Below are 41,691 nucleotides of genomic sequence, written 5' to 3' on the forward strand. Positions count from 1 at the left end.
GGTGCTCCCGCCCGCCCGTCCCCCACGACGGCTGCGTCCCCGCCGACGAACGGTTCCGCCGACGTGGCGCGTGGACGACCGTGCGCGAGATCGCCCTCGACGACGACGACGTCACCATGTGCGCCGGGGTGCGGGTGCTCACGCCCGAGGCGACCGCCCTCGACCTGCTGCGCGTCCGACGTCGGTTCGGCATGCGGGACGCCGAGGCCCTCCGCGGACTGGTGGTCGCCGCGGACCTCGACCCGTCGTCCCTCGGACGCTGCCTCGCGCAGGCGGAACGGGCGCCGATGGGACGGCAGGCGCAGCGGCGGTTCCGCGACACCGGGTTCGACCGGACCGATCGGAGCCCGGCCTGACCGGCGCTGCCCGGCCTGACCGGCACTGCCCGGCCTGACCGGCACTGCCCGGCCTGACCGGCACTGCCCGGGGTCAGCCCGCGCTGACCCGGTACACGTCGTACACCGCGTCGATGCGACGGACGGCGTTCAGCACGCGGTCGAGGTGCGTGGTGTCGCCCATCTCGAACACGAACCGTGACAGTGCCAGGCGGTCGGACGACGTCGACACGGTGGCCGACAGGATGTTCACGTGGTGGTCGGTGAGCACCCGGGTGACGTCGCTGAGCAGGCCGGACCGGTCGAGCGCCTCGATCTGGATCTGCACGAGGAACACCGACTTCGACGACGGGGCCCACTCGACCTCGATCATCCGGTCCGGCTCGTTCATCAGTGACTTGACGTTCGTGCACGACGCCTGGTGCACCGAGACGCCCTGGCCGCGGGTGATGAAGCCCACGATCTGGTCACCAGGCACCGGAGTGCAGCACTTCGCGAGCTTCACGAGGATGTCCGGCGCACCGCGGACGAGCACGCCGCTGTCGCTGTTGCGCAGCTGTCGGCTGGTGACGTGACGCGGGAACGAGAGTTCCGGCTCGTCGGTCTCGGTCTCCGTCTGGATGCTGCCGAGCGCCTTCTCGATGACCGACTGGCTGGAGACGTGGCCCTCGCCGACCGCCGCGTAGAGTGCAGCGACGTCGTCGTACCGCATGGCCGACGCCACCTCGGAGATGGTGTCCTGGCTCATGATGCGCTGGAGCGGCAGGTTCTGCTTCCGCATCGCCCGCGCGATCGCGTCGCGGCCCTGCTCGATCGCCTCTTCGCGACGTTCCTTCGTGAACCACTGCTTGATCTTGTTCCGCGCTCGCGGGCTGCGGACGAACGTCAGCCAGTCCTGGCTCGGCCCGGAGTCGGGGTTCTTCGACGTGAAGATCTCGACGACGTCACCGCTCGACAGCGCGCTCTCGAGGGGCACCAGCCGGCCGTTGACCTTGGCGCCCATCGTGCGGTGTCCGATCTCGGTGTGCACGGCGTAGGCGAAGTCGACCGGCGTGGCACCGGCGGGCAGGCCGATGACCTTGCCCTGCGGGGTGAAGACGTACGTCTCCTTCGCACCGATCTCGTACCGCAGCGAGTCGAGGAACTCGGCCGGGTCGCTGGTCTCCGCCTGCCAGTCGGTGATGTGCGCGAGCCACGCCATGTCCTGGTCGGACTGGCTCGAGCTCTCGGCGTCGCGCCCGGTGACGCGCTGCTTGTACTTCCAGTGCGCGGCGACACCGAACTCGGCACGCTGGTGCATCTCGTGCGTACGGATCTGGATCTCGACCGCGCGACCCTGCGGCCCGAGGACCGTCGTGTGCAGCGACTGGTACAGGTTGAACTTCGGCGTCGCGATGTAGTCCTTGAAGCGACCGGGCAGTGGCGTCCACCGCGCGTGCACCGCACCGAGCATCGCGTAGCAGTCGCGGACCGTGGGGACGAGGACGCGGATGCCGACCAGGTCGTAGATCTCGTCGAACTCGCGCCCGCGCACGATCATCTTCTGGTAGATCGAGTAGTACTGCTTCGGGCGGCCCATGACGTCGCCCCGGATCTTGGCGGCCTTCAGGTCCTTCTTCAGGGTCCCGGTGACGCTCTGCACGAACTGCTCGCGCTTGGGCTGCCGCTCCTTGACCAGGCTGTCGATCTCGACGTAGAGCTTCGGGTGGAGCACGGCGAAGGACAGGTCCTCGAGCTCCAGCTTGATCATCTGGATGCCGAGGCGGTGCGCGAGCGGCGCGTAGATCTCGAGCGTCTCCTTCGCCTTGCGCGAGGCGGAGGCGGACTCCACGAAACCCCAGGTGCGGGCGTTGTGCAGGCGGTCGGCGAGCTTGATGACGAGTACCCGGATGTCCTTCGACATCGCGATCACCATCTTGCGGACGGTCTCGGCCTGGGCGCTGTCGCCGTACTTGACCTTGTCGAGCTTCGTGACGCCGTCGACGAGCATCGCGATCTCGTCGCCGAAGTCCTCGCGCAACTGGTCGAGCTGGTAGTCGGTGTCCTCGACCGTGTCGTGCAGCAGCGCGGCCGCGATCGTGATCGTGCCGATGCCGAGGTCGGCGAGGATCTGCGCCACGGCCACGGGGTGGGTGATGTACGGCTCGCCCGACTTCCGCTTCTGCCCGTCGTGCGCACGCTCGGCGACGGAGTACGCGCGCTCGATCAGCGTCGTGTCCGCCTTGGGGTGGTGCGACCGGACCGTGCGGATCAGGGTGTCGACGGCACCCGCGGGCTGTGCGCGAGAGAACAGCCGCGGCAACAGGGAGCGGAGCGAACCGAGGTTCCCCGTCGTGTTCGCACCGAGCGGCGGACTGGACGGCCGCGGTGCCGAACCGGGCCGCGAGCCGTCGCCGGGCCGGGACGCACCGCCGGACCCAGGAGCACCGCCGGACCGGGAGGCTGCGCCGGCATCCGGCTGCGAGGACTCACGCGTGTCGGTCATGCTGCGCCTCCCGGGACTCGATCCGACAACACTACGCGTGTCGTGTCAGTGCTCGTGACCACGTTCGCCGTCAGCGGCGGCGTCCGAGCCGGGCCGGACGACGGGGGCCCCGGACTGCTCCCAGGCGACCATGCCGCCGGAGAGGCTGACGGCGGGGACGCCGGCGCGCTCGAGCGCCGCGACCACTTGCGCCGACCGGTACCCGCTGTGGCACACGACCACGGCGGGGTGCTCGTCGTCGACGGGGACCTCGGCCCAGCGGGCCTGCAGCTCCGACATCGGCAACAGCGTCGCCTGCGGTGCGTGCACCTCGTCCCACTCGGACTGCTCGCGGACGTCGATCAGCGGTGCGCCGGCCTCCAGGCGCGCGAGCGCCTCGGTGAGGTCGACCTCGGCGGCGGCCATCAGACCTCCGCCCCGGCCTCGACCGGACGCTTCTTCGCGGCCGCCTGCTGCTTCTTCGCGTCGGCCGCGACGATCTTCGGCTCCTTCTCGCGGAGGTGCGCGTACATCGGCGAGGCCAGGAAGATCGTGGAGTACGTCCCGACGATGATGCCGATGAACAGGGCCAGCGAGATGTCCCGCAGCGTTCCGGCACCGAGCACGTACGACCCGATGAACAGGATCGCCGCCACGGGCAGGAGCGCGACGATCGAGGTGTTGATCGACCGGACCAGCGTCTGGTTCACTGCCAGGTTGACCGACTGCTTGAACGTGCGGATCGACTCGATGCTCGTGTTCTCGCGCACCTTGTCGAACACCACCACGGTGTCGTACAGCGAGTACCCGAGGATGGTGAGGAAGCCGATCACCGCAGCCGGCGTGACCTCGAGTCCGACGATGCCGTAGACCCCCGCTGTGATGAGGAGATCGTGGATCAGTGCGGTCATCGCCGCGAGCGACATCTTCCAGGTGCGGAAGTACAGCGCCATGAACACGGCTGCCAGGGCCAGGAAGATCACGAGACCGCGGATCGCCTGCGCCAGGACGTCGGCACCCCACGTCGCACCGATGAAGGTCGCGGCGACCTTGTCGTCCGGCACCTTGTACGCCGAAGCGAGTTCGGAGGCGATCTCGTCGGTCTGGGCGGTCGTCAGCTGACCTGTCTGCACGCGGATGCCGTGCTGGCCGAGCTGCGAGACGCGCGGGATGACGTCCGGGACGACGCGTTCGACCGTCTCGGTCGCGAGGCCCTGGTCCGTCGACTTCGCGTCGGAGATGGTGAACTCGGAGCCGCCGGTGAACTCGATGCCGAGCTGGTACCCGCCGCGCAGCCACGGGATCGCGAGCGAGAGCACGATGCACACGACCGCGATGACGTACCAGGTCTTCCGGCGCCCGACGATGTCGTAGGACCGCTTGCCCGTGTAGAGGTCGCTGCCGAACTGGCTGAAGCTCGCCATCAGCTGTCCTTCCCGTTGCCGGTGCCGGTGCCGTTGCCCGTGCCGTTGTCGGTGCCGGCGGCCTTGCGCTCGGCGATGGTCTGGCGGCGGGCGGCTTCACGCGCACTGCGCTGCCGCTTGCCGTCCACGATCGGGGCCCGGAACTGCGCTCGGCCGCGGTACACCGCACCGAGTGCTGCCGGGTCGAGCCCGCTGAAGCGGTGCCCTTCGCCGAAGAAGCGCGTCCGCGCGATGAGCTGCATCATCGGGTGCGTGAAGAGCGCGACCACGACGACGTCGATCAGGGTGGTGAGGAGCAGCGTGAACGCGAAGCCCTTCACGTCACTGACCGCGAGCACGTAGAGGGTCACGGCGGCGAGGAAGTTCACCGAGTCGGAGGCCAGGATCGTGCGGAGTGCACGCTTCCAGCCGGACTCGACCGCGCTCTCGAGGGCGCGGCCGTCACGGAGTTCGTCTCGGATGCGTTCGAAGTACACGATGAACGAGTCCGCCGTGATGCCGATCGCCACGATCAGACCCGCGACTCCCGCCAAGGACAGTCGGTAGTCGACGCGCCACGACATGATCGCGATCACCAGGTAGGTGAGCGCTGCGGCGACACCGAGCGACAGGACCGTGACGAACGCCAGGGACCGGTACTGGATGACCGAGTAGATGACCACGAGGATCAGACCGATGAGACCGGCGACGAGGCCGCCGACCAGCTGCGCGGTACCGAGCGTCGAGGAGATGACCTCGTTCGACTGCACCTGGAAGTTGATCGGCAGCGCGCCGTACTTCAGCTGGTCAGCGAGTGTCTTCGACGAGTCGGCGGTGAAGTTGCCGGTGATCTGCGCCTTGCCGTTGGTGATCGCGGAGTTCGTCGTCGGTGCCGTGATGACGGTGCCGTCGAGGACGATCGCGAACTGGTTCTGCGGCTGGGCGAGCTTGACCAGGCGGTTCGTGACCGAGCCGAAGTCCTTCGTGCCGGCACCGTTGAAGGACAGGTTGACGGCCCATTCACCGGTCGTCGTGCCCTGCGAGTTCGACGCGAGACCCGAGGTGGCGTTGCTGATGTCGGCACCCGACACCTCGACCGGGCCGAGGATGTACTTCGCCGCACCGTCGTTGTCACACGTGACCAGGGGCTCGTCGTCCGGAGCCGACGTGACGTCGTCCGGAGCCGTGCACTTGTAGTTCGTGTAGAGGTCCTGCAGCTTGGGCGTCACCCAGGCCAGGTCGCTGCCGTTCGTCGGCTTCGCGCTCGGCGTCGCCTGCAGCGATGCGGGCGGCGAGTACGGCGTCGGCGAGGCGGACGACCCCGAGCCGGAGTCCCCCACGGCGCTGTCTGACGCTGCCTCGGTGTAGAGCACCGGCCGGAAGGTCAGTTTCGCCGCGGCCTCGATGCGCTGGATCGTCTGCTGGTCCGGCTTGCCCGGGATCGAGACGACGATGTTGTTCGCGCCCTGGGTGTTGATCTCGGACTCCGAGACACCGGTGGCGTCGATGCGCTGGCGGATGATGTTCACCGCCTGCTGCAGCTGCTGCGAGGTGACTGCCGAGCCCTCGGTGCTCTGCGCTGCGAGGGTGATCTGCGTACCACCTTGCAGGTCGAGTGCCAGCTCGGGGAGCCAGCTCGCGCCGGCGTACCACTTGTCGGAGGCGTTCTTGGTGGTGCTCGCGAGGACCGATGCGGCGGTGTTCAACCCCGCGAGGACCGCGATGAGGATCACCAACCAGGTGAGCGAGCGGAGCGCCTTCTTGACGGGTGTCGATCGTGCCACCGGTCGTCTCGTCTTTCTGTCGTGAGCCCCGCACGTCGCAACGCACGGGGCTCATGGTGTCGCACCGCCGGTCAGCCGGCGGCGTCGGAGGTCAGTCTTCGGTCTTGCGCTTCGTGGTGTCGACGTCCTCGACACGCTCGCCGTAGATCGGCTCGCCGTTGAGTTCGGTGACGTGGGAGTCCGACTCGGTCTCGGTCGTGACGGTCGTGTCCACGGCCTCCGGGGTCTCTTCCGGGACGACGCGGGACAGCGTCTGGCGGTGCACCGTGATGACGGTGCCGGGCGCGATCTCGACGTCCGCGGTGACCTTCTCGTCATCGACCGACACGAGCGTGCCGTACAGGCCGAAGGACAGCATGACGCGTGCGCCCGGGACCATCTGGCTGGCGGTCTCGGTCTGCTGCTTCTTGCGCTTGCGGCTGCTGTAGAACATGAAGGCCGCGAACGCCACGACGATGATGATGAGGAAGTACTGGTCCATGGGAGCCTTCGGTCGGTCGAGCGGTTTCGGGCGCGAGCAGTCTAGAGCACGCACATGTGCAGTACTTCACGCATCGTCGGCGTCGAAGAGACCGGGCTGGGCGGCCGCCTGGCCGGGTGTCAGACCGAAGTGTCGCCAGGCCTGCGGCGTCGCGATCCGCCCGCGCGGGGTCCGGGTGACCAGACCGATCCGCACGAGGAACGGCTCCACGACCGACTCGATGGTCTCGGACTCCTCGCCCACGGACACCGCGAGCGTGTTCAGGCCGACGGGTCCGCCGTCGAAGCGGGTGAGCATCGTCTCGAGCACCGCGCGGTCCAGCCGGTCGAGGCCGTACTCGTCGACGTCGTAGAGCTCCAGGGCCCCCTGGACGGCAGCCATGCCGTCGCGGGTGCCGTGCACGAGCGCGTAGTCCCGGACGCGACGGAGCAGGCGGTTCGCGATGCGCGGGGTACCCCGGGAACGCCCGGCGATCTCCCGCAGGGCGTACCGGTCGAAGTCGAGCTCGAGCAGGTGCGCGGCACGGATCAGGACCTGTTCGAGCTCGTCGCGCTCGTAGAACTCGAGGTGCGCGGTGAAGCCGAAGCGGTCGCGGAGCGGATTCGGCAGGAGACCTGCCCGGGTGGTCGCCCCGACGAGGGTGAACGGCGCGAGGTCGAGCGGGATGCTCGTCGCCCCGGCGCCCTTGCCCACCATCACGTCGATGCGGAAGTCCTCCATCGCCAGGTAGAGCATCTCCTCGGCCGAGCGCGCCATCCGGTGGATCTCGTCGATGAACAGGACGTCGCCGGGCATCAGGGACGACAGGACCGCGGCGAGGTCGCCGGCGTGCTGGATCGCCGGTCCGCTCGACATCCGCAGCGGCCGCGCCGACTCGTGCGCGACGATCATCGCGAGCGTGGTCTTGCCGAGTCCGGGAGGCCCGGCCATCAGGATGTGGTCCGGCGTCCGGTCCTGCATCGCCGCGGCCTTGAGCAGCAGGTCGAGCTGCCCGCGGACCTTGCGCTGTCCGACGAACTCGTCGAGCGACTTCGGTCGCAACGCCCCCTCGAACGCCAGCTCCTCCGGCGACTGTGCGTCGGCGGCGGTGATCCCGCCGCTCACCGTCCGGCACCGGTGGGTCGGAGGGTCCCGAGTGCGGCGCGGAGCAGCGCCTGGGTGCCCATCTGCTCGACCCCGGGTTCGTTCGCGACGGCGTCGTCGACGGCACTGCGGGCAGCGTCCTCGCGCCAACCGAGACCGACGAGCGCGGTGACGACGTCCTCGGACGCGGGGTGGGCGACGGCTGCGGCAGCCGCTGCCGTGGTCGTGGGCGCCTCGAAGGCGGCGAGCTTGCCGGCGAGGGCGACGATGATCAGCTTGGCCGTCTTCGGGCCGATGCCGGAGACCTTGCGGAACGCTCCGTCGTCGTCGTTCGCGACGGCGTTCGCGACCTGGGCCGCGGTCATCTGCCCGAGGACGCCGAGTGCCGACTTCGGGCCGACGCCGGAGACACTCCGGAGCAGGTCGAAGACGCGCAGGGCATCGGTCGACTCGAAGCCGAACAACTCGAAGGCGTCGTCGCGCACGATCAGGGCCGTCCGGACGAAGACCTCGGATCCGTGACGCATCGTCAGGGCGTGCGCGGGCGTGACCGTGACGGCGTACCCGACTCCCCCGACCTCCACCACGGCGGTCGATCCGGCGACGTCGATGCAGGTGCCCCGGAGACTCGCGATCATGCCCCGAGCCTAGGGCGGGCCGGGGACGTCCTCGCGCCGCCGCTCCGCACGAGGGGCGACGCGGCACTGCGTCCGGCCGCGCCGGCCTGCGCGTCCCGCCAGGCCCGCTGTGCCGGGGTGAGCGTCGACGGACCGGAGCTGACGGCATCGGGCGAGCCGAGCCTCCAGGCATGACAGACGGCCAGGGCGAGCGCGTCCGCGGCGTCGGCGGGCTTCGGCGCCTCGGCGAGCCCGAGGACCCGGGCGACCATCGCCTGGACCTGCCGCTTGTCCGCGTTGCCGTAGCCGGTGATGGCGGCCTTCACCTCGGACGGGGTGTGCAGACCGACCGGCAGCCCGCGCGCGGCGGCCGCGTGCAGGGCCAGGCCCGACGCCTGCGCCGTCCCCATCACGGTGCGGACGTTCGCCTGCGCGAAGACACGCTCGACCGCCACCGCGTCGGGACGGTGTGCGTCGATCTGTTCGGCGATGCCCTCGGCGATCGCGAGCAGTCGCAGTTCCAGCGCCATGTCGGCGGGGGTCCGCACGACCGTCACGTGCACCAACCGCGCCCGGCGATCCGGCGTGACCTCGACCACGCCGACGCCGCAGCGGGTGAGCCCGGGGTCGACCCCGAGGACCCGGAGCGCCGCGCCGGACCTGGCCGTGATCAGTCCTCGTCTTCGTCGAGTTCGGCCTGGACGTCCGCCGGCACGTCGAAGTTGGCGTAGACGTTCTGGACGTCGTCGCTGTCCTCGAGCGCGTCGATGAGCTTGAACACCTTGCGGGCGGTGTCGGCGTCGACCTCGACCTTGAGGTTCGGTACGAACTCGGCGTCCGCGGCGTCGTAGTCGATGCCGGCAGCCTGCAGGGCGGTCCGCGCCTCGACGAGGTCACTCGCCTCGGTGATGACCTCGAAGCCGCCGCCCTGGTCGATGACGTCCTCGACGCCGGCGTCGAGCACGGCCGTCATCACGTCGTCCTCGGTCAGGTCGTCGGTCTTGGTGACCGAGATGACACCCTTGCGGTTGAAGTTGTACGCGACGCTGCCCGGGTCGGCCATGGTGCCGCCGTTGCGGCTCATCGCCGTCCGGACCTCGGCCGCGGCACGGTTCTTGTTGTCGGTGAGGCACTCCACCAGGAGCGCGACGCCGTTCGGCCCGTAGCCCTCGTACATGATGGTCGTGTACTCGATCGACTCACCGGTCAAGCCGGCGCCGCGCTTGATGGCGCGGTCGATGTTGTCGTTCGGGACCGAGGTCTTCTTGGCCTTCTGGACCGCGTCCACGAGGGTCGGGTTGCCCGACATGTCGGCCCCGCCCATCTTCGCGGCGACTTCGATGTTCTTGATGAGCTTGGCGAACGACTTCGCACGGCGACCGTCGATGACGGCCTTCTTGTGCTTCGTCGTCGCCCACTTGGAATGCCCGGACACGGTTCTCCTTGCGTCGTGCGGAAAGTCTCCGACAGTTTACCGGCTGGGCCCACACGGCCGGTACCGGCGCGCCACGGACCCCCGCGTCAGGCGCGGCGGACGATGTCGAGGAAGCGACGGTGGAACCGGTCCTCGCCCGCGACCTCGGGGTGGAACGCACTCGCGAGCACGTTGCCCTGCTGCACGGCCACCACCTGGCCGTCGGGCAGCGCACCGATGACGTCCACGCCGGACCCGTGCTGCTCGACGACCGGCGCGCGGATGAACACCGCGTGCACCGGGTCGGCACCGAGGTCGGGCATCGGGATGTCGATCTCGAACGAGTCGTTCTGGTTGCCGAAAGCGTTGCGCCGCACCGTGGTGTCGAGGACGTCGAGCGTGTGCTGCCCCGCGATGCCGTCGGTGATCCGCGAACTGAGCATGATCATGCCCGCGCACGTACCGTAGGTCGGGAGTCCGGCACGGATGGCGTCACGCAGGGGCTCGGCGACGCCGAACGCGCGGGAGAGCTTGTCCATCACGCTCGACTCGCCGCCGGGGATCACGACACCGTCGAGGGCGTCGATCTCCTCCGGGCGGCGGAGCGGGACGACGTCCGCACCGAGCTCGGCGAGCGAGGCGATGTGTTCGCGGAAGTCGCCCTGCAGTGCCAGGACGCCGATCCGGGGGGCGGCCTTACCAGCCACGCTCGGCGAGGCGGTGCGGTGCTGGGACGTCGGCGACGTTGATGCCGACCATCGCTTCACCCAGACCACGGGAGACCTCGGCGATGACCTTCGGGTCGTCGTGGAAGGTGACGGCCTTGACTATCGCGGCGGCACGCTTCGCCGGGTCGCCCGACTTGAAGATGCCGGAACCGACGAACACGCCGTCGGCACCGAGCTGCATCATCATCGCGGCGTCCGCGGGGGTGGCGACACCACCGGCGGTGAAGAGCACGACGGGCAGTGCGCCGGTCTGGGCGACTTCCTTCACCACGTCGTACGGCGCCTGCAGTTCCTTGGCAGCGACGTAGAGCTCGTCCTCCTTGAGGTTCCGCAGCGCCGCGATCTCCTTCGAGATGGTGCGGATGTGGCGCGTGGCCTCGGACACGTCACCGGTGCCCGCTTCGCCCTTGGAGCGGATCATCGCCGCACCCTCGGTGATGCGACGGAGGGCTTCGCCGAGGTTGGTGGCGCCGCAGACGAAGGGGGTCGTGAAGCCCCACTTGTCGATGTGGTTCACGTAGTCGGCCGGGGAGAGGACCTCGGACTCGTCGATGTAGTCGACACCGAGCTCCTGCAGCACCTGGGCCTCGACGAAGTGCCCGATGCGGGCCTTCGCCATGACCGGGATCGACACGGCGGCGATGATCTCCTCGATCATCGACGGGTCGGACATGCGGGCGACACCACCCTGGGCGCGGATGTCGGCGGGGACGCGCTCGAGGGCCATGACGGCGGTGGCGCCGGCTTCCTCGGCGATGCGTGCCTGGTCGGCGTCGATCACGTCCATGATGACGCCGCCCTTGAGCATCTCCGCGAGACCGCGCTTGACGCGCGAGGACCCGGTGGTCGAAGTGGCGTTGACGGTGCTGGGGGTGCTGTCGCTCATGATCCCTCCATCTTAGTGCGGAGCAGGCGTCAGCGCTGTTCGCCCCAAGCGTCCGCGATGAGCACCCGGGTGTCGCCGAGCATCTGCGACATCGACTTGGTGCGGGCGATGATCGGGAAGAAGTTCGAGTCCGACTCCCACCGCGGGACCACGTGCTGGTGCAGGTGCGCGGCGACCCCGGCTCCGGCGACCTCGCCCTGGTTCATGCCGATGTTGAAGCCGTCGCAGTGCGAGACCCGCCGGAGGACCCGCATCGCCGTCTGGGTCAGCTCGCCGATCTCCTGCAGTTCCTCCGGCGTCGTCTCGTCGTAGAGCGGGACGTGTCGGTACGGGCAGACCAGCAGGTGCCCGTTGTTGTACGGGTACAGGTTCAGCAGCACGTACGCGTGCTCGCCCCGCGCGACGATGAGGGCTTCCTCGTCGGACTTCCGCGGCGCCTCGCAGAACGGGCAGTCGTCACGGTGTCCGCGGCCCTCGCCCGCGCGACCGGCGTCGATGTAGGCCATCCGGTGCGGGTTCCACAGGCGCTGGAAGGCGTCCGGGACCGCCGCCTGGGTGGCGGCGTCCCGGATCACCAGCGGGTCGCCCTCGTCGTCGAGCGGGCCGGTCATCAGACCTGCACGCGGTCGCGGATGGCGGTCGTGATGCGCTCCACCGCTTCGTCGACGGGCACGCCGTTGTCCTGACGGCCGTCCCGGAAGCGGAAGCTCACGGCCCCGGCGTCGCGGTCGTCCCCGCCCGCGATGAGCTGGAACGGCACCTTCGCCTTGGTGTGCGTGCGGATCTTCTTCTGCATGCGGTCGTCGGAGTGGTCGACCTCGGCGCGGACGCCCTTCGCGCGGAGCTTCGCGACGACTTCGTCGAGGTAGTCGCCGTACTCCTCGGCCACCGGGATCGCGACGACCTGCACCGGCGAGAGCCATGCGGGGAACGCTCCGGCGTAGTGCTCGGTGAGGACGCCGAAGAACCGCTCGATGGACCCGAACAGGGCGCGGTGGATCATCACCGGGCGCTGCCGGGTGCCGTCGGCGGCGGCGTACTCGATGCCGAAGCGCTCCGGCAGGTTGAAGTCGAGCTGCACGGTGGACATCTGCCAGGTGCGGCCGATGGCGTCGCGCGCCTGCACGGAGATCTTCGGGCCGTAGAAGGCCGCACCGGCGGGGTCGGCGACGAGTTCGAGCCCGGACTCCTCGGCGACCTCGCGCAGGGTGTTCGTCGCGACCTCCCAGACCTCGTCGTCGCCGACGTACTTCTCGGGGTCCTTGGTGGAGAGCTCGAGGTAGAAGTCGTCGAGGCCGTAGTCGCGGAGCAGGGACAGCACGAACTGGAGGGTCGTCGTGAGCTCCTCCTTCATCTTCTCCTGCGTGGTGAAGATGTGCGCGTCGTCCTGGGTCAGCCCGCGGACCCGGGTGAGGCCGTGGATGACGCCGGACTTCTCGTTGCGGTAGACCGTGCCGAACTCGAACATCCGCAGCGGCAGGTCACGGTACGACCGGGCCTGCGACCGGTACGCCAGGATGTGCATCGGGCAGTTCATCGGCTTGAGGTAGTAGTCCGCGCCCTGACGGGTGACGTTGCCGTCCTCGTCGCGGGCCTCGTCCATGTGCATGGGCGGGAACATGCCGTCCTTGTACCACCCGAGGTGCCCGGACTGCTCGAACAGGTCGCCCTTGGTGATGTGCGGCGTGTAGACGAACGAGTAGCCCTCCTGCTCGTGCCGCCGACGCGAGTAGTCCTCCATCTCGCGGCGGATGATGCCGCCCTTCGGGTGGAAGATCGCCAGGCCCGAACCGATCTCGTCGGGGAACGAGAACAGGTCGAGTTCGGCGCCGAGCTTGCGGTGGTCGCGCTTCGCTGCCTCTTCGAGACGCACGAGGTACGCCTTGAGCTGGTCCTTGTCCGGCCACGCGGTGCCGTAGACGCGCTGCAGCTGGGGGTTCTTCTCCGACCCGCGCCAGTACGCGGCGGCGACGCGCATGAGCTTGGCGGCGTTGCCGATCCAGCGGGTGTGTGGGACGTGCGGGCCACGGCAGAGGTCCTGCCAGACGACGTCGCCGGACTTCGGGTCGACGTTCTCGTAGACGGTGAGTTCACCGGCACCGACTTCGACGCTCTCGCCGGAGTCGCCTTCCGACGCGGCACCCTTCAGGCCGATCAGCTCCTGCTTGTAGGGCTCCCCCGCCATGAGCTCACGGGCTTCATCGTCGGTGACGACCCGGCGCCGGAAGCGCTGGGCTTGCTTGACGATGCGGTCCATGCCCTTCTCGATCGCCTTGAGGTCCTCCGGTGTGAAGGGCTCGGCGACGTCGAAGTCGTAGTAGAAACCGTCGGTGACGGGCGGCCCGATGCCGAGCTTGGCGTCCGGGTTGATCTGCTGCACCGCCTGCGCGAGCACGTGCGCGGCCGAGTGGCGCAGGATGTCGAGGCCGTCCTGCTCGTCGAGCGTCACCGGCTCGGCGGTCTCCCCCGCCTGGACGTCGGCGGCGAGGTCCTTGAGTGCTCCGTCGACACGGATGGCGACGACACCGCGGACGCCGTCGAAGAGCTCGGTCCCCGTCGTGGTGGTCGTCGCGGTGCGGGGCTCGGGTGCCTGGGGCACGTCGGCGGGCTCGGCGGATGCTGCGGCGACTGACTCGGTCACGATGGTGGGGCTCCCTCGGTCTGGTGGTACGTCGATGGTAGTGGCGGGCCGGGTCAGGCGGGCACGCGGCCGAGCGTGGTCACGGGCAGGCGCGGCTCGAGGCGCTCCCGGCCGGACAGCCCGTCGAGTTCGAGCAGCGCGGCGAACCCGATCGCCTGGTACCCGGCACGCTCGAGCAGGGTCACGGTCGCGGCCGCGGTGCCGCCGGTGGCCAGGACGTCGTCGACGACGAGCACGCGGGTGCCGGGCTCGAGCTGGCCCGGGCGGAGTTCGAGTTCGGCCTCGCCGTACTCGAGCGCGTACTGCTCACTGAGGACCTCGCCAGGCAGCTTGCCGGCCTTGCGCACGGTGAGCACGCCGACCTGGTGCTGGGCGGCGATGCCGCCGGCCAGGGCGAACCCGCGGGCCTCGATCCCGGCGACGGCTTCGAAACCGGCGCCCACCGCGAACGGCGCAGCGAGGGCCTCGCAGACGCGGCCGAAGGCGATCGGGTCGGCGAACACCGGCGTCACGTCGCGGAAGAGCACGCCCGGCTTCGGGAAGTCGGGGACGATCGTGGTGAGGCGCTCGACGAGAGCAGCCGCGGAGTCGGTCATGCACTCAACCGTACGGGGCTGGCAGCGTCCCGCCGTCCGGCGCGCTTGCACGGGTGGCGCCGGACGGGAGGCTCGCCACCGGCTGGTGCGGTGCCTCCCGTCCGGCGCTGGTCGCGACGGCTGCCCACGTCCGTCACCTCCACATGTGCATGGCGGCGCCGAGCATCACCCACTCGGCTTCTCGGCGCAGGCGGGCCTGTTCTTCGCGGTGCCGGCGGAGCTCGTCGGCCGGGTCGACCTCGTGCGGCTGCCGCCGGGTGCGACGGCTCCACACGATGAGGGCGAGTCCGATCCGGAGGGCGATCCGGTCCGGCAACGACACCCGGTGGGGTCGTCCCGTCGGCGGCCGCACGGGTCGGAGGAGGGTCTTCGATGACATGGTGGATTCCTGTTCGGAGAATGGATTCGAGTGCTCGAGAAAGGGTCGACGAATCGACCGGAGAAGACCGTGGCGATGTCCCGGAAGGCGCGACAGCGCGACCTCGGAGAATGTCGTGAGGGCATTCCGGACGCATTGTCGGAAGGAGTGCGGCCCGGCCGGGACGGCCGTGCACGAGTGCCGGAACTGCTGCCGGGCCGGAGGCGCGCCACGGCCGGACCAGCACCGCTGGCGGTCCAACGCACCAGCCGGGCTCCAGCGCGCAGCGCTCAGGCCCGGTCAGCGTTCCGGCCCGGAACTCGTCAGGACCGGCACTCGTCAGGACCGGGGCGTGCCAGGACCAGGGCTCGCCGGGACGCGGATCTGCCAGGACTCGCGCCCGCTAGGACCCGGGCCTGCCAGGACTCGCGCCCGCTAGGACCCGGGCCTGCCAGGACTCGCGCCTGCTAGGACCCGGGCCTGCCAGGAGCCGGCGTGCCAGGACTCAGCGCGGTACGAGGACCAGCACGGGGCTGGACTCAGTGCATCCCGCAGGTGCGAGGAAGACCGATCAGCAGGAACCGAGGACGGGACCGGTGGTTCCACGGACTGCACGGTACGGCGTCTGCATGGTGATCATTGTCGGCCCCCTTTCGGCGAGGTCTCTGCGGCACTGCTCTGGATCGGTACTGCTTTGAATCGGTACTGATTCGATTCGGTACTGCTCTGCATTCATCGGAACATCCGTTCGGGTGTTCGCGATGAGGGAACACTATCCGTGTCCGCAAGCGACGCGCAACCCTTTCCGGTGATCTCGTGCGGAATTGCATGGCGGAACACCTGAGCCCACTCCGACCGGCCCGCACCACCGGATGAACACGGCGGTCGCACCCCGGTCAACCCCTCGTTCTGGAGATCGACCGCCACGCGGAGCACGGGTTCCGATGGTCCACGGTCGGCGGTAGGACGTGCAGGGCGTCCCCCGGCCTCGGAGGGGAACCGATGCACACCAGGATCCGAGCACGCGTCGCAGCAGTGCTCATCGCGACGGCCACGATCACCGGAACGGGCGCACTGCACGCCTCGGACGGGGCAGTCGCCGCCGTGCCACCGCTCACGAGCGCCACCATCAGGACCGCGGCCGCGACCGAGGTCTTCGCGGGCGGTCTCGCCGTGCAGCCGGACAGCCAGCCCGCCCTGGCGGCAGCGAAGCTCACCGCCGAGGGGCGGACCACCGAGGCGGCCGCCGCCCGCACGATCGCCACCCGACCGATCGCGACCTGGCTCGGGGAGTGGTACACCGGCGGCCTGCTCGACCGGGTCGTCGCCCGCAACCTGGCCGTCGCCGAGAAGGCCGGGACCACCCCCGTGTTCGTGACCTACGCGATACCCAACCGGGACTGCGGCGGCTACTCCGCCGGCGGGCTCGGTGCCGCCGAGTACACGGCGTGGAACCAGCAGATCGCCGCCGACCTCCGCGGGCACCGGGCGGTCGTGCTCGTCGAGCCGGACTCGCTCTCGCACCTCGCGACGTGCACGAGCGAGCGTGACACACGACCCGGCCTGATCGCGTCCGCCGTCCGTGCGTTCACGGCCGCCGGCGTGCCGACGTACCTCGACGGCGGCAACGAGAACTGGAACACGCCGGCGCTGCAGGCCTCGTACCTGCAGCAGGCCGGGGTCACGGACGCACGCGGCTTCTTCACGAACGTGTCGAACTTCTACGGGGTGGACGGGGAGCGGGCCTACTCCGACCGCGTGAGTGCCCTGACGGGTGGGTCGCACTACGTCATCGACACCTCGCGCAACGGCCGCGGGTGGTCCGGGTCGTGGTGCAACCCGCCGGGTGCCGGTCTCGGCCGGGTACCGCACGCGACCGGCGGCACGACGGGACTCGACGCACTGCTCTGGGTCAAGACGCCCGGGGCGAGCGACGGGACGTGCAACGGCGGGCCCGCCGCGGGTTCGTGGTTCGCGGCGTACGCGGTCGACCTGGTCGCCAACGCACGGCAGTAGTCGGCGCCGGCCGGGAGGCGCACCCCGCCGGGCGACGAGCGGTCGGGACGACGAACGGTCGGGACGACGAACGGCCCGGCCCCCGCGTGGGGACCGGGCCGTCAGGACCGGGGTGGGATCAGACCGTGGCGGGCGTGCCGACCAGGGCGACGAGCGCCCCGTCGACGACGTCGACCCGGACGGTGTCACCCTCGTCGACCGACCCGTCGACCACGAGCTCCGCGATCCGGTCGTCGACCTCGCGTTGGATCAGCCGGCGGAGCGGCCGGGCGCCGTACTCGGGCTCGTACCCGTGCTCGGCGAGCCAGTCCGTGGCGGCGCCGGAGACCGACAGGACCATGCCCTGCGCGGCCAGACGGAACGCGGTGTCCTGCAGGAGCAGCGACACGATCGACCGCAGCTGTCCGCGCTCGAGCTTGCGGAAGAGCACGATCTCGTCGATGCGGTTGATGAACTCCGGTCGCATCGATTCGCGGAGCTTGCCCATCACGCGGTTGCGCAGGTCCTCCTCCGCGTACCCGCCGTCGGCCGCGACGGAGAACCCGAGCGCACCCGAGCGGGACGCCAGGAACTCGGAGCCGATGTTCGAGGTCATGATGACGACCGTGTTCCGGAAGTCGACCGTCCGGCCCTGACCGTCGGTGAGCCGTCCGTCGTCGAGCACCTGCAGCAGCAGGTTGAACACGTCCGGGTGCGCCTTCTCGACCTCGTCGAGCAGGATCACCGAGTACGGGTTCCGACGGACACGCTCGGTCAGCTGTCCGGCTTCGTCGTAGCCGACGTACCCCGGAGGGGCACCGACCAGCCGCGAGACCGTGTGGCGCTCGCCGAACTCGCTCATGTCGAAGCGGAGCATCGCCGACTCGTCACCGAACAGCGACGAGGCCAGCGCCTTGGCGAGTTCGGTCTTGCCGACGCCGGTCGGACCGAGGAACAGGAAGCTGCCGACCGGACGACGAGGGTCGCCCATGCCGGTCCGACTGCGCCGGACCGCCTTCGCGATCGCGCGCACGGCGTCGTCCTGACCGACCACACGGTCGTGCAGCTCCGATTCCAGGGCGGCGAGTCGGGTCTTGTCGGCGGAGCCGAGTCGGCTCACCGGGATGCCGGTGGCACGCGACACCACGGCGGCGATGTCCGCCTCGGTGATCACGTCGTCGACCGGCTGCTGACGAGTGGCGGCGGTGACGTCACCGGTGGCGGCGGCGGTGATGCGGGCCTCCAGTCCGGCGATCTCGTCGCGGAGGTTGGACGCCTCCTCGTACTGTTCCTCGGCGACCGCGCGGTCCTTCCGGGCCGTGAGGTCGGCGACCTGGGCACGGAGCGTGTCGACGTCGACGTCGCCCGAGCGGGCGAGACGGCGGCGGGCACCGGCCTGGTCGATGAGGTCGATCGCCTTGTCTGGCAGGTGCCGGTCGGTGACGTAGCGGTGGGAGAGCTCGACGGCGGCGCGGATGGCGTCGTCGGCGTAGGTCACGCCGTGGTGCTCGGCGTAGCGGGGGCTGAGACCGGTGAGGATCGCGACGGCGTCCTCCACGCTGGGCTCCCCCACCGTGACCGGCTGGAAGCGGCGCTCGAGCGCTGCGTCCTTCTCGATCCGGCGGTACTCGTTCAGCGTCGTCGCGCCGACCAGGTGCAGGTCGCCCCGGGCCAGACGCGGCTTGAGGATGTTCCCGGCGTCCATCGAGCCGCCCTCGCCACCACCACCGGCGCCGACGACGGTGTGGAGTTCGTCGACGAACACGATGAGCTCGTCCGAGTGCGCGGCGATCTCGTCCATGGCCTTCGTCAGACGCTCCTCGAAGTCACCGCGGTAGCGGGTGCCGGCGAGCATGCCCGGCAGGTCGAGTGCGACGACGCGCTTGCCCTGCAGCAGGGCCGGGACGTCGCCCTCGACGATGCGCTGGGCGAGACCCTCGACGATGGCGGTCTTGCCGACGCCGGGCTCACCGATGAGGACGGGGTTGTTCTTGGTGCGGCGGAGCAGGATCTCGACCGCCTGCTCGATCTCGTCGGCTCGGCCGATCACCGGGTCGATGCGACCCTCGCGGGCGCGGGCGGTGAGGTCGGTGCCGTACTGGTCCAGCGTCGGGGTCTCCGACTGCTGGTCCTGCTGGGCGGTGGTGCCGGGCATGGGACGCCCCTCTCGTGCGGCCTCGGCCGCCTCTTGTGCGTAGGACTGCATCACCTGCGGGGTGACACCGGCGCTCGCGAGCAACTGGCCCGCGACCGTGTCCTGGTCCGTGACGAGCGCGAAGAAGACGTGCTCGGGGTCCGTGTACGTGCTGCCGAACCCGCGGGCCGCCTGGGTGGCCTCGAGCAGGATCCGCTGCGCGGACGAGGTCAGTGCGGGACGGCCCTCGACCGCCTCGCCCGAGGGCATCGGCAGGCGCTGCTCGACCTCGGCGGCGAAGCGCTCCGGGTCGGCGCCCGCGGAGCGCAGGACGGCCGCGAAGGGCTCGGTGCCGACGAGCACGTGCAGGACGTGCAGGGCGTCGATCTCGTGCTGACCCTGCTCGACCGCGTAGGTCGCCGTCTGCTGGAGCAGCTCGTGGGTACGACGGCTGAGGAGCCGCGTGATGTCGACCGGTCGTCCGAACGGCATGGACCGCTGGGACTGGCCGGGGTTCTGTGAGGCCGCGAGCAGTCGTGCGAGGAACTCGTCGAACGAGTCGTTGCCGCCGGTCGGGCCGAACGTCTGTGGCAAAGGGACCTCCTGAGGAACTTGAGTGCCTTCGGCTCAATGCAACGCAGGGGGACCGTGCTCATTCCCGGTCAGAGGAAGAACTTGCGGCGGATCGACTCAACTCCGGGCGATGGGCGCCGTGCTCGCATCCGTGACCCGCACCAGGTCCGCCGGCGACAACTCGATGTCGAAGCCGCGGCGACCCCCGGACACGAAGATCGTCGGGTGCTCGGACGCCGAGGCATCGAGCACCGTGCGCAGGCGCGTCTTCTGCCCGACGGGACTGATGCCACCGACGACGTACCCGGTCCGCCGCTCTGCCAGGGACGGGTCAGCGAGCGAGGCCTTCTTGCCGCCGACCGCCGCCGCGATCGCCTTGAGGTCCAGACGGTCGGCCACCGGAACGATCGCCACGGCCAGCTCGCCGTCGACCGACACCACGAGCGTCTTGAACACCTGCTCCTCGCGGAGCCCGAGCGCCGCGGCAGCCTCTTCCCCGAAGTTCGTCGCGCTCTCGTGGTGTTCGTAGACGTGCGGCGTGAACGGCACGCCCGCCCGCTCCAGCGCGAGCGTCGCCGGGGTGCTCGGGGAAGCTGCGCTCATGCCCCGATCCTGCCCCGGTCGACCGTGACGGCCTCGGAGCCACGCGGGCGCTACGCTGAGCCGCACCATGACCGTCATCGAGGTGCTGCTCCGCGGGGTCTCCGCCGTGCACGGCCTCGACCCCGCGGCACTCGGCTCGCTGCCGGCGCTGACCGCCGCCGCACTCGGGCTCGGCGCGGTCGGCATCACCGTGACCGCGGTCGCCGCGCTCGCCGCGGCACTGCTCGTCCTCCGACTGGTCGCGGTCCTGACGGGAGTCGGCGCTCCGGGCGCACCACGGGCCTCCCGGACGACGCCGGACCTCGTGACCCGGATCGCCTGGAGCGACCCCGACGCCGACGGGCACCCGCGACCGCGGGCACCGGGAGCCGTCCCGGCGGTCTCACACCGATCGGTGTCGGGGCCGCAGACGCTCCCGACCCTCCGATCGAAGGACCTCCGTCATGGACATCACCACCCTGCCCGGCCTCAGCACACTGCTGCGCGCCGGATCCGCACTCGTCACCAGCCTCACCGACCTGCTCACCCCCGTCGCCGGGACGGCCGCCGCGACGCTCGCCGTGGTCCTGCTGACCGTGGCCGTCCGGGTGCTCCTCGTCCCCCTCGCCGTCCTGCAGGTGCGCGCCGAACGGGATCGGCGTCGCCTGGCACCCCGGATCGCGGAGCTCCGCCGACGGGCGGGGCAGGACACCGCCCGGTTCCAGCGATCCCTGCAGGAGCTGTACACGAGCGAACGGGTGTCGCCACTCGCCGGGTGCCTGCCGGTGCTCGCACAGGCGCCGGTCGTGTCGCTGCTGTACACGCTGTTCACCCACGCGAGCATCGACGGCACGGTGAACACCCTGCTACGGACCACCCTGGCCGGCATTCCCTTGGCGCAGTCCGCGGTGGCGGTCGTCACGTCGCCGCTGTGGGTCCACGCCTGGGTGGTGCTCCTGCTGCTCCTCGCCCTGGCGGTCGTCGTCGAGCTGACCCGGCGGGCGCAACTCCACTGGAACCCGGTCCCCCCGGCCGGCCCGGTCCGTCCGGGTCTGCCCGGCACGGCAGCGATGACCGGGATCGCCCGGTGGGTGCCGTTCGTCTCGGTCGGGTTCGCCGCGATCGCGCCCCTGGCCGCCGCCCTGTACGTCCTGACGAGTGCGGTGTGGACGCTCGGCGAGCGGGCGATGCTGCGGCGGGTGCTCCGGTAGCGGGAGTGGGCGCGGTCACACCGGCCGCCCTGCCGCGGCCGCCCCGGCGGCCCGGTCGGCTCTAGCCGCCCTGGCCCTCCTGCTGCGGCCCCTGGTCGACCGGGTCGTACTCGGTGTCGCGGCCCTGCTCCTCCTCCGGCAGCGGGACGTGCCGCTCGGTGCCGCTGCCGCCCGGGCTCGTCGCGACGTAGTCGGCCTCGCCGGACTGCGTGTCGTGGCTCAGCGGTTCGAGCGTCTCCTCGTCGACGTCCTGCGGTGTCGAACCGGTGGCGTCGGCGGGGACGGCGGGGTCTGTCTGGTCGGCGGCCTGGTCGTTCTGCGCATCGGTCATCCCTCGGGCGTACTCCCCCCGGTCTGGGTGCGCGCCGTCGGCGTACCGGTGGCAGCATGACAGCAGGCGTGACGACGAGGAGCGCGCATGAGCCGGACCGACGACGACGCGGCAGCACGAGCGCGTCTCGAACACATCGCCTGGGGCGCAGGGTCGACCCCGGCGGACGCGGCGCGCGCCCGCATCGCGCTTGCGGACCTCGACCGGGAGGCACGCAGACGGCCCGTCACGATGGTCGCCCCCGCCGCGGGGCCGCATCGGGGTCGTGGTCCTCGTACGCAGGTCGTCGCGGCTGCTGCGCCGGGCGTTCCGAGCGCGGCACCGGTCGTTCCCGAGGCTGCCCCCGCCCCGGACGCCCCGACCACCCCGGACGTCGCGCCGACGATCCGGACCGCCGGGCCCGACGTCCACCCGACCGGGAGGACGGAGCCCGGAGACGACACCCGCGACGCCGGAGACACCCCGTCGTCGGTGACCGACGGTGTCGAGCGCGACCAGCCGTCCGGGGCGACCGCCGACGGACGTCGTGGGGCGAGCCTCCCGGTCGGCGGCCTCGCCCACCGTGCCCGGGAGGTGTTCGGGCGGGTCCGGCGGACCGACCGGACCGTGCTGTGGGCGCTCGGGGGCGCCGCCGTCGTGATCGGCCTGGTCGCGGGGACGGGCGTCGGCCTGTCGATCGGGACCCGCAGCACCGCCGAGCCGGCGACCACGGTGACGACGCCAGCAGCGGGGACGGTGACGCTCGAGCAGATGCTCGACCTGCCGCAGACCTACGCCGACCAGCTGCCCGGCGGCATGGACTCGCCGGTGTCGCTGCACACCACCCGACTCGTGTTCACGAACCGGTCGCTGGCCGGCGACGACGCGGCGACGCCCTGGAACGTCTGGGCCGGCGTCGGACGGGACAGCTCGACGATCTGCCTCGTGGCGACGGCCGACCGTCGGCAGGGCACGAGCGCCTGCTACCCCCGGGACGACGCCCTGCACGGGGCGGTCTCGCTCTCCGACACCTCGTCGAGCGGCACGCTCTGGCTGCGGGTCGTGGGTGGCGCGGTCCGTGGCACCGTGACGAGCTCGCCCGCGCCGCTGTACTGATCCGCGGGCACGCTCCGCTCCCCTCCCGAGAGTCCGGGCGTTGGAGCGCTCCTGAGAGCATCGCGAGAACGGTCCGGAGGTCCTCGCGTGATCGGCACGGGCCGTGCAACACTGGGTGGAGCGCACTCGCCGTGGAGTGGCCAGAACCACATCTCCACATCCCGCCCACCACCCGCGAGCGCGCCCCGACCGGTCGAACACCCCGTCGTTCCCGCGCGCTCCTCGCACGTCCTCGAGGAGGTCAGCCGCCGTGTCCACCACCAGCAACCGAACCGTCCAGCCGCACACGACGCCGATCACCGTCACGACGTCGTCGGTGATCGGGATCGCCGTCCTCGGCCTCGCCACGTTCTTCGCCATCACCACCGAACTGATGCCGGTCGGCCTGCTCGGCACCATGAGCGAGGACCTCGGCGTCACCGAGTCCACCATGGGCATCGTCATCACGGTGTACGCGGCGGCCGTCGCCCTGCTCGCACTCCCCCTGACCTCGCTCACCGCGAAGCTCCCCCGGAAGACGGTCCTCGTCGCGACCCTCGTCGGCTACACGGTGTCGAACGCGCTCGTCGCCCTCGCCCCGTCCTTCGCCGTGGTCTGCGCCGGACGCGTGGTCGGCGGCATCGCGCACGCCCTGTTCTTCTCGGTCGCCTCGGCCTACGCCACGCGGATCGTCCCGCCCCGGCTCGCCGGCCGCGCCATCGCGTTCGTCTACTCCGGCAGCTCACTCGGCTTCGTGATCGGCGTCCCCCTCGCCACCGGCGTCGGGCAGTCCGTCGGGTGGCGCCCTGCCGTCGGCGGAGTCGCGGCGTGCGCCGCACTGCTCGCCGTCGTGGCCGCGGTGTGCCTGCCCGCCGTCCGCGGAGCCGCGTCGCCGCACGTCGGCTCGCCGAAGGCCTGGGCGCGCACCGGACTGCTGTCGGTCGTCGTCGCCGACCTGCTGCTCTTCGCCGGGCACTACGTCGTGTACACGTACATCGGCCCGTACGTCGTCGACGCCGGACTCGACGTCGGCATGGTCTCGGGCGCCCTGCTCGTCCTCGGCGGCACCGGCGTGATCGGCCTCTGGCTGGCCGGGGTGTTCGTCGACCGGGCTCCCCGCCGGACGCTGATCGCCGCGATCGCCGCGATGGCCGCCGCGTTCGTCGTGATGCCGTTCGCGCACGGATCCCTGGTCGGCACGATGGCCGTCGCCGGCGTCTGGATGGCGGCGAACGGCACGACCGGAACGCTGTTCATGGCCGCCGCCATCCGCACCGGCGGGGTCAGTCCGGAGATCGCAGGTGCCCTGGTCAACGGGGCCTCGAACATCGGCATCGCCGGCGGTGCCGCGATCGGCGGCCAGGTGCTCGGTCTGTCGGGACTGCAGACGCTGCCGTTCGCGGGGGCGCTCGTCCTGGTCGCGGGGCTCTCCGTCGTGGCCTTCGCCAAGCGCGGCTTCCCGGTGCACGCCACGACGCAGCCGCACCTCAGCACGTCGTCGATCCACGTGCTGACGTCGTCGCTCGCCGTCGTCACGAGCTCGATCCCGACCGTCAGCCGGGCGATCCAGACCGTCACCGGGTCCGTCGCCACGGTGCACCGTGCCGCGACCGCGTCGATCCAGACCGCCACGGGGTCGGTCCGGACCGCCGGCGAGCGGTAGCCGGCAGCGCTCAGCCGCGGTGCGCCAGGGCGTCGAGCGCAGCCACCTGACCGGCGACGACGAGTTCCCGCGCCTCGGCGAGCGGCACCCAGCGGGCATCGTCGACCTCGGGAACCTCGACGGAACGGCCCGACCCGCGGGGCAGTTCCAGCGACACGGTGTTGCTCCGGACGACCTCGACCACGAAGTCCGGTGCGTCCAGGGTCCAGACCGTCACGACCTTGCCGGACGCCTGCCGGAAGTCGCCGAGCAGTTCCGGTGTGCCGCCGGGAGCGGGGACGCCGATCTCCTCGCCGAACTCGCGGAGGGCCGTCGCCAGCGTGTCCTCCCCCGCCTCGATCTCCCCCTTCGGGATCGACCACGCGCGCGGACGTCGACGCCAGAACGGGCCGCCCATGTGGGCGACGAAGACCTCCAGCGAGGGGCCGGTGCCGCGGTGCAGCAGCAGTCCGGCAGAGCGAGGGGGCACGGTCGGAGACTACCCTCGCGCGCATGCAGACCATCGAGCTCGGTGACGGCCGTTCCGTCCTGGTCGACGACACCGCTGCCGACCACGGCGCCGACGGCGGCTGGCCGACGCTCGTCTGGCATCACGAGTCTCCCCACACCGGTGTGCTCTTCGAACCGCTGCGGAGCGCCGCCACCGACCGCGGCCTGCGCCTGGTCGCCGTCACCCGCCCCGGGTACGGCGGGGCCGACCCGCTGCCGGGTCGGCGGGTCGCCGACGGCGCACACGACCTCGAGCAGGTGCTCGACGCCCTCGGCATCGACCGCGTCGCCGCGCTCGGTGGCTCCGGCGGCGGACCGCACGCCCTCGCCGCTGCGGCCCTCCTGCCGGACCGGGTCGCCGCGGTCGCGACCCTCGCCTCGCCCGCTCCCTTCGACGACTCGCCCACCTGGTGGGACGGCATGGCGGACGACGCCGGCCTCCGCGCCGCCACCGCCGGACGCCGGGCCCGCATCACCTGGGCAGCCTCCGCCGCCTTCGACCCGTCCCAGTTCGTCGACACCGACTGGGCCGCCCTCGACGGTGACTGGGCCGCACTGGGGCAGGATGCGACGGCGGCAGGCGGGTCGGGCCTCCAGGGTGGGGCCGACGACGACGTGGCGTTCGTGACGGACTGGGGGTTCGCCCTGTCGGCGGTCACGGTGCCGACGTTCCTGGTGCACGGCAGGCGGGACCGGGTCGTCCCGGTGGCGCACGGCCGAGCGCTGGCCGAGGCGATGCCCGGGGCGGCGTACGAGGAGCGTCCGGACGCCGGCCACATCGCGGTCCTGTCGACGGTGCCGACGCTGATGGACCGCCTCGCCGAGGTCCTGCGCGCCTGAGATGCCCGACGGCGCCGCGACCCGTCCTGCAGCAGCAGGACGTCAGCCGAGGAGCTCGCGGAGTTCCGCGTCGAGCCGGCCGGTCAGGTACCGGACTCCGGCGGTGTTCGGGTGCAGCGCTCCGGGCTCGAGGTCGATGCTGCTGAACCCGCCGAACGAGTCGAGCGAGACCCCTGACACGTACGCGCCGGACCGGGCGCAGGCCGAGTGGGCCTGGGTCGTGTCGAAGACGTCGACGAAGCGGACCCCGGCGGCGCGGGCGGCGGACTGCCCGACCTCGTCGAGCTGCTCCTGGATCCCGTGCAGCCACCGGACGTCGGTGTCGGTGAACGGGTACGTGTCCGAGGGGAACCGACCGGCGAGGGTGCCGAGGTCGACGGCAGGCCGGAAGCACCCGCGTTCCGGGGTGTGATCGGCGTCCGGGAAGATCGCCGGGTACCCGAGCAGGAGGACCGTGGCGTTCGGGGCCGCCCGACGGATGTCCGCCAGCGTCTCCGCGATGCCCAGGGCGACGCGGCTCTCGATCTTCGCCCCGAGGGTGTCGACCCCGTCGACGTCGAGCGTGCTCCGGCACGACGGCGCGTTCTTGCCGGAGAAGACCGGCCCGGATGCCGACAGCGCCATGCACGATGCAGCGGTGCCGAACAGGTCGGCGTCGTTGCCACCGATGGTCAGGGTGACGAGCCGGGTGGAGTCGGACAGGGCCTCGATCTGCGGCGGTGCGCCACGCCACTGCGTGCGCTCCCGGACGTCCTCGCTGGTCGCACCGGCGCACGTGACGTCCGTCAGGGCGAGCCCGAACCGCGCTGCGATGCGGTGCGGGTAGTCCCGGCCGGACTGCGCGCAGGCACCGACCGGCAGACCCGTCGGGTTCGCCAGGCCGTACCCGGCCGAGTACGAGTCGCCGAGTGCGACGTACTCGCTGCCCGGCGGCAGGTCCGTCAGTGTCTCGGGTGGGTCGTCGGTCACCGGGAAGGGCTGCGGGACCGGCCACTGCGGTGCGGCGACCGCGGCCTGCGGGACGAGCGCAGACCCCGGCCCACCCACCAGGGCCACACCCGTGAGCACGACGGACACCACGAGCGCGCGCACCACACGGGTGGCGCGCTCGCGAGCACGGGACGGACGGCGCAGGGTGGGCTCCGGGAGGTTCGGGTCAGGGTCGAGCGGACCAGGCCAGCCGGTCACGCTCGACCCGCCCTGGCACGACGCCGGTCCGGTGGGCAGGACTCAGCGCCGCCCGAGACGACGCTCGCCGCCGACGCCGGCCTGGTAGTCGAGGCCGTAGTGCTGGAAGAGCTCAGGCTCGGTCGCCGCGTCGAGCTCGCCGTCGGTGGCGATCGAGGGCGCGTCCTTCACGGTCTTCTTGTCGAACGTCACGAGCAGGTGCTTCGGCGCGACGGTGGCGCCGACGAGCGGCACGAACACGAGCTTCTTGCCCACGACACCCGTGGTCACGGACCCGAAGGCCGGCTGCTGTGTCGCGGTGTCGTAGTAGATGCTCTCGAGGTTGCCGATCTTGTCCTCCTGGGCGTCGACGACCGGCAGGCCGATCCAGTCCCGGATGTTGGCTGCTTCGAACACGGCGGCTCCCTTCGACGGCCGGACCGTCCGTGCCGTCGGATCGACGCTACCGATCGGCGCTGTGTGCGGTGACGGCGGGCGTCACGCGCAGTCCGTCGACCGCAGCGAGGACGTCGTCCGCGCTGACGGCGAGGATGGCAGGGTCCGGGTCCTCGGCGAAGACGTCGCCGCGGCGGACGGACGCGTCGGTGAGCACCACGTGCGGGCCCGACGAGGGCGGCCCCCAGGCCTCGGGTGGCGCCGGGCCGAAGAGCACGACCGAGGGGATCCCGTAGGCGGAGGCCAGGTGCGCCGCTCCCGTGTCGACGGTGACCAGGAGGCTCGCGGCGGCCACGACGGCGGCGAACGGCTGCAGGTCCAGACGTCCGGCGAGGACCGCCGAGTCGTCGAGCCCGGCCAGCTCGGCGACGGCCAGCGCGCGCTCGACGTCGTCCGCACCTCCCGTCAGGACCACGTGGTGCCCGCGGGCGACGAGTCCGCGGACCACGTCGGCGAACCGGTCGACCGGCCAGTGTCGGGCGCCGTGGAAGGCCCCGACGTGCACGACCGCGGCACCGCTCACGACGGCGGGGACGGCCGGGACCGCGATCGACACGTCGTCCGGGTCGGCGGGCATGCCGTGGGCGGTCATGAGACCCGCCCACCGGACGCGCTCGTGGACGTCGTGCCGCCACTCCGGACCGTCGGGGGTCCCGTGGCCGATCACGCGACGCGCCTGCAGCGCGTCGATGAGGTCGCCCGACTCAGGTCCGGCACCGTGCAGGTTCACGGCGACGTCGACGACGCCGGTCGGCACGTGGATCGGGTGGTCCAGGCCGTGCTGGGCGAGGTGGACGTCGACGTCGGTGACGAGCTCGACGACCGGGGCGAGCCAGGCGGTCGTGGCGAGGGTGATGCGGTGCCCCGGGAAGGCCCGGCGGAGGGCGTGCAGCGCGGGCACGGCGACGAGCAGGTCGCCGAGCTTGATCGCCCGGAGCACGACGAGCTCGGGGCGGCCGTCGGACGGGGGCAGGGTGGGTACGGCGGTCACGTGGACCGACGCTACCGGGACGAAACCGTCCCGTCCGCGGGAGGCAGCACCCTGTCCACCGCGCGCCACGGCTCGCCACGGTTCCGGCACCGGTTGGGCACGAGCGCCGCCGTGCCGGTAGAGAAGGGGTGTGGCTCTCTCCGACCGTCCGCTCCGCGGCGTGCTCTTCGACCGCGACGACACCCTGGTGGTGGACGTTCCCTACAACGCCGATCCGGAACGGGTCGTGCCCGTGGCGGGTGCGGCCGACGCGGTCGCCGCGGCCCGCGCCGCCGGCCTCGCCGTCGGTGTCGTCACCAACCAGTCCGCGATCGCGAAGGGCCTGGCGACCCGGGACCAGGTCGACGCGACGAACGCCCGCGTCGACGAACTCGTCGGGCCCTTCGACGTGTGGGAGGTCTGCCCGCACGACCGCGGCGACGACTGCGCCTGCCGGAAGCCGCGACCGGGCATGGTGCTCGCCGCGGCGGACCAGCTCAGGCTCGACGCCGCCGACCTGGTCGTGATCGGGGACATCGGCGCCGACGTCAGTGCGGCCGTGGCTGCGGGAGCCCAGGGGATCCTCGTGCCGACCGACCGCACGATGCCCGCCGAGGTCGAAGCCGCCACCACCGTCGCCGGCTCGATCGAGGAGGCCGTGGCCCTGGTGCTCGCGCGGGCCGCGGGAGGGGCCTCGTGAGCGGGCAGACCGGTCGCCGGGTGCTCGTCGCGCGTCTCGACTCGTTCGGGGACGTCCTGGTCGCCGGGCCAGCCGTCCGGGCCGTCGCCGCCGGGGCGGACCACGTCACGCTGCTGTGCGGTCCGCAGGGCTCCCCCGCCGGCGCACTGCTGCCCGGCGTCGACTCGCTCCGGGTCTGGGCGGCACCATGGGTCACCGAGACCGTCCGGCCGCTCGACGACACCGTCCTCGCCGAGTTCCGCGCGCTCGTCGCCGAGGAGCGACCCGACGAGGCGGTCGTCCTGACGTCCTTCCACCAGTCGCCGCTGCCGCTCGCGATGCTCCTGCGTCTCGCCGGGGTCCGCCGGGTGTCCGGCGCCTCGGTCGACCACCCCGGCTCGCTGCTCGACGTCCGACTGCGGCCCGGTGAGGACCTGCCCGAGGACGTCCCCGAACCCGAACGGGCGCTGCGCATCGTGGCGGCCGCGGGCTTCGTGCTCCCCGACGGCGACGACGGTCGGCTCCGGGTGCGGCACGACGACGACGCGGTGCTGCCCGACGAGGTGGCGGCACTCCACCGGTACGTCGTCGTGCACCCCGGGGCCAGTGTGGAGGCCCGCTCCTGGCCGCCCTCCGCCCACCGCGACCTCGTGGCCGCGTACGACCGACTCGGTGTCCCCGTCGTGGTGACCGGTTCGCCCGGCGAGAAGGACCTCACCGCGGAGGTGGCCGGCAGCACCGGCATCGACCTCGGCGGTCGCACCAGCCCCGCGGTGCTCGCCGCGGTCCTGGCCGGAGCCGAGGTCGTCGTCGTCGGCAACACGGGCCCGGCGCACCTCGCCGCGGCCGTCGGTGCCCGGATCGTCTCGCTGTTCTCCCCCGTCGTGCCGGCCGTGAAGTGGGCGCCGTACGCCGAACACGTGGAACTGCTCGGCGACCAGGACGCGCCCTGCCGGCTGTCGCGGGCCCGGGACTGCCCCGTCCCGGGACATCCGTGCCTGGCCCGAGTCACCGTCGACGACGTGCTCGCGGCCCACGAACGGCTCGTCGGATGCGCTCTGCGGACGAACGACGTCTCCCTGCGAGCAGCACCAGAGACCCGTGCGTAGCGTGCGGCACTGCTTCTCCTTCTCCTCCTCCTCCTCCTGATCGACAGCGACCGAAAGGCAGTGCATGCGGATCCTCGTGTGGCACGTGCACGGCGGCTGGATGGACGCCTTCGTCCGCGGCCCGCACGACTACCTCATCCCCACGACCCCCGCCCGTGACGGCTGGGGCCTCGGTCGCGGTGGCCGGAGCTGGGGCACGAACGCCATCGAGATCGCACCCGAGGACGTCGCCGCCGCCGAGGTCGACCTGGTCGTCCTGCAGCGACCGGAGGAGCTCGAGGTCGCCGGCGACCTGCTCGGCGGGCGTGACGTGCCCGTCGTCTTCGTGGAGCACAACGCCCCGCGTGTCGACGTACCGGACAGCCTGCACCCGTTCCGGGACCGCGACGACGTGACCATCGCGCACGTCACCCACTGGAACGCCCTGATGTGGGACTGCGGCTCGACCCGCACCACCGTCGTCGAGCACGGCGTCGTCGACCCCGGCCCGCTGTACACCGGCGAGCTCGAGCGGTTCGGCGCCGTCATCAACGAACCCGTCCGACGCAACCGCGTCGTGGGCACCGACCTGCTCCCCCGCTTCGGCGCGGTGGCACCGGTCGACGTGTTCGGGATGGGCACCGAGAAGCTCGACGACCTCGGCCACGGTGATCTGCTCGTCGGCATGGGCGACGTCAAGCCCGACCCGATGCACGCGGCCCTCGCCCGTCGTCGCGCCTACGTCCACGCCAACCGGTGGACCTCGCTCGGCCTCTCGCTCATCGAGTCGATGCACATGGCGATGCCGGTGCTGGTCCTCGCCACCACGGATGCCGCACGGACCGTGCCCGCCGAGGCCGGCGCGATCGGGACGGACGTCGAGGAACTGGTGCGGGCCTCCCGGACGCTGGTCGACGACCCGGACGAGGCTCGCCGACGCGGCCTGGTCGCCCGGGAGGCCGTGCTCGCGCGGCACGCGCTGCCCCGGTTCCTCGCGGACTGGGACGAGCTGCTGGACGACGTGCGGTCACGACACCGGTCCCGGACCGGAGCGACGACCGTCGGTGCGGGTGCTGCGGCACCGCAGGGAAGGAGCATCTGATGAAGATCGCCATGGTCTCGGAACACGCGAGTCCGCTCGCGACCCTCGGCGGGGTGGACGCCGGTGGACAGAACGTCCACGTCGCCGCGCTCTCCGCCGCACTGGCCGACCGCGGCCACACCGTCACCGTCTACACGCGGCGCGATGACGCATCGCTGCCGGTGCGCGTGCCGCTCCGACCCGGCGTCGACGTCGTCCACGTCGACGCAGGGCCCGCCCGGCACGTCCCGAAGGACGACCTGCTCCCCTACATGGGCACGTTCGCGCAGGTCCTGGCGTCGGAGTGGTTCGTCGACCGGCCCGACGTCGTCCACGGCCACTTCTGGATGTCCGGCCACGCGACCATCGACGCCGTGGGCCAGGTGCAGGTGCGCACCGGCGGTACCCGGATCCCCGTCGTGCAGACCTTCCACGCCCTCGGCGTCGTCAAGCGTCGACACCAGGGGGCCGCGGACACCAGCCCCGTCGAACGCGAGTGGCTCGAGCCCGCCGTCGGCCGGAGCGCCGACCAGGTCGTCGCCACGTGCTCCGACGAGGCGTTCGAGCTGAAGAGCCTCGGCGTGCCGCTGCGGTCCATCTCCGTCGTCCCGTGTGGCGTGGACGTCGAGCTGTTCCGGCCGGACGGCCCCGTCGAGGAACGCGGGCGCACCTTCCGGGTGCTCACGGCCTCCCGCCTCGTGCAGCGGAAGGGCGTCGGCACGACGATCGCCGCCGTCGCCCAGCTCGTCGCAGCCGGCCGTGACGTCGAACTCGTCATCGTCGGCGGTGCCGGCACGGCCGGTGCCGACCTGCCGGACGACCCCGAGTACCAGCGCCTCGACGCGCTGGCCCGCGACCTCGGCATCCGCGACCACGTCTCGTTCCGCGGGCAGCTCGCCCAGGAGGCGATGGGCTCGGTGTACCGCAGCGCCGACGTCGTCGTCTGCGCGCCCTGGTACGAGCCGTTCGGCATCGTCCCGCTCGAGGCGATGGCCTGCGGCGTGCCGGTGGTCGCCTCCCGCGTCGGTGGGCTCATCGACACGGTCGTCGAGGACGCCACCGGGCTGCACGTCGAACCCCGTGACGAGGACGGTCTCGCCGAAGCCCTCGGCGGACTGCTCGACGACCCGGAGCGACGTGCCGCCTACGGCCGCGCCGGTCGCCGCCGCGCCGAGTCCCGGTACACGTGGCAGAAGGTCGCCACCGACACCGAGCGCGTCTACGAACGGCTCGTCGCCGGTGGCCGGGTCCGCCCCGTCCGTCCGGCCGGCGGCATCGGCACCGCCCCGACCACCCGCATCCCGGACGCCGTCCGACCCGCCGAGGACGCGCTGGCCGAGGCCGCGCTCCCCATCACCGAGAGGAACGCCCGATGACCATCGAGCAGACCGGGATCGGCACGACCGAGACCCCGACCGTCGACGCCTCGACCAGTGACGCCTCGACCAGCACCCGCACGGTGCTCGAGCACATCGCGGCATCCGTGCCCGTCATCGCGTCCCTCGTCGACCACGGCGACCACATCGCCGCCTGGGCGGACGACATCGCCGCCCGCCTGGTGGCCGGGCGTCGCCTGCTCGCCGCGGGCAACGGCGGTTCGGCGGCCGAGGCGCAGCACCTGACCTCAGAGCTCACCGGCCGCTTCGACGGTGACCGACCCGCGTACTCGGCGATCTCGCTGCACGCCGAGACCTCCGCCGTCACCGCGATCGGGAACGACTACGGCTTCGAGCAGGTCTTCGCCCGTCAGGTCCGCGCACACGCCCGAGCCGGCGACGTCGTCGTCCTCCTCAGCACCAGCGGCAAGAGCCCGAACCTGCTCGCCGCTGCGGCAGCCGCCCGGGACGCCGGAGCGCGGTCGATCGCGATGACCGGAGCGCTGCCGAACCCGCTCGCCGGCGCGGTCGACGACGCCATCGCCATCGACGGCCCGTCCGCCAACGTGCAGGAGGCGCAGCTCGTCCTCGTGCACGCCCTCTGTCGGGCCATGGAGCCCGCGCTCCGCCGAGGAGGCACCCGATGACCGACCGGCGACTCCGCATCGTCGTCGTCGGCGACACGCTGCTCGACGTCGACGTCAGCGGTACCAGCGACCGGCTCAGCCCGGACGCGCCGGTCCCCGTCGTCGACGTCCGCTCGGACCAGCGCCGCGCCGGTGGTGCCGGCCTCGTCGCGACCATGCTCGCGAAGGACGGTCACGACGTCTCGCTGGTCACCGTGCTCGGGGACGACGCCCACGCGGACCAGCTCCGGTCGCTGCTCCCCGGCGTCCGCATCGTCGACGGCCCCTCCGGCGCGCCGACCCCGGTGAAGACCCGGGTCCGCGTCGGCGAGCACGCCCTGGTGCGGATCGACGAGGGCTGCGACACCCCGCCCGTCCCCGCCGTGACGCCCGCGATGCGCGACGCCCTCGACGGCGCCGACGCGGTCATCGTCGCCGACTACGGACGCCGGCTCACCGAGGCGGCCGAGATGCGTGCCGCGCTCGGTGCGGTCGTCGCGCACACCCCCGTGGTCTGGGACCCGCACCCGAAGGGCGCCACCCCCGTCGCCGGCACCACCGTCGTCACGCCGAACGCCAGCGAGGCGCACCGGTTCACCGGCATCGCCGGCAGCGGGGTCGCCTTCGCCACCGACGCCGCCGCCGACCTCGTCGCCCGTTGGGACGTCCGCGCCGTCGCCGTCACGATGGGCGACCGCGGGGCCCTGGTCGGCAGCCGCACGCCCCGCGGCGCCGACTCCCGGTTCGTCCCCGCTCCGTCCGTCACGGCCGGCGACCCCTGCGGTGCCGGCGACCGGCTCGCCGCCGGGGTCGCCGTCGCCCTCGCCGACGGAGCGGAGATCGCCGACGCCGTCACGGCCGGGGTCGAGGCCGCGTCCGCGTACCTCGCCGCCGGTGGTGTCGCCTCGCTCGTCGAGGGCGCGCCACCGGCACCGATCGCCGTGCCCGGCGCGGACCGGGACGCACTGCGTGTCGTCCACGAGGTCCGTGCCTCCGGCGGCGTCGTCGTCGCGACCGGCGGCTGCTTCGACCTGCTGCACGCCGGACACGCGCGCACCCTGTCGGCAGCGCGGGCACTCGGCGACTGCCTGGTCGTCTGCCTGAACTCGGACGACTCGGTCCGGGGGCTCAAGGGCCCCGACCGGCCGATCATGGGCCAGGACGACCGCGTCGAGCTCCTCCTCGCGCTGGACTGCGTCGACGCCGTCGTCGTGTTCGACGAGTCCACCCCCGACGAGGCGCTCCGCCGCTTCCGCCCGGACGTCTGGGCGAAGGGCGGCGACTACACCGCGGACGAACTGCCCGAGTCCGTGACCCTCGCCGAGTGGGGTGGGCGGGTCGTCACCGTGCCGTTCCACCCGGGCCGCTCCACCACCCGGCTCGCCGCCGCGATCGAACGCGTCGGCTGAGCCCCACCGCTCTCCACCTGCCCCACCACAGCAAAGGACATCCATGCCCGTCCCCACCACCCCCATCGGCCGCGTCCTCGTCACGGGCGGCGCCTCCGGACTCGGCGCCGCCGTCGTGGCCGCCGTCACCGAGGCCGGCGGCACCCCGATCGTCCTCGACCTGCGCATCGACGCCGTTCCCGAGGGCGTCGACGCCGTCGCCGTGGACGTCTCGGACACCGACGCCGTCGAACGTGCCGTCACCGAAGCGGTCGAGCGCCACGGAGGCCTGGACGCCGTCGTGACCGCGGCGGGGATCGACACACCGGCTCCGATCGACGCCATCTCGTCGGGCAACTGGGAGAAGATCGTCGGCGTCAACCTCATCGGCACCGCGTCGACCGTGCGCGCCGCACTCCCCGCGCTCGAGGCGACGCACGGCCGGGTCGTCACGATCTCGTCGTCGCTCGCCCTGCGCGGCGTCGGCCACGGCACCGCCTACTCGGCGTCGAAGTTCGGCGTCCGCGGGTTCTCGCAGGCCCTCGCCGCCGAGACCGCCGGCCGCGTCGGCGTCACCAACGTGATCCCCGCCGGCATGCGCACCAACTTCTTCGCCGACCGGACCGAGCAGTACAAGCCGGGTCCGGACGCGCAGCTCATCGAGCCGGAGTACGTCGCGAACTCGATCATCTTCGCCCTCTCGCAGCCGGCCGGGTGCGAGATCCGCGAGCTGTCGATCATGCCGGCGACGGAGCCCAGCTGGCCCTGACCCGTGCACGCGACCGGCGCACGCGCCGGCGCACGCGCCTGACGGACGGGAGGCCCGGTACCAGCTGGTACCGGGCCTCCCGTCCGTCTCCGGTCGCGCCGTGCCGCCGCCCACCCGCCCGCCCGCCGCCGAGGTCGCACGAGCTGCTGCCCGGACGGCCTACCGGCAGCCGATCGTGCACCCTCGGCAAGGGGCGCACGGCACGTCGTGCGACCTCGGGAGGCCCACACCGGCCCCGACGGACCGGCCCACCGCCCTCAGTTGGTGGCGAGCAGGTCCGCGACGTCCGCCAGGACCCGGTCCGGGGTGATCTCGTCGACGAACGACGGGTCGTGGGCGCACCGCTCGGCGCTCCACCCCACCTGGGTGACGTCGACCCCACACACCGGGCACCGGGTGACGAAGCTCATCAGGACGCGGTGTCGTCCGCGGTCGAGCGGCCCCGCGTTGATGACGTTGCCGAACCAGAAGACGCCGACGGTCGGGGTGCCGACCGCGACGGCGAGGTGCCGCGGGCCGGAGTCGTCGCCGACCATGACGTCGGCGGCACCGAGCACGGCGGGCAGCTCCGGCAGCGGCAGGGTCCCGGTGAGGTCGTGCAGGCGGGCGGCAGCCTCGGGCCCGACGGCCTCGGACACCGACGCCCGGATGGTGGTCGCGGCCGGCCGGTCCGAGTCGTCCCCGACGAGGACGACGTCGTCGCCGGCCTCGAGTCGGGCGACCGCGACGGCAGCGAACCGCTCCGGGCTCCAGCGCCGGCGGGGGTCGGTGGCACCGGGGTGCATCGCGACGAGTCGGCCGGTGACGCCGAGGCGCTGCCGGACCGCGGCCCGCTCGTCGTCCGTCACGGAGAGGCGCGGATCGAGCGTGACGGGTTCGGCACCGCCGAGCCCGACGACCTCGAGCGCGCGGAGCACCTCGTGCTGGTAGTAGACGTAGCGGACCCAGCGCTCCGTGGGGGCGGCGTCCTCGGTGGCGGTGCCGATCGAGTGCGCGGCGCCCAGGCGGAGCAGGAACGGGTTCGAGTTCCGGCCACCGCCGTGCAGCTGCACCGCCAGGTCGAACCGGCCGTGCAGGCGGGCGAAGAAGTCCTCTGCGTCCGGGGCGTCGTCGCCGCTGTCCCGGACGCCCGGCGACACGGGCAACTCCTCGACCGCGTGCACCGCGTCGGAGCGGCCGGCGAGCAGCACACGGGCCATCGGGGTGCCGAGCAGGGTGATCCGCGCCTCCGGGTACGCGGCGGCCAGCGCCTCGATCGCCGGCATCGCGAACATGAGGTCGCCGAGTCCCCCGCCCCGGAGCACCGCGATCTCGCGGACCCCCTCGAAGCGATCGCCGCCACGTCCGATCTGCACCACGCCTGTCGTCCTCCTCGTCGTCCGACGCTGCCCGGTGTCCCGTCGCGCGTCCCTTCGTTCCTACCGACCGGAGCCGGTGCAGGTGCCGAGACCGTGGACCAGCTGCGTCCCGTGGACACCACGGCGCGACCCGTGGGCGCGTCCAGCAGGAGGAGTGCAGCGTGGAGAGCCCCGGTGTACGTGACCGGACCACCACGAGAAGGACGCACATGACGCTCGATGCCCCCACCACCACCGCTCCGTCGTCGGACGACTCGTCCGCGGACACGATCACGGTGCTCGATCCCGTGACCGGCGAGGTGGCCTCGGAGACCCGCCGGAGCACGGCGGACGAGGTGCGGGACGCGGTCGCGCGTGCGCGGGCAGCGGCGACCGGATGGGCCCGGACGGCTCCCGGTGAGCGTGGGGCGCTCCTCCGGGCAGCGGCCGAGCGGCTCCGTGACCACGCCGACGAGCTCGCCGCGATGAACACCCGCGAGACCGGCAAGGTCCCGGGCGACGCCCTCGGCGGAGTCGAGGCCGGCATCAACACGCTCATCCAGTACGCCGAGCTCGGCCCCCTGCACCGCGGCGAGGCCCTGCGCGGCAACCATGGTGCCGCCGACTTCGCCGTCCCGCACCCCCGGGGCGTCGTCCTCGCCCTGACCCCGTGGAACGACCCGGTGGCCGTCGCGTGCGGGATCCTCGGCGCCGCGATCGCCGCCGGCAACACCGTCGTCCACAAGGGCAGCGAGCGGAGCCCGGGCACCATCGCACTGCTCAACCGCCTGCTCGCCGCCGAGCTTCCCGACGGCGTGCTCGTCGGCGTCGACGGTGACGCCACGACCGGTGAACAGCTCCTGGCCGAGGACGGCATCGCCGTCTACGCCCACGTCGGTTCGACCGCGACGGGTGACCGTCTGGCCGAGGCCGCGCTCCGCACCCGCGCGCACGTCATCCGCGAGAACGGCGGCAACGACGCCGCCGTCGTGGACGCCGACGTCGACCCCGTCTGGGCCGCCGACCAGGTCGCCCTCGGGGCCTTCGCGAACACCGGGCAGATCTGCACGAGCGTCGAGCGCGTCTACGTGCACCGCGACATCGCCGAGGAGTTCACCGCCGCCCTGGTCCGTGCCGCCGAACGGAAGACCGCGGCCGCGGCGGCGGACTTCGGCCCCCTGGTGGACGAGCGCCTCCGTGCGACCGTCCAGCAGCACGTCGACCAGGCCGTCGCCGCCGGCGCGCAGGTCCTGACCGGCGGCGCGGTCCCCGCGGGCGCGGGCACGTTCTACCCGGCGACGGTGCTCACCGGCTGCACCGACGACATGCTCGTCCTCACCGAGGAGACGTTCGGCCCGATCGCCCCGATCCGCGTCGTCGAGGACATGGCCGAGGGCCTGCGCCTCGCCGCGGAGGACCGCTACGGCCTGGCCGCGACCGTCCTGACCGCCGACACCGCGACCGCGCTGCAGGCCGCGGCCGAACTGCCGGTCGGCACCGTGAAGGTCAACGCCGTGTTCGGCGGCGCACCCGGGGGCAGCGCGGAGCCGCGCGGCGCGTCGGGCTCCGGTTTCGGCTACGGCCCGCACCTGCTCGACGAGATGACGACGACCACGGTCGTGCACCTCGAGGCAGCCCCGCGACGCGCGACGAGCTCGGCCGCCGTCAGCACAGACGCGAGCACCGGCACCGGCACGGCCGTCGACCCGTCCACCGCCGGCAGCCACGGCACGGACACCGCGACGGCCGAGGACGTCCGATGACCGCCGACGTCCGCATGGTCCGCCGCGTCGTCGACACGATCGCCGCGCGCCAGCCGGTCGTCGTGGTCGTCGGGGACGTCATCCTGGACCGCTGGACGGTCGGAGCAGCCGAGCGGGTCTCCCGTGAAGCCCCGGCCCCCGTGGTCCGCGTCACCGAGACGATCGCCGTCCCGGGAGGCGCGGCGAACACCGCGGTCAACGCCCGGGCCCTGGGTGCCGACGTCCGGATGGTCGCCCTGATCGGCGACGACGAGACCGGCCGGGTCCTGCGGGACCGCCTGGAGGCCGCCGGCGTCGACACCCGCTGGCTGGTCGCGGTACCGGGCGCGACGACGACGAGCAAGGACCGGATCGTCGGTGGGGACCGAGTGGTCGTCCGGGTCGACGACCTGGCCGGACCGCCGAGTGCGGCGGACACGGCCCTCCTCGCCGAGGCGACGGCAGCGGCGGTCCAGGGACGCTTCCCGGGCACCCCCGACACCATCGCCGCAGCCGACGGAGCCGCCGCCGCGGACGCCGTCGTGGTCTGCGACTACGACCTCGGCGTCGACGCCGCCGCGATCGTCCCCGTCCTCGAGCGGGACCGGCCGACCACCGTGGTCGTCGACGCGCACGACCTCGGGCGCTGGCGTGCCCTGCAGCCGGACCTCGTCACGCCGAACGCCGGGGAGGCAGCCGCACTGCTCGGCCGCGACCTCGGCCAGGGTGCCGGACGTGCCGAGACCGTCGTCGCCGCTCGGGAAGAGGTCCTCACGGTCACCGGTGCGCGGAACGCCGTCGTGACGCTGGACCGCAACGGCACGGTCCTGCTCGAGGACACCACGGCCCTGGCCAGCGACGTGCACCGCACCCGCGCGACCCCGGCGTCCGAGCAGCAGGCCTCCGGTGCCGGCGACACGTTCTGCGCCGCGGCCTCGGTCGCCCTCGCGGTCGGCACCCCCGTCCGCGAAGCCGTCTCGTTCGCCCAGGCAGCAGCCGACGTCGTCGTGCGCGAAGCCGGCACCTCCGTGTGCACCGCCGAGGCCCTGGTGGCGTCGGTGTCGGCCCCCGCCGAGACCGTCGTCGACCACGACCAGCTCGCCGACGCGGTCGAGGAAGCCCGGCGCGCCGGTCGTCGCATCGTCTTCACGAACGGGTGCTTCGACGTCGTCCACCGTGGGCACACGACGTACCTGCGGCAGGCGAGCGAGCTCGGCGACCTGCTCGTGGTGGCGCTGAACGACGACGACTCGGTCCGTCGCCTCAAGGGACCGGAGCGTCCGATCAACACGGCTGAGGACCGTGCCGGTGTGCTCGCCGCCCTGGCCTGCGTCGACCTGGTGACGGTGTTCGCGACCGACACCCCGATCCCGCTCATCGAGCGCATCCGTCCCGACGTCTACGTGAAGGGCGGCGACTACTCCCCCGAGATGCTCAGCGAGACCGAGGTGGTCCGCGCGCACGGTGGCGAGGTCGTGATGGTCGACTACGTCGCCGAGCACTCCACGAGTGCTGTCGTCCGCCGGATCCGCGAGACCGCGGCGGGCAACGGCAGGGCGGCGGGCAACGGCACGGCACCGGCCGGTGCGACGCCGACCGACCCCGCCGTGACCGGTCCCGGGGAACCATGACACGGGGCGCGCGGTGGTCCGGCGAGTGGGGTCGTCCGGCCGATACGGCACCGGGTGGCAGCGCCCAAGTGGACGTCGACGTCCTGATCCCGACGGTCGGTCGGACCGCCGAGCTCGCGGCGACCCTCGCCGGGCTGGCCGCCCAGACCGACGTCGCCTTCCGCCTGGTGCTGAGCGACCAGTCCGAGGCCGGTGACGTCGCGGAACGCCCGGCGATCGCTGCGATGACCCGCATCCTGGAGGCCCAGGGCCGCCCCGTCACGCTGCTCACCCACCCGGAGCGGCGGGGCCTGGCGGAACACCGGCAGTTCCTGCTCGACCACGCCGCGGCAGATGCGGTCCTGTTCCTCGACGACGACGTGTGGCTCGAACCCGGCTCGGTCCAGCGCATGCTCGACGCGCTCCGGTCGCTCGACACCGGGTTCGTCGGCAGCGCCGTCCAGGGTCTGTCGTACCTGGAGGACCGTCGACCGCATGAGACCGAGCCGTTCACGCTGTGGGACGGTCCGGTGGTGCCCGAGGTCGTCCGCCGGGGGATGCCCGGGTTCGACCGCTGGTCCCTGCACAACGCCGCCAACCTGGTGCACGTCGCAGCCGAACTCGACGTCGAACCCGGCGGTTGGCTGCCCTACCGGGTCGCCTGGGTCGGGGCCTGCGCGATGTACGACCGGTCCGCGCTCGAAGCGGTCGGCGGTTTCCGGTTCTGGGAGTCGCTTCCGTCCGGCCACGCGGGTGAGGACGTCGTCGCGCAGTGGCTCGTCATGGAGCGCTTCGGCGGCGTCGGCATCGTGCCGTCCGGTGCCGTGCACCTGGAGGCACCGACGACCGTCACGGACCGGTCGGTCGACGCCCCGGACGTGGTCTTCGCGCACGAAGCGCGCCACGAGCAACAGCACCAGGAGCACTGACCGCACCGGGGTCGTACCCCGCCGGAGTCATACCGCGGTAGGGGGTCGGACGCGACCACAGCGGGATGGCAGGACGCCGGTCGCTCCGTAGCGTCGTACCCGTCGGCGAGGTCCGCCGACGGGAGGAGCGACACCGTGCTCGACCAGATCACCCCACTCGTCGTCGACCTGGCGTCCTCGCCGCTCGTCTACCTCGTCCTGTTCGTCCTCTGCCTGGTCGACGGGTTCTTCCCGCCGGTGCCGAGCGAGACGGCGCTCGTCGCCGTCGCCGCGGTCGCCGCCACCTCGGGCCAGCCGGTCCTCGCCGCCGTGCTCGGAGCCGCTGCCCTGGGCGCGATCGCCGGTGACTCGATCGCCTACGCCATCGGCCGTCGGGTCGGACTCGGGCGGCTCCGGAACGCTCGGCGTCCCCGGATCGCGGCGGCGTTCGCCTTCGCCGAGCGGCAGATGCAGCGCCGGTCCGCCCGCCTCATCCTGATCGGCCGGTACATCCCGGTCGGCCGCGTCGCCGTCAACATGACCGCCGGCGCCACCGGCCTGCCCTACCGCCGGTTCCTCGGCATCAGCGCGATCGCCGGCCTCGCCTGGAGCGCGACCTCGATCGGCATCGCGCTCGCCACCTCGTCGTTCCTGCACGAACCCCTCGTCGCCGCCGCCGTCTCGATGGTCGTCGCCGGGGGCCTCGGCCTGGTGGTGGACCGGGTCCTCGGTAGGCTCCAGCGCAGACGGGACGCACGCCGCACGGCCACCGGCCTGGAGGCGCGCCCCACGCCCGCCACCGACCCCACCGC

40 protein-coding genes are annotated in these 41,691 nt (G+C 72.3%); 17 read left to right on the plus strand and 23 right to left on the minus strand.

What is annotated here, in order from left to right:
- Positions 1-356, plus strand: a 356-nt coding sequence (locus DEJ33_RS15850) for a hypothetical protein (RefSeq protein WP_220034497.1), incomplete at its 5' end; no start/stop codon positions are given.
- A 73-nt stretch (positions 357-429) separates the two neighbouring features.
- On the opposite strand, the gene DEJ33_RS15855 is transcribed toward DEJ33_RS15850, so the two are convergent.
- The 15 genes from DEJ33_RS15855 to DEJ33_RS15925 all read right to left on the minus strand — a co-directional run bounded on the left by DEJ33_RS15855 (position 430) and on the right by DEJ33_RS15925 (position 14,811).
- Positions 430-2,820, minus strand: coding sequence for a bifunctional (p)ppGpp synthetase/guanosine-3',5'-bis(diphosphate) 3'-pyrophosphohydrolase (locus DEJ33_RS15855; protein WP_258374680.1), 2,391 nt, complete (start codon positions 2,818-2,820; stop codon positions 430-432).
- Positions 2,821-2,865: 45 nt separating this feature from the next.
- On the minus strand, positions 2,866-3,225 hold the full coding sequence (locus DEJ33_RS15860; protein ID WP_111195507.1) for a rhodanese-like domain-containing protein: 360 nt from the start codon (positions 3,223-3,225) through the stop codon (positions 2,866-2,868).
- Entirely contained in the window at positions 3,225-4,223 is a 999-nt protein-coding gene (gene secF / locus DEJ33_RS15865) for a protein translocase subunit SecF (RefSeq protein WP_111077128.1), read from the minus strand. Before secF ends, DEJ33_RS15860 begins: the two co-directional genes overlap by 1 nt.
- Positions 4,223-5,986 carry a protein translocase subunit SecD gene (gene secD, locus DEJ33_RS15870; protein WP_111077127.1) on the minus strand — a complete coding sequence of 588 codons (1,764 nt, stop codon included), beginning with the start codon at positions 5,984-5,986 and terminating at the stop codon, positions 4,223-4,225. The genes secF and secD overlap by 1 nt, the downstream gene beginning before the upstream one ends.
- A gap of 91 nt (positions 5,987-6,077) precedes the next feature.
- Positions 6,078-6,467, minus strand: a complete 390-nt coding sequence (yajC, locus tag DEJ33_RS15875) for a preprotein translocase subunit YajC (RefSeq protein ID WP_111077126.1) — start codon at positions 6,465-6,467, stop codon at positions 6,078-6,080.
- A 66-nt stretch (positions 6,468-6,533) separates the two neighbouring features.
- Positions 6,534-7,571, minus strand: coding sequence for a Holliday junction branch migration DNA helicase RuvB (ruvB, locus tag DEJ33_RS15880; protein WP_111121018.1), 1,038 nt, complete (start codon positions 7,569-7,571; stop codon positions 6,534-6,536).
- On the minus strand, positions 7,568-8,188 hold the full coding sequence (ruvA, locus tag DEJ33_RS15885; RefSeq protein WP_110902311.1) for a Holliday junction branch migration protein RuvA: 621 nt from the start codon (positions 8,186-8,188) through the stop codon (positions 7,568-7,570). The genes ruvB and ruvA overlap by 4 nt, the downstream gene beginning before the upstream one ends.
- A complete protein-coding gene (ruvC, locus tag DEJ33_RS15890) occupies positions 8,185-8,841 on the minus strand; it encodes a crossover junction endodeoxyribonuclease RuvC (RefSeq protein ID WP_375334690.1) in 657 nt (218 codons plus the stop codon). Before ruvC ends, ruvA begins: the two co-directional genes overlap by 4 nt.
- Positions 8,838-9,602: a YebC/PmpR family DNA-binding transcriptional regulator gene (locus DEJ33_RS15895; protein WP_110902313.1), complete on the minus strand. Its 765-nt coding sequence runs from the start codon at positions 9,600-9,602 to the stop codon at positions 8,838-8,840. Before DEJ33_RS15895 ends, ruvC begins: the two co-directional genes overlap by 4 nt.
- Positions 9,603-9,688: 86 nt before the next feature.
- Entirely contained in the window at positions 9,689-10,288 is a 600-nt protein-coding gene (pdxT, locus tag DEJ33_RS15900; protein ID WP_111077124.1) for a pyridoxal 5'-phosphate synthase glutaminase subunit PdxT, read from the minus strand.
- A complete protein-coding gene (gene pdxS, locus DEJ33_RS15905) occupies positions 10,278-11,195 on the minus strand; it encodes a pyridoxal 5'-phosphate synthase lyase subunit PdxS (RefSeq protein WP_110902315.1) in 918 nt (305 codons plus the stop codon). Before pdxS ends, pdxT begins: the two co-directional genes overlap by 11 nt.
- 29 nt (positions 11,196-11,224) lie before the next feature.
- On the minus strand, positions 11,225-11,806 hold the full coding sequence (locus DEJ33_RS15910; protein ID WP_111077123.1) for an HIT domain-containing protein: 582 nt from the start codon (positions 11,804-11,806) through the stop codon (positions 11,225-11,227).
- The gene (gene thrS, locus DEJ33_RS15915; protein WP_111077338.1) at positions 11,806-13,794 is read right to left on the minus strand and encodes a threonine--tRNA ligase; all 1,989 of its coding nucleotides are present in this window, start codon (positions 13,792-13,794) and stop codon (positions 11,806-11,808) included. Before thrS ends, DEJ33_RS15910 begins: the two co-directional genes overlap by 1 nt.
- 95 nt (positions 13,795-13,889) lie before the next feature.
- On the minus strand, positions 13,890-14,432 hold the full coding sequence (locus DEJ33_RS15920; protein ID WP_110902317.1) for an adenine phosphoribosyltransferase: 543 nt from the start codon (positions 14,430-14,432) through the stop codon (positions 13,890-13,892).
- 133 nt (positions 14,433-14,565) lie between these two features.
- Entirely contained in the window at positions 14,566-14,811 is a 246-nt protein-coding gene (locus tag DEJ33_RS15925) for a hypothetical protein (RefSeq protein WP_110902318.1), read from the minus strand.
- Between the two features lie 981 nt (positions 14,812-15,792).
- Between DEJ33_RS15925 and DEJ33_RS15930 the strand changes: the two genes are divergently transcribed.
- Positions 15,793-16,806, plus strand: coding sequence for a glycoside hydrolase family 6 protein (locus DEJ33_RS15930; RefSeq protein WP_111077122.1), 1,014 nt, complete (start codon positions 15,793-15,795; stop codon positions 16,804-16,806).
- 118 nt (positions 16,807-16,924) lie between these two features.
- Here the strand turns inward: DEJ33_RS15930 and DEJ33_RS15935 are convergent, their stop codons facing one another.
- Both DEJ33_RS15935 and ybaK read right to left on the minus strand, forming a co-directional pair.
- The gene (locus tag DEJ33_RS15935) at positions 16,925-19,513 is read right to left on the minus strand and encodes an ATP-dependent Clp protease ATP-binding subunit (protein WP_111195508.1); all 2,589 of its coding nucleotides are present in this window, start codon (positions 19,511-19,513) and stop codon (positions 16,925-16,927) included.
- Positions 19,514-19,609: 96 nt separating this feature from the next.
- Positions 19,610-20,095 (minus strand): Cys-tRNA(Pro) deacylase, encoded by a 486-nt coding sequence (gene ybaK / locus DEJ33_RS15940; RefSeq protein WP_111077120.1) that lies wholly within the window; start codon positions 20,093-20,095, stop codon positions 19,610-19,612.
- 443 nt (positions 20,096-20,538) lie between these two features.
- Here ybaK and DEJ33_RS15945 point away from each other — a divergent pair, with 443 nt between their 5' ends.
- Complete coding sequence (locus DEJ33_RS15945) at positions 20,539-21,285, plus strand: membrane protein insertase YidC (protein ID WP_111077119.1); 747 nt, start codon at positions 20,539-20,541, stop codon at positions 21,283-21,285.
- Positions 21,286-21,346: 61 nt separating this feature from the next.
- Here DEJ33_RS15945 and DEJ33_RS15950 read toward each other — a convergent pair whose 3' ends face one another.
- Entirely contained in the window at positions 21,347-21,616 is a 270-nt protein-coding gene (locus DEJ33_RS15950; protein ID WP_110902324.1) for a hypothetical protein, read from the minus strand.
- A gap of 87 nt (positions 21,617-21,703) precedes the next feature.
- Between DEJ33_RS15950 and DEJ33_RS17365 the strand changes: the two genes are divergently transcribed.
- On the plus strand, positions 21,704-22,711 hold the full coding sequence (locus DEJ33_RS17365) for a hypothetical protein (protein ID WP_181432799.1): 1,008 nt from the start codon (positions 21,704-21,706) through the stop codon (positions 22,709-22,711).
- Positions 22,712-22,961: 250 nt separating this feature from the next.
- Entirely contained in the window at positions 22,962-24,353 is a 1,392-nt protein-coding gene (locus DEJ33_RS15965; RefSeq protein WP_111195509.1) for an MFS transporter, read from the plus strand.
- A 10-nt stretch (positions 24,354-24,363) separates the two neighbouring features.
- Here DEJ33_RS15965 and DEJ33_RS15970 read toward each other — a convergent pair whose 3' ends face one another.
- Positions 24,364-24,822 (minus strand): NUDIX domain-containing protein, encoded by a 459-nt coding sequence (locus DEJ33_RS15970; RefSeq protein ID WP_111077115.1) that lies wholly within the window; start codon positions 24,820-24,822, stop codon positions 24,364-24,366.
- Positions 24,823-24,845: 23 nt separating this feature from the next.
- On the opposite strand from DEJ33_RS15970, the gene DEJ33_RS15975 reads away from it, so the two are divergent.
- Positions 24,846-25,682 carry an alpha/beta fold hydrolase gene (locus tag DEJ33_RS15975; protein WP_111077114.1) on the plus strand — a complete coding sequence of 279 codons (837 nt, stop codon included), beginning with the start codon at positions 24,846-24,848 and terminating at the stop codon, positions 25,680-25,682.
- A gap of 42 nt (positions 25,683-25,724) precedes the next feature.
- On the opposite strand, the gene DEJ33_RS15980 is transcribed toward DEJ33_RS15975, so the two are convergent.
- From DEJ33_RS15980 to DEJ33_RS15990, 3 genes are read right to left on the minus strand one after another with little or no spacing between them, the layout of a single operon-like run.
- Positions 25,725-26,870: an SGNH/GDSL hydrolase family protein gene (locus DEJ33_RS15980; RefSeq protein ID WP_181436504.1), complete on the minus strand. Its 1,146-nt coding sequence runs from the start codon at positions 26,868-26,870 to the stop codon at positions 25,725-25,727.
- A 42-nt stretch (positions 26,871-26,912) separates the two neighbouring features.
- Entirely contained in the window at positions 26,913-27,266 is a 354-nt protein-coding gene (locus DEJ33_RS15985) for a PRC-barrel domain-containing protein (RefSeq protein WP_111077112.1), read from the minus strand.
- A gap of 46 nt (positions 27,267-27,312) precedes the next feature.
- Positions 27,313-28,296, minus strand: coding sequence for a glycosyltransferase family 9 protein (locus DEJ33_RS15990; protein ID WP_111077111.1), 984 nt, complete (start codon positions 28,294-28,296; stop codon positions 27,313-27,315).
- A 130-nt stretch (positions 28,297-28,426) separates the two neighbouring features.
- On the opposite strand from DEJ33_RS15990, the gene DEJ33_RS15995 reads away from it, so the two are divergent.
- The 7 genes from DEJ33_RS15995 (at position 28,427) to DEJ33_RS16025 (ending at position 35,282) form a co-directional block, all read left to right on the plus strand.
- Positions 28,427-28,975, plus strand: a complete 549-nt coding sequence (locus tag DEJ33_RS15995; protein ID WP_111195510.1) for an HAD-IIIA family hydrolase — start codon at positions 28,427-28,429, stop codon at positions 28,973-28,975.
- Positions 28,972-30,063, plus strand: a complete 1,092-nt coding sequence (locus DEJ33_RS16000) for a glycosyltransferase family 9 protein (RefSeq protein ID WP_111077109.1) — start codon at positions 28,972-28,974, stop codon at positions 30,061-30,063. The genes DEJ33_RS15995 and DEJ33_RS16000 overlap by 4 nt, the downstream gene beginning before the upstream one ends.
- A 64-nt stretch (positions 30,064-30,127) precedes the next feature.
- Entirely contained in the window at positions 30,128-31,144 is a 1,017-nt protein-coding gene (locus tag DEJ33_RS16005; protein ID WP_258374525.1) for a glycosyltransferase family 1 protein, read from the plus strand.
- The gene (locus DEJ33_RS16010; protein WP_111077108.1) at positions 31,144-32,499 is read left to right on the plus strand and encodes a glycosyltransferase; all 1,356 of its coding nucleotides are present in this window, start codon (positions 31,144-31,146) and stop codon (positions 32,497-32,499) included. Before DEJ33_RS16005 ends, DEJ33_RS16010 begins: the two co-directional genes overlap by 1 nt.
- Positions 32,496-33,146, plus strand: coding sequence for an SIS domain-containing protein (locus tag DEJ33_RS16015; RefSeq protein WP_111077107.1), 651 nt, complete (start codon positions 32,496-32,498; stop codon positions 33,144-33,146). Before DEJ33_RS16010 ends, DEJ33_RS16015 begins: the two co-directional genes overlap by 4 nt.
- Positions 33,143-34,534: a PfkB family carbohydrate kinase gene (locus DEJ33_RS16020; RefSeq protein ID WP_111077106.1), complete on the plus strand. Its 1,392-nt coding sequence runs from the start codon at positions 33,143-33,145 to the stop codon at positions 34,532-34,534. Before DEJ33_RS16015 ends, DEJ33_RS16020 begins: the two co-directional genes overlap by 4 nt.
- Before the next feature lie 43 nt (positions 34,535-34,577).
- Positions 34,578-35,282: an SDR family oxidoreductase gene (locus tag DEJ33_RS16025; protein ID WP_110902336.1), complete on the plus strand. Its 705-nt coding sequence runs from the start codon at positions 34,578-34,580 to the stop codon at positions 35,280-35,282.
- Positions 35,283-35,539: 257 nt separating this feature from the next.
- On the opposite strand, the gene DEJ33_RS16030 is transcribed toward DEJ33_RS16025, so the two are convergent.
- Positions 35,540-36,640, minus strand: a complete 1,101-nt coding sequence (locus DEJ33_RS16030) for a glycosyltransferase family 9 protein (protein ID WP_111079650.1) — start codon at positions 36,638-36,640, stop codon at positions 35,540-35,542.
- Positions 36,641-36,849: 209 nt separating this feature from the next.
- Between DEJ33_RS16030 and DEJ33_RS16035 the strand changes: the two genes are divergently transcribed.
- The 4 genes from DEJ33_RS16035 to DEJ33_RS16050 all read left to right on the plus strand — a co-directional run.
- Positions 36,850-38,382, plus strand: a complete 1,533-nt coding sequence (locus DEJ33_RS16035; RefSeq protein ID WP_111079652.1) for an aldehyde dehydrogenase — start codon at positions 36,850-36,852, stop codon at positions 38,380-38,382.
- Positions 38,379-39,992, plus strand: a complete 1,614-nt coding sequence (rfaE2, locus tag DEJ33_RS16040; RefSeq protein WP_111079654.1) for a D-glycero-beta-D-manno-heptose 1-phosphate adenylyltransferase — start codon at positions 38,379-38,381, stop codon at positions 39,990-39,992. Before DEJ33_RS16035 ends, rfaE2 begins: the two co-directional genes overlap by 4 nt.
- A 68-nt stretch (positions 39,993-40,060) precedes the next feature.
- Positions 40,061-40,900 carry a glycosyltransferase family 2 protein gene (locus DEJ33_RS16045; RefSeq protein WP_258374524.1) on the plus strand — a complete coding sequence of 280 codons (840 nt, stop codon included), beginning with the start codon at positions 40,061-40,063 and terminating at the stop codon, positions 40,898-40,900.
- A gap of 135 nt (positions 40,901-41,035) precedes the next feature.
- The coding region (locus DEJ33_RS16050) for a DedA family protein (protein ID WP_111079658.1) at positions 41,036-41,691 on the plus strand (656 nt) is incomplete at its 3' end.

Source organism: Curtobacterium sp. MCPF17_047 (assembly GCF_003234045.1).
GTDB lineage: Bacteria > Actinomycetota > Actinomycetes > Actinomycetales > Microbacteriaceae > Curtobacterium.

Coding starts and splice junctions, on each gene's coding strand:
- yajC (WP_111077126.1), bottom strand. CDS start 6,467: ATGGACCAGTACTTCCTCATCATCATCGTCGTGGCGTTCGCGGCCTTC.
- DEJ33_RS15945 (WP_111077119.1), top strand. CDS start 20,539: ATGGACATCACCACCCTGCCCGGCCTCAGCACACTGCTGCGCGCCGGA.
- ybaK (WP_111077120.1), bottom strand. CDS start 20,095: ATGAGCGCAGCTTCCCCGAGCACCCCGGCGACGCTCGCGCTGGAGCGG.
- DEJ33_RS15910 (WP_111077123.1), bottom strand. CDS start 11,806: ATGACCGGCCCGCTCGACGACGAGGGCGACCCGCTGGTGATCCGGGAC.
- secF (WP_111077128.1), bottom strand. CDS start 4,223: ATGGCGAGCTTCAGCCAGTTCGGCAGCGACCTCTACACGGGCAAGCGG.
- DEJ33_RS17365 (WP_181432799.1), top strand. CDS start 21,704: ATGAGCCGGACCGACGACGACGCGGCAGCACGAGCGCGTCTCGAACAC.
- DEJ33_RS15930 (WP_111077122.1), top strand. CDS start 15,793: ATGCACACCAGGATCCGAGCACGCGTCGCAGCAGTGCTCATCGCGACG.
- DEJ33_RS15975 (WP_111077114.1), top strand. CDS start 24,846: ATGCAGACCATCGAGCTCGGTGACGGCCGTTCCGTCCTGGTCGACGAC.
- DEJ33_RS16035 (WP_111079652.1), top strand. CDS start 36,850: ATGACGCTCGATGCCCCCACCACCACCGCTCCGTCGTCGGACGACTCG.
- DEJ33_RS16020 (WP_111077106.1), top strand. CDS start 33,143: ATGACCGACCGGCGACTCCGCATCGTCGTCGTCGGCGACACGCTGCTC.
- rfaE2 (WP_111079654.1), top strand. CDS start 38,379: ATGACCGCCGACGTCCGCATGGTCCGCCGCGTCGTCGACACGATCGCC.
- DEJ33_RS15860 (WP_111195507.1), bottom strand. CDS start 3,225: ATGGCCGCCGCCGAGGTCGACCTCACCGAGGCGCTCGCGCGCCTGGAG.
- DEJ33_RS16010 (WP_111077108.1), top strand. CDS start 31,144: ATGAAGATCGCCATGGTCTCGGAACACGCGAGTCCGCTCGCGACCCTC.
- DEJ33_RS15925 (WP_110902318.1), bottom strand. CDS start 14,811: ATGTCATCGAAGACCCTCCTCCGACCCGTGCGGCCGCCGACGGGACGA.
- DEJ33_RS15920 (WP_110902317.1), bottom strand. CDS start 14,432: ATGACCGACTCCGCGGCTGCTCTCGTCGAGCGCCTCACCACGATCGTC.
- DEJ33_RS16005 (WP_258374525.1), top strand. CDS start 30,128: ATGCGGATCCTCGTGTGGCACGTGCACGGCGGCTGGATGGACGCCTTC.
- pdxS (WP_110902315.1), bottom strand. CDS start 11,195: ATGAGCGACAGCACCCCCAGCACCGTCAACGCCACTTCGACCACCGGG.
- ruvA (WP_110902311.1), bottom strand. CDS start 8,188: ATGATCGCGAGTCTCCGGGGCACCTGCATCGACGTCGCCGGATCGACC.
- DEJ33_RS16025 (WP_110902336.1), top strand. CDS start 34,578: ATGCCCGTCCCCACCACCCCCATCGGCCGCGTCCTCGTCACGGGCGGC.
- DEJ33_RS15950 (WP_110902324.1), bottom strand. CDS start 21,616: ATGACCGATGCGCAGAACGACCAGGCCGCCGACCAGACAGACCCCGCC.
- DEJ33_RS16015 (WP_111077107.1), top strand. CDS start 32,496: ATGACCATCGAGCAGACCGGGATCGGCACGACCGAGACCCCGACCGTC.
- DEJ33_RS15855 (WP_258374680.1), bottom strand. CDS start 2,820: ATGACCGACACGCGTGAGTCCTCGCAGCCGGATGCCGGCGCAGCCTCC.